Below are 55074 nucleotides of genomic sequence, written 5' to 3' on the forward strand. Positions count from 1 at the left end.
GAACACGATCGTGCCGTAGAGGACGTAGTGGAAGTGCGCCACCACGAAGTAGCTGTCCGACACCTGGAAATCCAGTGCCGGGGCGGCCAGCAGAACTCCCGAAAGGCCGCCGAAAAGGAAGGTCACCATGAAGCCCATGCAAAAGATCATCGGCGTCTCGAACGTCAGCTGGCCTTTCCACATCGTGCCGATCCAGTTGAAGAACTTCACGCCGGTCGGGACCGCGATGAGGAACGTCATGAAGGAAAAGAAGGGGAGGAGCACGGCTCCGGTGGCGTACATGTGGTGCGCCCACACCGCCACCGACAGGGCGGCGATGGACAGCGTCGCGAAGACGAGCCCCTTGTAGCCGAAGACCGGCTTGCGGCTGAACACGGGAATGATCTCGGAGACGATCCCGAAGAACGGCAGCGCGAGGATATAGACCTCCGGGTGGCCGAAGAACCAGAACAGGTGCTGCCACAGGATCACCCCGCCGTTGGCCGCGTCGAACACGTGGGCGCCGAGCTGACGATCGGCGAGCAGGCCGAACAGGGCCGCGGTGAGGATGGGGAACGCGATCAGGATCAGGATGCTCGTGATCAGGATGTTCCAGGTGAAGATCGGCATCCGGTACATCGTCATGCCCGGCGCGCGCAGGCAGACCACCGTGGTGACCATGTTGACGCCGCCGAGAATCGTGCCAAGGCCGGAGATCAGGAGCCCGGTGATCCACAGGTCGGCGCCGGCTCCCGGCGAGTGGATGGCGTCCGACAGCGGGGTGTAGGCGAACCAGCCGAAGTCGGCCGCGCCTCCGGGGGTGACGAATCCCGACACGACCAGCAGGCTGCCGAACAGGTAGAGCCAGTACGACAGCGCGTTGAGCCGCGGGAACGCCACGTCCGGCGAACCGATCTGCAGCGGCAGGATGAAGTTCGCGAACCCGAACACGCTGGGCGTCGCGTACAGCAGCAGCATGATCGTGCCGTGCATGGTGAACATCTGGTTGTACTGCTCCTGCGACAGGAACTGCTGCCCGGGCTGGGCCAGCTCCGTGCGCATCAGCATCGCCAGCGCGCCGCCGATCATGAAGAAGCCGAACGAGGTGACCAGGTACATCACCCCGATCTGCTTGTGATCCGTCGTCCGGAACAACCGCAGGAGGAGCGACCCGCTGGCCGGCGGAGGGGAGGCCGGCGACGGCCGGATCGCGGCCGGGCTGGGGGTGACGACCATGGACGACTCCGTTCGGCTTGTCCGCGCCGCGCAAGGAACCTCGGCACTGTCTACTATCGCAGATAGTACATTCGCGGCCGATCGGTGCACTCGGAGGTTGTCTCGCACGGCGCGACAAGGTCGGCGACGGGGCGCCGTCGCTGTACTCCGCAAAACGGTGTCGTGAACTTTCGTGCGGCGGACCGCGGTCAGGAGTGCCGGGAAGCAGGTGGACCGCGGCGGCACGGGGTTTGCGCGGGAAGTGTGCTGTCAGTTCGGGTCGGGCGCTCGCCGTGCGGCGACGAGATAGCCGGTGCCGAGCCAGCCGCGGCGGCTCCGGCTCGCGGTGGTCTCCGGATGGCTGCGCCACCGCCGGGTCCATCGCCGGGCGACCTTGTCGAACGGCGGCACCAAGGCGGTGAGGTCGTAGAACACGACGTCCTCGGGGCGCAGTCGCGCGGTGCGCAAGGCCACGCTGAGCCGGCGGGAGGTCAAGGCGCGGATTCCGGATCTGCGCACGCCGTGGCGCCGCTCGGGCCGGATGCCCAGCAGTCGCTCGACTCGGCCCAGCAGGCGTAGTGCCGGCCAGTAGAGGAACCATTCGAAGGCGCGATAAGGGCTCAGCGGGTTGAGCATCGTCACCACGACCAGCCCGCCGGGCCGGGCCACCCGGGCGATCTCGTCCAGCGCGCGGCGCACGTCGACGTACTCGAGGACCCCGGTCGCGAGGACAACGTCGAAGCTCCCGTCCGGGAACGGCAGATCTTCGATGCGTGCCACCGAGAGGCGCAGATCGCGGCGTTGCCCGGTCTGCCGGCCGACGGCATCGATCATGGCCGGGGACCGGTCGCAGGCGGTGATCCGGAAGTCGCCCGGCCGCGCGTCGAGCAGGTGACGGACCAGCATGCCCGGCCCGCAGCCGACATCCAGGAGATCGCCGCCGCGGCATTGTCCGAGCACCTCGTCGACGACATGGAGACGCGAGCGGAAGTACCGGGCAGGCGGGCCCCACCCATCGTGCGAGGCGGCATATCCGGACACCAAGGCGGTATCGGCATAGTGTGCCCCGACGCGATCGTCGCGTGCGTCGTGCCTGGGTTGCCTGGCCTGGCCGCTGGTGCCGCCGAGTGCCATCCTTGCCTCCGTGGTCCGGTTGTCTGGTCGCGAGTGGCCACTACGACGGTTAAGACTATTTGGGATAGTAGATCGTTACAGCGATATCGCTGAATGCCGGGAATGCGCGGATATTCCTTGGTGTCCGCCGGTCGCGGCCGGGCGTCAGCGGAGGCTGGGCGGCAGCGTCGGCTCGATCGTCGACGGTGTCGTGCGTTTCGATTTTGGCTGTCGCGCGGAGATCCTGACGTGTGTACCCTACGGGGGTAATGTAATGCGGTGCGGCGGAACGGTCCGCCGCACCGCATCGGCCAAAGGGAAGGATCCAAGGATGGCGACCACTGTCTTCACGGTGAAGGGCATGACGTGCTCGGGTTGCTCGGCAAAGGTGACGTCTGCGGTTCAGGGCGTCGAGGGCGTGTCGGAGGTCGCCACCGACGTCTCCAGCGGAGAGCTGACCGTGGTGAGCGACGGGCCTGTCGACGCTGCCGTGGTGCGGTCCGCGGTGGCTGAGGCGGGATACGAAGTGGCCTGAGCCGTGGCAACAGGTTCAGGCGGCCGGGTGCGCGTGCGGCAGGGGAGACCCGTGACGGCGTCAGGTTCGAGCCGGATGCGGCAGGCGCTCGCCTCGGACGCTGTCCGCGCTGTGCTGGTCTGCCTGCTGGGCTGTGCGGTGCGCGCACTCAGGAGCAACGTCGAGGGCTCGGCCGCGCGATGCGGTCGCGCGGCTCACTCGCCCGACGGGAAGTCGTAGCGCGACGGCACGTTTTCGCCGGGGCGCGGGCTGCCGTAGAGCACGGCGACCTCGTCGTGGGCGGTGAAGGTGACGGCGGCGGGGTTTCCGTTCTGCTGCTTGCCGTTGACGAACACGCGCACCGTTTTGCCGTTGCCGGCGCGGAGGCCGCCGATGTTGTCCGCGGACAGGCTGAGGTCCCATTCGCTGAACAGTTCGCCGAGGCTGAACCGGCGGGCGACCGGTGATTCGATGTGCACGACGCCGCTGGGGTCGTGCGTGTGCAGCGGGCTGATGCTGGCCCGGTTCTGGTCGATGCCCAGCATCGCCGGCACTTGTGCCGGCCGGCCGTCGACGAGAACGTCGAGATGGGCGTGGATGTGCTCGACGGCGCCTTCTTCGGTGAGCATCGGCAGGCCCGCCGCGCGCGCCGCGGCGGTCGCGTCGGCGGGGGCCGGCCACGGCGGCGAGGTGGCGCGGCCCGCCGCGGTGGTGGCCGGCGGATGGTTCAAGCTGGCAGCCGCCGTGTCGCCCTGGCCGGTTTTGGCCGTGTTCGTCACCGTGACGATGACGACGACCAGCAGTGCGACGACGAGCAGGATGCCGCCGATCAACAAGGGTGTGCTGCGCCCTTGGCCTTTTCGCGCTTGCGTCACGGAATTGCGGGCGGACTTCTTGGCGGTCACGGGTGCTCCTGTGGTCAGAGGGGAACGGAGAATCCGGCGATCGGGCCGCGCAGCCAGGCGATGATCTCGCCCCAGAGGCCGGTGACCAGTGCGATGCCGACGAGGAGGAGAAGCGCGCCGCCGGCCTGCTGGACGCGGCGGATGTGGCGGCGCACCCACGCGGTCGCGTGGACTGCCCAGCGGGCGCCGAGCGCGAGCAGGACGAACGGCAGGCCGAGCCCGACGCAGTAGGCGGTGATCAGCAGCAGGCCGCGGCCGGTGGTCGGCCCGGCTTCGGTTCCGCTGGCGAGCGCGATGACGCCGGCCAGCGTCGGGCCGAGGCACGGCGTCCAGCCCAGGCCGTACACCGCGCCCAGCAGCGGGGCGCCCCAGATTCCGTCGCGCGGCTTGTGCCGGAGCTTCATCCCGCGCTGCAGCGGCGGGAACAGCCCGAGGAAGACCAGGCCCATGGCGATGGTGACGACGCCGCCGAGCCGTTGCAGCATCTCCTCGTTGGCCAGCAACGCATCCGACACTCCGAGCACCGCCATGGTGGTCGCGGCGAACACGACGGTGAACCCCAGGACGAACAGCAGTGCCGCGCCGGCGACCCGCCACCGCCCGGTGGCGGGCGGCAAGTTCCCGTCCGGCCCGGCCGGCGATGGTTCGGTGCCGACGAGGCCGGCGAGATAGCCGAGATACCCGGGCACCAGCGGCAAGCAGCACGGCGACGCGAAGGACACCGCACCGGCGGCCAGGGCGAGGAGCGAGGCCAGGAACAGCGGGCCGGAGACGGCCAGGTCGGTGAGGTTCACGCGCCCGGACCTCCGGACGCGGGTTCGGCGGCCAGCCGCTGGACGACGGGCCGGAGATCGGTGTCCAGCAGAGAAGTGAGGAAGACCGCGGCGACGCGGTGGCGGCGATCGAGCACGATGGTGGACGGCACGACGTTGCGCGGGTATCCCTTCAGCGCCAGCAGCGACCGGCCCGGCGGGTCGTAGATCGACGGGTAGGCGACGTGCCGGTCGCGGACGAAGTCCTGTGGCGCGGTGCGCGGCTCGTCGCGTACGTCGATGCCGAGGAACTGGACGCCGGATGCTTCGGTCTCGTTGTAGACCTGTTGCAGGTGCGGCATTTCCGCACGGCACGGCCCGCACCAGGAGCCCCAGATGTTCAGGACGACCACGTTGCCCGGATATCCGGAGACGCGGAGCTGTTTTCCCGGATCGGCCAGATCGTCCCCGGCCAGTTCCGGGCTGGTGCCGCGGGTCTGCGGCGGGTCGTAGAAGATCGAGGTCCGGCCGCCGGGGGAGACGAACTCGAACGTGCTGCCCCGCGCCACCGCGTCCTTGCCGGCGCTGCACGCGGTGAGCAGCGCCAGTCCGGCGACGGCAAGCGCATGCTTGCGACTGCGCGTTGCGCGCATCGACCCACCTCCTACGTATCTACTCCGTAGGTTAGTAGGTGAGGCGGGTCACGGATGCATCGGGCCCATGTTGCCCATCATCGACCCCATGAGGACGACTGCGAGCACGCCTAACGCGATGAGAACGACAATGGCGACGAGTGCGACGATCAGGACGGTGTTCGGCTTGCGCGCGGTCGAACGAGGCGGCGACGGGCGGGGCAGGTCGCTGGTCAGTGCGGCCAGTTCGCCGGCTGTCTTCGCCTCGTGCGCGCGGGCGGCGCGTTCGGAGAACTCGTCCATGGAGAGGCGGCCCGCGGCGACCTGATGGCTCAGGCGTTCCACGGTCTCCTCTCGGTCTGCGTCAGACGCGCGGATTTTCGGGTCCGCCATTTGTCACGTCCTATCCGGTGATTGCGGCGCAGATGCGGCCGTATGCAGGAAAAGTAGGTCGCGGTGACGGAGCACACGGCAAACAATGCTGCGAGCCAGACCGGCATCAGCGGCCGGTGTGGGCGCGTTCGGCTTTGAGCTGGTCGATTTCCGCTCGCAGCTGCTCGACCTGGTGCGTGCCGTCGTCGCGGTCCTTGTGCTGGCCGCGCGACATCATCCACATCATGAAGCCCATCCCGACCGGGCAAGCCAGTGCTGCGATGCCCAGGAACAGTGACTGCATGAGAACCTCCAGGGCTCGGATCTACGTACTTCGATAGTAGACGATGGTGCGGCCGGGTGCACACCCGTCGATTACGGTGGAATGACAACGGTTTCACGCCTGTCGTGCCATAGTCGGCGGATGGCTACCCGAGTCGAGTGGAGCGTCCGCGACTCGCATCGCCCATGGACGCTCTGCGCTGTCGTGGCGAGTGCCGCGGCGGTCGGCTTGCGCGTAGCGGGGCTTCCGCCAGTCGACGTCCACGGCCCGTTGCACTACCTCGGCGTCATGGACCCGTTGTGCGGCGGGACGCGGGCGGCGTTTCTTCTGCTGTCCGGCGATGCTGCCGGGGCCGCGCGGTACAACCCGATTGTGTTCCCGCTCGCGGCGATCGCGGCCGGTCTGCTGGTTCGCGCGGGAATCGGGGTCGCCTGCCGGCGGTGGCTGGAGATCCGGCTGCCGGCCGGCTGGCGACGAGCGCTGCTGGCCGCGCTCGCGGTGGCGGTCGCGCTTCTGTGGATTCGCCAGCAGGCCGAGGCTGATTTGCTCACGCGCGCTTGGGCGGGCGCAGGGGTCAGCTGAACGACAAGTCGCACACGCCGAGGCCGCTGGCCGCCAGCAGTCCGGTCAGGACGGGACCCGCGGCGGCGGCGAGCGTGACGAGCGTGAGCACGAGGCGGGACTGCCACTGCGCGCGCGGTGCCGCGGGGAGGGTGAGGCGTTCGGCCCGGGCCAGTACGTTCGCGCCGGTGGCGCCCAAGACTCCGGTGGGGAGCGGAGGCTGGCCGGTGAGGGCCAGCAGGCCGTCCAGGAGCGCGTCCGGCCCGTGCCTGCGCACGGCCGCGTCGTCGGCGCACATCTCCAGCGTCCGGGCGACTTCGGCGGCGCCGATCGTGAACAGAGCGGCCCACGGCAGGATCGCCGCCAGGCCGCGGGTGAACGCGAGGATCTGGTGGTGCCGTCCGTCCAGGTGGGCGTGCTCGTGGGCCAGGACGGCGGCGAGGTTCTGCCGGTCGAGGACGTCGAGCGCCGAGCTGGTGACGACGATGGTGCCCGGGCGGCCGGCGACGCAGTAGGCGGCCCGCTCGGTGGCGTCCAGGACGACCGCGTCCACGCCCTCGACCCGGTGGCCGACGATGCGAGCGGCGGAGGCGTGCTCGTGCGTGCGGGCGCGCGCCGTGTGCAGGGCGCGTCCGAGACGGCAGGCCAGCGCGACGAGAGCGGCCGCGGCCGCCGTGGCCAGTGCGATGAGCCCGGCCTGCAGGAATATGCCGTAGCGGCCGGTGGCCACTGCCTGTACGGCGGCGAAACACGTGCTGGCCAGCTGGGCGGGGCGTCCCCAGTCGCCGACGGCCTCGACGGCGAGCGACGCGGCGGCGGCCGCCCACGAGCCCACCACGCTGACCATGACCACCAGCCATGCCAGCACGCTGACCCGGGGAGCGGTTCCGCGGCGGGTCAGCCTGCGCAGGGGGCGGGGCACGAGCACCGCGACGGTGAAGCTGTAGAGCAGGAGGCAGGCGGCGACGCTCATCGGGTGCCTCGCGTCCGCTTCAGCCGCCGCAGCACCTGGCCCAGTTCGGTCGACTCCTGGTCGGTGAGCTGTTCGACCAGGTGTGTGAGCACGGCACCGGGGTCGCCTCCCGCGTCGAGTGCGTCCCGCATCAACCGGGCGCTGTACTCGTCCCGGCTCAAGGTGGCCCAGTAGACGAACGCCTTTCCCCGCCGTTCGCGGGACAGCCAGCCTTTGCCGTGCAGATTGTCCATTGTGGACATAACGGTGGTGTAGGCGATTTCCCGCTCGTGCAGCAGATCCTCGAAGACGGCGCGGACCGTCATCGTTCCGCCGCGGCGCCAGACGCGGTCCATGATCACCGCTTCCAGATCCCCGAATCCGCGCACCCGGCCTCCTCCGCCTTCGTCTCCGGCAATGCCAGGTACTCAGGCTGCGAGGTCTGGTCCCGCCCAGGCACATGACCTGGGCGGCTGCACCCGCAGCGCGCTTGAAGTTCCTGGCATTGGTCTCTCCAGGGTAGCGGGGGCCGCTGCGCGGACCTCACGCCAGCTACGTACTATCTCCGTACGTAGATCGTAGGAGACCGGGAGGCGGCCGTGGGCGAGGTGCTGTTCGGCTCGACGCTGCTCGCGTCGTTCCTCGGCGGCGTAGTAGCGCTGCTCGCGCCCTGCTGCGTGTCGGTCATGCTGCCCGCCTACCTGGCGACCGGGTTCCGGCACCGGGGCGGAGTGGTCCCCGCGACCCTGGTGTTCGGCGCGGGCGTCGCGACGGTCATCCTGCCGATCGGGCTGGGCGCGACGTTCCTGAGCAGCCTGTTGCTCACCCGGCACGTCTGGATCTTCTCGATCGGCGGCGCGCTGATGATCGCCGGCGGGCTCGCGACGCTGGCGGGCTGGAAGCCGCGGCTGCCGATGCCTGGCGGCCGCGCGGTGCGCGAAGGCAGCTTCGGCTCGGCGTACGTGCTCGGTGCCTTCTCCGGTGCGGCCAGCGCCTGCTGCGCGCCGGTGCTGGCCGGGGTGGCGGTGCTGTCCGGCGCGGCCGCGTCGTTCCCGGCGGCGCTGGCGATCGGCGCGTCCTACGTCGCGGGCATGGTGGTGCCGCTGGCGGTCGTGGCGTTGCTGTGGGACAAGCGCCGGGAACACGCGACGCGGCTGCTCACCGACCGCAAGGTGCGCCTGCGGCGTCGAGAGATCGCGCTCGGCACGCTGGTCAGCGGGGCGTTGATGATGCTCATGGGCGTCCTCGCGGCGGTCCTCGCGTTCACCGGGCCGGGCATGAGCGGCGGGTGGCAGGTCGAACTGTCCGCCTGGCTGCAGCACCTGAGCAGCGTCGCGGCCGGCCGGCTGTCCTGGCTTCCCGGATGGGGCCTCGCGGCGCTGCTCGCACTCGGCTTCGCGCTGCTCGTCCGCCGGGTCCTGCGAACGAGATCCGCCGACCGTACTCGACCTTCCGAGGAGAATTCCCGTGAGCAGCAGCGTTAAGACCCGGCGGGCGACGATCATCAGCGTGGCGGCGGCCGCGGTGGTCGCAGTCGTCGTGTTGTTCGTCGTCTACCAGAACTCGCAGAGCAGCAGTTCCGACGCCATCGGCGGCTCCGGGTACCAGCACGTTTCAGGTGCGCCCGGAGCCGGGACGGCGGCACCCGCGTTCACCCTCGCGTCCGACCGCGGCGCCCGGATCAGCCTGGCGGACTTCCGCGGCAAAACCGTGCTGCTGTACTTCCAGGAAGGGCTGTCCTGCCAGCCGTGCTGGGACCAGATCAAAGACCTCGAACAGAACCAGGCCGCGCTCAAGGCGGCGGGCGTCGACAGCGTCGTTTCCATCACCACCGACCCGGCGGAACTCATCGGGCGGAAGGCCTCCGACGAGAAGCTGGCCACTCCGGTGCTGTCCGATCCGGACCTGCGGGTGTCGCGGGCGTACAACGCCAACAAGTACGGCATGATGGGCGAAATGCGCGACGGCCACAGCTTCGTGCTGGTCGGCCCGGACGGCACGATCCGCTGGCGCGCGGACTACGGCGGCGCGCCGGACTACACGATGTTCCTGCCGACCGGGAAAATGCTCACCGACCTGAAGGCGGAGCGCGCCTCGTGACCGACCGGTTCGACATCACCCTGCTGACCCAGGACGACTGCGCCTTCTGCACCGTTGCCCGAGAGGTGCTCGACCGGGTCGGCCGGGAATTCCCGTTGCAGGTCAAAGAGATCCCTCTCGCGACCGACGAAGGCCGCGCACTTGCCACAACGGCGGGCGTCCTGTTCGCGCCGGGAGTCTTGATCGACGGGGAAGCTTTCTCCTACGGTCGGCTGTCGGAGCGGAAACTGCGGCGTGCGCTGGAAAAGCGCCGGATGGACGCATGACCGCCGCTCGCTCCGCACGGCGCGCGGCCGCGCGGGCAGCGGTGCTGCTGGTGCTCTCGTTCGGCACGTTGCTCGCTGCCGTGACCCCGGCCAGCGCGCATCCGACACTGCTGTTCACCGATCCGGCCCCGGACACCGCCGTGCCCACGGCGCCGACTCTGCTCACCTTGGCGTTCAACGAACCCGTGACCGTCGGCCAGCGGGCCGTCACCCTCCTCGACGGCGCAGGCCGGGAGGTCCCGCTCGGTGCGCCGACGCTCGCGCGCGGCGGGCAGAACGTCAGCGCGCGCCCGGCCGGGCCCCTCGCGCCCGGTGCTTACAGCGTGCGCTGGCGGGTCACCGGCTCCGACGGCGACCAGGTCGAGGAGGAATTCCGATTCGCGATCGGCACCGCGGTCACCGGGTCGGGGACGAGCGGCGGCAGCTCGATCTCCTGGCTCGAAGCCGCGCTTCGCTGGTTGCTGTTCGCCGGAGTGGCCGTCGCGCTCGGCGGACTCGTCGGCGAACGATTCGCCGCATCGGCGCGCGCGGAGAATCCGGCGTTGCGCGCGCCGAGGTCTCAGCTGGCGCCCGGGACGCTCGTCGCGCTCGCCGGGGCTGCCGGACTTGTGGCGGTATTGCTCGCCGGAGCCGGGGCGGAGGCGTGGCGCAGCCGGATCGGGCTGTTGCTGCTCGTGGAATCGGCCGGGCTGGTCCTCGCGCTCGTGCTCGGAACTGTCGCGAGTGGACGGTTCCGCCGGGCGAGCGCGCTGCCGCTGCTGGCCGTGGTGGTCGCCGACGGCCTCCGGTCGCACGCGAACCAGGCGATCCCCGGCTGGGGTGCGGCGCTGACCGCCGTGCACTTGGCCGCGGTCGCGGTCTGGGCCGGCACGTTGGTGTACGTGGTGCGGACGGCGTTCGCGTGGCGTACGCGGCGGCCTGCGGTCCGATGGGTGCTGGCCGGATACTTGCGGCTCGCGGGATGGGTGTTCGCCGCGGTGGTCGCGACGGGCGCGCTGAGCGCCGTGGTCCTGATTCCGCTGTCGGACCTCTTCGACACTGCCTACGGCCGGGTCCTGCTGGTCAAGCTCGGTCTCGTCGCGGTCGCCGCCGGAGCCGCGCTGGCCGGCCGGTCCGCGGCGCGCGGGAACCGGCTCGGCGGCGTACGCGCGGTGGCCCGGGTCGAGGCTGTCGTGCTGATCGGCGTGCTCGCGGCGAGCGCGGTCCTGGTCTCCACTCCGCCCGCCGGGTCCCAGCAGTCCGGCCCTCCGCCGGCGAGCGGCCTGGTCGTGCCGCTCGGTGCCCTGGCCGGGCAGATCGGGGTGAGCGCCGCGGCCAGCGACGGCCAGCTCGTCGTGCGCCTGAGCACGCCGCGACGCGGCGACTACTACAGTCCTCAAGCGGCGCAGGACTTCTCGCTCTCCGGCCGGCTCAGCGCCGGCGACTCCGATCTGTCCTTCCGCGGCTGCGGGGAAGGCTGCTTCGTGTCCACTGTGGACTGGAGAGCCGAGGACAACGTCCTGACGCTGAATGCCGGCGCGGCCGGATGGCACGGCGGCGTGGTCAGCCTGATCGTGCCCTGGCCCGCCCGTCCCGGGAACGGCGACCTTTCCCGCGCGGTCGAGAAGCTGCGGTCGGCGGAGAAACTGACGGTCTACGAATCCGTCACGAGCGACACGTCCGCGGCCGCCCCGCCGCCGCAGCGGCTGGACCTGACCGGGTCGTTCTTCGCCGCGCAGGAGCCCTACGCCTCCGGGGTCGCGCCGCTCGCCGCCCGGATCTCCCCGGACGGCCGCCCGGTGCGGCTGGCGCTCGGCTATCCGGCGGCCTCCACCGACGTGGTCCTCGCTCTCGACGGGCAGGGCCGGATCAGCGAGGAAACGCTGTCCGACGACACCCATCTGATCCACCGGCGGTTCGTCTATCCCGGCTGACGCAGCCCGGCGAGGGTGACGGCGACCAGCCGCTCCGCCGCGGCCTTCGACGGCAGGCCGCCGGCGGCGGTGAGCGCGTGGAGGCAGTACGTCGCCAGCTCCGCGGGGTCGACATCGCCGCGGACGTCGCCCGCTGCCGCCGCGTCGGCGAGCAGCTCCCGGAACAGCTCGTGCAGATGCTGCTGGGCGCGGGCGACGTGCTCGTCGGGGTGCAGCAGCGCCGCGAGCTCGGCGCCGTAGGGCTCGTCGTGGTGGTGCTGCACCCGCTCCTGGTGGATGAGGGCGTACGCGAGCAGCACTCGCTCCAGGCGGACCTCCGGCTCCGCCGGTTCGTCCCGGATCGCGACCAGGCGCGCGAAGTGCGCGTCGATCTGCCGCTCGTGCCAGGCGGACAGGATGGCTCCGACGTGGGGGAAGTACTTGTACAGGGTCGCCCGGCCGATGCCCGCCTTCTCGGCGATCTGCGACATCGTCACCGACGCGGCACCGTGCGCGGCGACCAGCGCGGCCGCGGTGTTCAGCGCCGCGTCCCGGACCGCCTGCCGGTGCGCCTCGATCGTGTCGTTCCACAGCTTGGGCACCCCGCGAGAATACACAATGCCAAGGACGAGGCAGAGTGCATTGACAGAGACACTGTGTATCGATAAAACTGGCGGTCTCCTCGAGAAGGGCACGTCGATGACCGGTTCGATTCATCCGCAGTCGCACTCGCCGAGCAGCCCGGACCAGCTCTACGCGTGCAGGCCGCCCTGGGACATCGGCCGGCCGCAGCCGGCGTTTCGCCAGCTCGCCGACGCCGGGGACATCCGGGGCCGGGTCCTCGATGTCGGTTGCGGGACCGGTGAGCACGTGCTGATGGCTGCTTCGCTCGGCCTGGACGCCACGGGGGTCGACCTGGCTGAGACGGCGCTCCGCGCGGCCAAGGAGAAGGCCCGCGCCCGTAGCCTGACGGCCGAGTTCCGCCTCCACGACGCACGCCGTCTCGGCGACCTCGGCCGAACGTTCGACACGGTGCGCGATTGCGGGCTGTTCCACATCTTCGGTGCCGACGACCGCGCCGTCTTCGCCGAGAGTCTTCGCGCCGCGGTGGAACCGGGCGGGCGGTACTTCATGCTGTGCTTCAGCGACCGGGAAACCCGGGGCGACTGGTCGCACGTGCATCGGGTGCGCCGCGACGAGATCGTCGCCGCCTTCGCCGACGGCTGGCGGATCGACGCGATCGAACCGGCCGTCATCGAGATCATTCCCGATCCGGACGGCATTCATGCCTGGCTGTCCGCGCTGACGAGGAGCTGACCGATGCCGGTGTCCGAAGCCCGCATCCGGACCTCGCGTGCGAGCCGGTACCTCGTCCAGCTCTGCCGGCACGCCGAAGCGATGGGCGGGAAGGCGCGTGCACTGCACGGCCGCGGGGTGCGGCCCGAGGTCGGTGCCGTCGAATGGACCGACACGTCCGGGAAGATCGAGTTCAGCTGGGGGCGGTGCACTCTGCGCGCGACCGACGACACGTTGATCGTCCGGCTCGACATCGACGACGAAGACCGGCTGCGCGCGGCCGAAAAAGTCCTTGCCGCCACCCTCGAACGGTTCGGACGGCGGGACGGCCTGCACGTCGGCTGGGACCGCGTCGGCACCGTCGGTCCCGTGTCCGCGAACCCCGGACGCCCGCGGAAACGGCGGACCGCCGTGGCTCTCGCTGTCGCAGTCGTGCTGGCGGTGGCCGCGCACCTGGTGGTCGGCGGGCTCGCGCTGGCGTCCTGGGCATGGACGAGTGTGCTCGCCGACGTCGTGCTGGGCCTGGTCGTCCTGAAGATCGTCGTGGTGGCGGTGCTGTCCCGGCACCGGCTCCGCAACGGCCACGCGCGTCTGCGGGCCCTATACCCCCGACAGCGGGCACGCCGCGACCGCGACGCCGAACAGCAGCGTCGCACCCATCAACACGGGTAGCGAGGTCGCCGCCGTCGCGGCGAAACCGCAGGAAAACGCCTGGCGCAGCCGGCCGGGCGGTGCGATGCCCGCGTCCAGCCGCGCGAGCCGGACGGCCACGCCGTCGCGTGCCATCGCCAGAGACCCGTCCGGCGCACCGTGCCCGGCGACGGCGAGCAATGCCGCGCGCACCGCTTCGGCGCCGTGGCTGCGGACGGCGGCCGCGTCTGCGGTCAGCTCGACCAGTTCGCGGACGGCGCACGGAGCGCGGCGGAACAAGGGAACGAACGGCAGTCCCTGGCCCATCGCCTCGACCCAGCCGATCAGGAGATGGTGCCGGCCGCGGAGATGCGCTTTCTCGTGGGTCAACACGGCGGCCACTTCGCGGGCAGGCAGCTGCCGACGCAGTCCTTCGGTGGCGACGATGACGCCGCGGCCGTGGGCCACGCTGAACGCCAGCGGCCGGTCGTGCTCCAGCCACCAGGTCGCCGGTGCACCGCCTTCGCGGCGTGCCGCGATCCGCAGCAGCCCCAGGTGCTCGCGCCGCGTCCGGGCCCTCCGGCGGGCCATGCGGAGTCCGATCACTGCGAACCGGACAGCGAGAGCAACCAGCAGCAGGGCACCGGCCAGCCCCACGAGTTCCTCGGCCCGCGGAGACGTGCCGTGCGAGATCGCCGCCAGACAGCCGTGGACGGCGGCCACCACGCTCGTCCCGGTGCCGTGGCCGGGAAACAGCAGCAGCGCGATGCCGGACACCGCAGCCGCCAGCACGCCCGCAGTGGCCAGGAGCCACGCGGTGAGCAGGGCGGACGGATCGGTGCGGGTCAGATCAGCGCGGCCGAGCAGCCCGGGAATGGTGCGGCCCGCGAGGAACGCGCCCAGCAGCAACGCGAAGGCGGCCGTCATCGGGGCGGTCGCAGACCCTGCCGGAGCGCCTGGGACTCCTCGGCCGACGCGGAGCGGGCGAAGTGCAGCAGCACCGCCGCCGGGTCGCCGGACTCGTCGAGGACCTCGCGCAGGGACCGCGCGGCGGCGTCCGCGCGGCTGACCGACGGCCGGTAGAGATACGCTTTGCCGACGCGTTCGCGGACCGCCCACTCCTTGCGGTGCAGGTTGTCCAGCACGGTCATCACCGTGGTGTAGGCGAGATCCTTGCCGGTGTCGAGCCGGTCGAGCACGTCGCGCACCTTCACCGGGCCGTCGGCGTCCCACAGGACGTCCATCACCGCCCGCTCCAGCTCACCGAGACCGCGCACCGGACCTCCACGGGCAGCTCGCCACTCACTACTACCAACACTAGTATAGCTGGCCGGTTCCGCGGTCAACGGCCGCCGCCGTGCGGCCGGCGGCGCCCCTGCCGTCACGCGCCCCAATGCCAGGGACTCAGGCCGCGCAGCCCATGCCCGCCGACCGTCCACAAAGGACGTCAGTGCTGTCGGATGCCTGATCTATGACCATGTGGCCGGGTCTTGAGGTCCGTGAGGGGAACCCTGAGGGAATCAGATTCCCTCAGGGTGGCCCTCACGGACGCCTGGCCCCGCCCAGATCCTCCGACCTGGGCAAACCGCACCCGCAGCGCCGCCTTAAGTCCCCAGCATTGGTCACGCGCCCGCCCGAGTCAAAAGACGGGAGAAGTCCGTGAAGGACTCCTTGAGGGAACCAGATTCCCTCAAGGAGTCCTTCACGGACGTCCGCATCGCGCACCGGGCCCGTCCGCGAATCCGGCCGCGACGGGAGCGGTCCAGGCTCTCTTTTCCGCGCCTCCCCGCGGTCTGTGGCCGGGCCTGCTCGTCTTCGGCACCGATGCGGTTTAGTCTTACTGTGGGTAGTAGATGTGCTCCTGCGGCTCTTCGGCCGCAGCCGGTTCGAGTCCGGCGACGAGGTTGAAGGCGCCCGTGAGGTGGTTGAGCGACACCAGTCCGACCACGTCGGCGAGCGTGCGGTCGGTCCAGCCGTGCGCGCGCAGATCGGCGACGTCCTCGTCCGAGATCGAGGCTGGTTCGGCGAGCACGCGCACCGCGTAGGTGAGCAGCGCCGCCTCGCGGGCGTCGGGCGAGGTGGCTTGCCGGGCGAGGGCGATGTCCGCTTCGGACACTCCGGCGGCGCGCGCCGCCTCGGTGTGCGCGGCGAGGCACAGTGCGCAGCCGAGCCATTCCTGGACGGCGAGGGAGATCTTTTCGCTGAGCGCCCGGGGGAGTTTGACCCGTTTGATCGCCCGGGAGAGTTCGAGGTAACCCTGCAGCAGCGCGGGCGAGTGCGCCATCGTCGCGACCATCGCCCCGGGCTCGCCGGTGCGCGCGGTGATCTCGTCGAGCAGTTGCCGGGATTTCTCCGGTGCGGCGGACCTGTCGGGCGGCGTGAGGCGGGTCATGCGGGCTCCTGTCGTCGGGTGCGTTGACTACGGTACCCCCCTAGGGTATAAATGTGCCATGAGCGAGTCACCCGCGGCCGCCGGGCCCCACGGCTACAGCGAAGACAAAGAGGACTATCTCAAGCGGCTGCGCCGGATCGAGGGCCAGATCCGGGGGCTGCAGCGGATGGTCGAGGACGACAAGTACTGCATCGACATCCTGACTCAGGTGTCGGCGGCCACGAAGGCGTTGCAGGCGGTGTCGCTCGGGCTGATGGACGAGCATCTGCACCACTGTGTCGCCGAGGCGATCGCCGAGGGCGGCGCGGCTGCCGATGACAAGATCCGCGAGGCGAGCGACGCCATCGCCCGTCTCGTCCGTTCCTGAAAACCGTTGTCCCAGAAGGAGAATACCGTGAGCGAGCAGACCTACACCGTGACCGGCATGACCTGCGAGCACTGCGTGCGTTCGGTCACCGAGGAGGTCAGCGAGATCGAGGGCGTCACCGATGTCGCTGTCGACCTGCCGACCGGCAAGGTGACTGTGCGCGCAGTCAAGGACATCGACGTCGCGGACGTCCGCGGCGCGGTCGAAGAAGCCGGTTACCAGCTGACCGCCTGAGCGGCGGCTCTCGCGACTGCGGGCCAAGCCCGCGGTGAGGACTGAGGACATGAACACAGCAGCGAAGCTCTCCGCCTACGGTGTGGCGCTTGCTCTGGTCGCCGGCGGCGGCTGGGGCATCGGCACCGCTGTCGGTCCCTTCTCCGGCGCGGCCGGGGTGCACGGCGGCGAGGACGCCGGGCACGGGGACGCTCACAGCGGCACCGTCGCGGAGGCCGCGAACACCGACCAGCCCGGCGGGCTGGCGTCGTCCAGGGGCGGTTACACCCTCACGCCCACCAGCACGACGCTCACCCCCGGCACGACCAGCCCCTTCGCGTTCCGGATCACCGGGCCCGGCGGCGCGGCGGTGACCGCGTTCGACGTCGAGCACGAAAAACGCATGCACTTCATCGTGGTGCGCCGCGATACCACCGGATACCAGCACCTCCACCCGCAGCTCGGCGCGGACGGCGCCTGGACGGTGCCGCTGTCGGTCAAGGAGGCGGGCAGCTATCGGGCATTCGCCGACTTCACCCCGGCCGGCGGGACCGGGACGACGCTCGGCGTGGATCTGGTCGCTCCCGGCGACTTCCGGCCGGTGGCGCATCCCGAATCGAGACTGGCCACTGTGGACGGCTACCAGGTCCGGCTGACCGGAGACCTGGTTCCCGGCCGCGCGTCGAAGGTGACCGCGACGGTCACGCGCAACGGCGCGGAGGTCGTCGACCTGCAGCCCTATCTGGGCGCGTACGGCCATCTGGTGGCGTTGCGGCAGGGCGATCTCGCGTATCTGCACGTCCACCCGGACGGCGCCCCCGGCGACGGGAAGACCGCGGCCGGGCCGGCGGTGACCTTCTTCGCCGAAGTCCCGTCGGCAGGCGGCTACCGGTTGTTCCTGGACTTCCGGCACGGCGGCGCCGTGCACACCGCGGAGTTCACCGTCAGCACCACGGCACAGGGAGGGAACGGGTCATGACCGCCGAAGTGGAGAACCAGCCCGCGACCGGCGAGGTCGAGCTGGCCATCACCGGGATGACGTGCGCGTCGTGCGCGATGCGGATCGAGCGGAAACTGAACAAACTCGACGGGGTCACCGCGACCGTCAATTACGCGACGGAGAAGGCGAAGGTCGTCTACTCCGGCGACGTGGCGCCGGAGCGGCTGGTCGAGCAGGTCGAGGCGGCCGGTTACGGCGCGACCGTGCCCAATGCGGAGAAGGCTGCGAGCGAAGAAGGCGCCGAGGAAGAGGACGCCACCCGCCCGTTGCGGCAGCGGCTGATCGTTTCGACGGTGCTGTCGGTGCCGGTGATCCTGCTCGCGATGGTGCCGGCGTTGCAGTTCACCTATTGGCAGTGGATCTCGCTGGTGCTGGCCGCGCCGGTGATCGTGTGGGGCGCGTTGCCGTTCCACCGTGCCGCGTGGGCGAATCTGCGCCACGGCGCGGCCACCATGGACACGCTGATCTCGATGGGGACCATCGCGGCGTTCCTGTGGTCGCTCTACGCGCTGTTGTTCGGCACCGCCGGGGTGCCGGGCATGACGCACGCGTTCGAGCTGACGGTCCAGCGGATGTCCGGCGACGGCAACATCTACCTCGAGGTCGCGGCCGGGGTGACGACGTTCATTCTCGCCGGCCGCTATTTCGAGGCGAAGTCGAAGCGGCGCGCCGGTGCCGCGCTGCGGGCGCTGCTGGAACTCGGCGCGAAGGACGTCGCGGTGCTGAGGGACGGCCGGGAGCAGCGGATCCCGGTCGAGCAGCTGCGAGTCGGCGACTTGTTCGTCGTGCGGCCGGGGGAGAAGGTCGCCACCGACGGCGTGATCGAGGACGGCAGCTCGGCGGTCGACGCGAGCATGCTGACCGGCGAGAGCGTCCCGGTCGAGGTGGGTCCTGGCGACCCGGTGGTCGGGGCCACGGTGAACGCCGGGGGACGGCTGGTCGTGCGGGCCACCCGGATCGGCTCGGACACCCAGCTCGCCCAGATGGCGAAGCTGGTCGAGGACGCGCAAACCGGCAAGGCGCAGGTGCAGCGGCTGGCGGACCGGGTCTCGGCGGTGTTCGTGCCGATCGTGATCGCGCTCGCCGCCGGGACCTTGGCCTTCTGGCTCGGCGCCGGGGACACCGCTTCGGCGGCGTTCACCGCGGCGGTGGCGGTGCTGATCATCGCCTGCCCGTGCGCGCTGGGCCTGGCGACGCCGACCGCGCTGCTGGTCGGCACCGGCCGCGGCGCGCAGCTCGGGATCCTGATCAAGGGCCCGGAGGTGCTGGAGTCGACGCGGCGGGTGGACACCGTGGTGCTGGACAAGACCGGCACGGTCACCAGCGGGCAGATGGCGCTGGTCGAGGTGCACACCGCGGACGGCGTCGAACCTGACGACGTGCTGCGGCTGGCCGGCGCCCTGGAGGACGCTTCCGAGCATCCGATCGCGAAGGCGATCGCCCGGGGCGCCCGGGAGAAGGTCGGCGAGCTGCCCGCGGTCGAGGACTTCGCCAACGTGGAAGGCCTTGGCGTGCAAGGCGTCGTGGCCGGGGCGGCGGTGCTCGTCGGCCGCACGGCGCTGCTGGCGGAGTGGAGCCAGCACCTGCCCGCCGACCTGGTTTCGGCCAAGGCCGAGGCCGAGCGGCACGGCCGGACCGCGGTCGCGGTCGGATGGGACGGGAAGGCCAGGGCGGTGCTGGTCGTCGCGGACACGGTCAAGCCCACCTCGGCCGAGGCGATCGCCCGCTTGCGGGAGCTCGGCCTGACCCCGGTGCTGCTCACCGGCGACAACGAGGCGGTCGCCCGCTCGGTGGCCGCGGAGGTCGACATCGAGGAGGTCATCGCCGAGGTTCTGCCGAAGGACAAGGTCGACGTCGTCCGGCGGCTGCAGGGCGAGGGCAAGGTCGTGGCGATGGTCGGAGACGGCGTGAACGACGCCGCGGCACTGGCTCAGGCCGACCTGGGCCTGGCCATGGGCACCGGCACCGACGCCGCGATCGAGGCGGCCGACCTCACGCTGGTCCGCGGCGACCTGCGGGCTGCGGTCGACGCGATCCGGTTGTCGCGGCGCACGTTGCAGACGATCAAGGGCAACCTGTTCTGGGCCTTCGCCTACAACGTGGCGGCGCTGCCGCTGGCCGCGGCGGGACTGCTGAACCCGATGATCGCGGGCGCGGCGATGGCGTTCAGCTCGGTGTTCGTGGTGAGCAACAGCCTCCGCCTGCGCGGATTCCGGGCGGTCGGCTGAGCGCAGCGCCCCGGGACTCGCTCCCGTAGTTGTCCGTGAAGGACTCCTTGAGGGAATCAGATTCCCTCAAGGAGTCCTTCACGGACTTTTCGCGACGGGGGCCGCAGCGGACGGCGTCAGGCGAGGGTGAGGAACAGTTTCTCGAGCTGTTCCGCGGTCATCTCGGCCTCGTCGCCGTTGCCGTCGGCGGTGACGCAGTGGCGCAGGCCGCTGGCGATGATTTTGAAGCCGGCCCGGTCGAGGGCACGGGAGACGGCGGCGAGCTGGGTGACGACGTCCTTGCAGTCGCGGCCGTCGTCGATCATCGCGATGACGCCGGCGAGCTGGCCCTGCGCGCGGCGGAGCCGGTTGCGCACTTGGGTGACGGTGTCCTGGTCGCCGATCATGGGGTCCCCTCCCTGGCTGGTTTCACGAAGGCTCACAATACCCCGGCGGGTATATTCCTGGTCAGGAGCCGCGCTTGCGCCACGGCCACGAACGCGGCGGGCGCGGTGGCGAAGGGTGGCCGGGACACCACTGCGCGGCCGGCACGGCGGCTTTGACCTGGCCGACGTGCCGGCCGCAGCCGGCCCAGGTGGTTTTGCCGCAGGTGCGGCACGAGACGGGACGGCACATCAGACCGGTTGTCCCGCCGGCATGGCCGGGGCGCCGCGCCGCGGACGGCGGAGTTCGGCGAATCCGGGGACAGCCGAGGCAGTGCGCAGGGCGTCGAGCAGGGCCTGCCCTTCTGCCGGGGCGGGCAGTTCGGTCAGCACCGGGCCGAAGAAAGCCCGGCCGCCGATCGCGGTGATCGGGCTGCCCGCGGTGTCGCCGAGGGCGTCTTGGCTCGCCTGGTGCGCGGCTCGCACCGCCGGGTCCAGATCGGCGCAATCCGCTTTGGCCGCAAGGTCTTCCGGCAAGCCGACAGCGGTCAGCGCGGTGCGGAGCAGCGCGTTGTCCACCGGCAGCCGCTGCTCGTGGATCCGGCGGCCGAGCGCGACGTGGAACCGGGCGGCGGCGGACCGGTCCTCGATCGCCGCGAGGACGCGGCCGGCGCGCAGCGAATCCTCGATCCGCCGGCGATGCGCCTCGGCCACCTCGGTTCCTTCGTTGAGCACCGCGAGACTCATCGGCCGCATCGGGAACTCCGTCCGCGTGCCGTCGAGCCAGCGGTACGCCAGCCAGGCGAACGGGCAGACCGGATCCCCGTAGAGCACCACGTCGTTCATGCCAGCTCCCGGTCCACGGCGTTCAACGCGGATTCCAGCAGTTCGGCGGCCTCCCCGGCGACTTCGGAGACTCCGGCCGCCGGCGCGACTTCGGCCATGACCGCGGGATTGATCGCCTCGACGACCGTCTCGCCGGCGCCGTTCTCGCGGACGACCACGTTGCAGGGCAGCAGCAATCCGATCTCCCGGGTCGCCTCCAGCGCCCGGTGGGCGAGCGCGGGATTGCAGGCGCCGAGGATGGTGTAGCGCTCCATCCGCTCATCCAGCTTCTCGCGCAGGGTCGCTTGCACGTCGATCTCGGTCAGCACCCCGAACCCCGCTGCGGCCAGCGCGGCCCGCGTCCGCGCCATCACTTCGTCGAAGCCCGCGCCTCGGTAGGTGCGGGACAAACCCAGTTTCACGATTGCTCCTTCCGTTCGGCAGATACCCGGTGGGGTATTGGGCATGCCCCCTAGGGTATCAGTCGACCCGGTGTGGCGCCGAGCGCGAGCACGGTGAGCTGTGTTCAGGCTCGGCGATCGCGGCACGCTGGGACGGCAGGAACCGACGTGGGCAGAGGCCAAGCAGGGGAAGGACTGCCGCTGTCGCGCGGGAGACGTTCGGGCGATCAGGAGCAATGCCAGGAACTTACTAATCCGGCCAAAAGTAGGCCGACCCCGACCGCGGCACGTAACCGTTGCTACGAAAGCCATTCGGCCGTGGCTGTGGTCGGATTAGTAATGATCGGCACAGTAAGGCTGTGCTGCGGACGCGCTTCCGGCGTGTTCCCAGGCTCAGCTGGCTCGATCCGGTCGAGCGCACGTCGCTGTGGGCCCCGGACCCGGGACCACAACCTGGCCTCATGGTGGCAAAGCGGGCATTCCGGCACTGTTGGCGTCCTTTGTGGACTGTCAGTAGGCCGAGATCTCGGAGCCTTAAGTTCCTGGCATGGGCGATCAGGAGCGGAGCGGCGAAGCGGATCGTCCCCGGGACGCGGCAGCAGCCTTGGTCACGAGCAGGACACCAGGCCGGTGAGCACCACCAGTGCGCCCGCGACCAGTGCCGGGGCCAGCAACGCGGTGAGCCCGCCGGTCACGGCGGCGAGGCGGGCGGCCGCCCGGTTGGTGCGGGCCGGTCGTTCCCGGAGCCGGTCGAGCCGGATGGCGGTGTCGCCGCCGGCCATGGCGAGCGCTCGCCATGGCCCGCCGCCGGCGCGGATCGAAAGCAGCGCGGAGCACAACGGCCCGGTGCCGCACTGGGCAGCCGCGGCGTGGTCGGCCGACAGTTCGACGAGCAGCCGCACGGCGGCGGGCAGTTCCCGCATCAGCGGGACGAACCGCACAGTGCGGCCGAGAATGTCCGCGCACGCGGTAAGCAGGTGATGATGGCCGCGGACATGGGCCCGCTCGTGGGCCAGGACGGCGTCGAGTTCCGGTACCGAAAGCCGGGCGGCGAGCCCTTCGCTGGCGACGATCATCGCGCGCCGCCCGCCGAGGCTGTAGGCGACCGGCTCGTCGTGCGGCAGCCACAGCGTCGGCACGGACCGGGAGCCGGCCGAGCCGCACAACCGCAGGGCGGCCAGGTGGCGGCGGTACTGGCGATTGCGGCTCCGGCGCCGCCCGGCCGAGGCCACCGCCAGCCGGACGGCTCCGGCGAGGGCGAAGGCTCCCGCGCTCGCGCCGACGACCGGGTCCAGCAGCGGCACTTCGCCGTGGCTGAGCGCGGCCCAGCAGTCGTGCAGCGCCCGCAGCACCGCGTCGGCCGGGCCGTGCCCGGGCAGCACGAGCAGCAGCACTCCCGCGACAGCGCCCGCCAGGACCCCGGCGGCGCTCAGCAGCCACCAGGCGATCGCGGTGCCGGGAGAGATCCGGCCTGCGGCCAGCCTGCTCAGCGGGCGTGGCGACCACCAGCCCACGAACACGGCCCCGAGCAGGAGCGCCGCCGCGACGATCACCGCTTCCGCGACTTCCGGCGCAGCGCCCGGCGGAGGATGTCCGACTCCTCCTCGGACGCCGTCTGGACGAAGTGCAGCAGGACCGATTCCCGGTCCTCGGTGGAGTCCAGCAGATCGCGCACCGTCTGCGCGGTCGCCTCCTCGCGGGAGGCGGTCGCCTGGTAGTGGTACGCGCGGTTCCGCATCTCGCGCTCGACCCAGCCCTTGCGGTGCAGGTTGTCCAGCACCGTCATCACCGTGGTGTACGCGAGATCGCGGTGCTGGTTGAGCTCGTCGAGCACTTCCCGGACCCGCATGGGTTCCGCCGCGTTCCAGAGCACGTCCATCACCGACGCCTCGAGCTCGCCCAGTTTCAGCATGGCACCTCCGGGGATCAGGATACTTGCTCCGCCGGGATCACCCGACGATGCGCCGTGCTCCCATCAGGTGCCCGTCCCCGCGGATCGGCCGCACGTCGACCAGCTGGCCCTCGGTGGGCGCGTCGACCATCTTGCCGTTGCCGACGTACATGCCCACGTGATGGATCGCGCCGGCGCTGCCGGAACCGTCGTCGTAGAACAGCAGATCGCCCGCGACGAGCTGGTCCAGCGGCACGGCTTTGCCTGAGGTGAACTGCTGCCGGCTCGTCCGGGGCAAGGTGATCCCGGCTTGTTTGTACGCCCACGAGGTCAGCCCGGAGCAGTCGAACTGGCTCGGGCCGGTGGCGCCCCACTGGTATTCGGAACCGCGTTTGGACAGCGCCGCCTGCAGCGCGTCGTTCGCCGCGCCTGGAGGACCGAGATAGGAACCGCTGTCCTGCACCTGTCCCAGCTTCGTGCGGGCGGCCGAGGGCAGCTGCGCCAGCGCCTTGCGCACCTCGCCGATCTGCTTGTCGAGATCCGTCTTGCGTCCCTGGACTTCTTCCAGCGCGGTGGCGGCGTCGTTCGCGGCCAGCTGCGCCGATTTCTGCGCCTTCTCCGCGGCGGCCTTCGCGTTGTTCGCGGAGGCGACCGCGCGCTGCAGGCCGGTCAGTGTTTCGTTCTTCCGCTCCGCGAGCAGGGAGAGGATGGAGGCGCGATCGAGGAACTCCTGCCGGTTGCTGCTGTCGAGAAGCAGGGCTGTGTTGCTCAATTGGCCGCCTTCGAGCGCGGCGTTCGCGACCTGGTTCGCTTGCGGACGGAGCCGGTCGATCGCCGCCTGCGCGCCGACGACCTCGCCGTTGGCCTTGGCCACGGCCGCGTCGGCCGCGGCACGGTCGTTCTGCCGGGCGGTGAGCGACTCCTGTGCGCCCAGGAGGTCCTCGTCGGCCTTGGCCGCTTGTGCGCCGAGTTCCTGGTAGCGCTGCATCGGATCCTGGCTGCCGCCCGGGGGCGGCGCGGCCTGCGCCGCCGCGGGCAGGGTGGCCAATCCCAGGACGACGAGTGCGGCGGTGGCGGCTATCGGATGTCGGAAGGCACGACGCCGTTGCGGTGTCACGGGTGCTGAATCTCCTGTCGTGGGGACCTGCGTTCGGGGTGGACCGCCCCGCCGGCCCGCGGTCACATTAAGGTAACGCGCGGATCTTGTCCACTATCGCATCTAGTACTAGCGAAGCAGTTGTCGGAATCCGGTGAACAGGAAGGAAAACGTTCGTGCGGGAACGCACGAACCCGGGAGTAGACCCGGAGAACGGCAAAGCGGTGCGCCGGGGCCACGGCGGCCGTGGCCCCGGCGGCCCGGGTCAGCCCTGCGAGAGCAGCCCCTGCATTTCGGTGATCTCGGCCTGCTGGCCGTCGATGATCTTCTGCGCGAGCGCCTTGGCGTCGGCGTTGCCGCCCTTGGCCAGTTCCGTCTTGGCCATGTCGACCGCGCCCTGGTGGTGCTTGATCATCATGCCGAGCCACATCTTGTCGAACTCGGCGCCCTTCATCGTGTCGAGCTTGGCCATGTCCGCGTCGGACATCATGCCCGGCATCGACCCGCCCGGCATCGGCATCGAGGACGACGAGCCCATCCCCGGCATCGACGACATCCCCGGCATGTTGTGGTCGCTCATGCCCGGCATGGCCGAAGCGGAGGAAGAAGCGGCGCCCCACGCGGTGAGCCAGCCTTGCATCTGCTGGATCTCCGGGTCCTGAGCTTTGTCGATCCGGCCGGCGAGGTCGACGACCTTCGGGTTGGTGCTGCGCGAGGACACCATCTTCGCCATGTCCAGTGCCTGCTTGTGGTGCGGGATCATCTGCTGGGCGAAAGCGACGTCGTCGTTGTTGTGGCCCGCGGCCTGCTGGTTCGACGCGGGCGCGGGGGCGGACGACGAGCCCATCTGCATGCCGGACGGCTGATCGCCGCTGTTGCAGGCGCTGAGCGCGAGGGCCGACGCCACCGCGATGCCGCTGATCACCAGAGTTTTGCGCACGACAAATCCTTCTCTCGAAAAGTGATTGCTGAAATGACCGGTGGGGACCAGGCAGGCCCGGCCGGTCAGGTCCGCAGCACGCAGAGAGAAGCAAGGACCAGGCGGCCGCGTCTGTCCGGCGGCCGCCCGGGGACGGGCGAGCCGCGCGGACCGGCGGGGACCGGGAGCTTCGCGGCGGAATGCCTGCGGAAAGCCAGCAGCGCGAGCACCAGTGCGCCGACCGCGTACAGCACGGCGAGACAGAGGTGCAGCATCGTGTGCGCGCCGCCCGGCGTGCCGGGGTGTTCCTCGCCCGAGCCGGTGGGGGCCGCGTCTGCCATCGCGATGGGCGCGTCCGCCATCGCGGCGGGCACGGCGGCCGGGGCCATCGCGTGCGCGGAACCGCCGGGGAGGCTGATGTGGTGCATGGCGGCGATGCACAGCGCCAGCGCACCCAGCAGAAGGATCTGCCGGATGCCGCCGAGCCGGTTCGCCGCCATGCCCCCACCGTACTCAGGCACCGGGCCGCCGACGCTGCCGAGCCCGTCCGAGTGCTATGTCACCCAGTACGAGCGGGGGTAGTCGGCGGCCCGTGTTCAGGCCGCCGGGGCGAGCCGGTTCGCCGCGCCGAGGCTCCGGATCGCCCACGCGCAGGCTGCCCCGAGCAGGGCCAGGATCAACCACGGCGCGGCGGGCACCCCGGCGTCCCGGGCCAGGTCCAGCACGGTCCCGGTGAAGAGGTTGCCGAGCAGGATCCCGACTCCCACCACCGTGTTGTACAGCCCGTAGTGGGTGGCGACGAGCCGATTGCCCGACAGCGCGACGATGGTGTCCATTTCGAACGGGAACACCACCAGCGTGCCCAAAGCCAGCAGCGCCGCGGAGAGGATCAGCGGGACCCAGGTCAGGACTGCGGGGCCGCCGGCGGCACCGGCGGTCAGCGCGGGCGGCAGGAACGCCGCGGCCATCAGCAGCAGGCCGGTGGCGAGGCAGCGGCCCGGGCTCCACCGTTCGCGGCACCAGGCGGTGATCCGGAGCTGCCCGGCGATCGCGAGGGCGCCGGACAGTCCGAAAAGGATCGCGACCAAGGCGGTGCCGGAGAAACCGGGGCCGGCGATCCGGCGCGCCTCGAGCGGCAGCGCGAGGTACACCTGGAACGACAGCACGTACGAGCCGATCATGGCGAGCGAGAACAGCACGAACGAGCGGTTCCGGAACACCCCGGCCCAGTCTTGCCGGATCGAGCGCGGCTGCGCGGGACGCTCGGCCGAGTGCGCCGGCAGCGCGCGGATCTGCAGGACCGTGAGCACCGCGAACACCGCGGCCGCGGTCAGGCAGGTCACCTTGAACGCCACGCTGGTCAAGACGAGCCCGACGACCGGGCCCAGCAGGATGCCGGTCTGGTAGAAGACGTTGAACAGCGCGAACGCCTCGACCCGCCGCTCGCCCGCGTCCGCCGCCAGGTAGGCGCGCACGGCCGGGTTGAACAGCGCACCGGCGAACCCGGTGGCGGCCGAGGCGATGATCAGCGCCGGGACCGAATCGACCAGGCCCAGCAGGGCGAACCCGCCGGTGCGCAGCGCGCAGCCGGCGATGATGAGCGGCTTGTAGCCCAGCCGGTCGGCCAGCGTGCCGCCGATCAGGAACATGCCCTGCTGGGAGAAGTTGCGCACGCCCATCACCAGCCCGACGACCCAGCCGGCCAGCGCGAGGTCCGCCGACAGGTGCGAGGCCAGATACGGCATCAGCATGTAGAAGCCGAGGTTGATGGTGAGCTGGTTGAGCATGAGCAGCCGGGAAGGCCGGTCGAAGGACCGGTACCGGGTGATGAGCGAGGTCACCGGACCACCGCCAGGGTCGGGTCGACGACGTGCGTGCACCGGGTCCAGCGCTGCACGACCCGGTCGGCGGGAGCGCCGATGCGGTCGGGTTCCGCGGCGGGCGGCGCGTCGAGGAGACCGTGCTGCCGGCAGTAGTCGTCGTTGTAGACGGTGTCGAAGTACCGGTTCGGTCCGTCCGGGAAGACGGCGGCGATCCGGGCGTCGGCGGGTTCGGTGCGGGCCAGCCATCCGGCGACGTGCGCGACCGCGCCTACGCTCCAGCCGCCGGTGGCGTGGTGGGACGCGGCGAGCCGGCGGCAGGTCCAGGCCGCTTCCGCGGGGGAGACCCAGTGGACCTCGTCGAACCCCGCGTAGTCGACGTTGCGCGGGTAGATGCTGGAGCCGAGCCCGCGCATGAGCCGGGGTGCCGCGGGCTGGCCGAAGATGGTCGAGCCCACCGTGTCCACGCCGACGACCTTCAGGTGCGGGAAGTATTCCCGCAGCACCCGCGAGACCCCGGCGGAGTGGCCGCCGGTGCCGACCGAGCAGACGAGCACGTCGACCCGGCCGAGCTGGGCGACCAGTTCCAGGGCGAGCGGCGCGTAGGCCGCGACGTTGTCCGGGTTGTGGTACTGGTCCGGGCAGTAGGCTCCCGGCCGCTCGGCGAGCAGCCGGCGCACCCGTTCGCGGCGGGCTTCCTGCCAGCCGCCGGTCGGGTGCGGTTCGGTCACGAGCTCGACCCGGGCGCCGTAGGCGGACAGCATCCGGTGCACGATCGGCTCCAGGCCTGGATCGGTCACCACCGTCACAGGGTGGCCGTGCACGATGCCTGCCAGTGCGAGCCCGAGGCCCAGCGTGCCGCTCGTCGATTCGACGATCGGGGCTCCGGGGGCCAGTTCGCCGCGGGCACGGGCCTGCTCGACCATGTGCAGTGCGGGCCGGTCTTTCATGCCGCCGGGGTTGAATCCTTCGAGCTTGGCCCAGAAGCCGCGTCCCGCGGAGGCGAAGGGCTGATCGACCCAGAGCACCGGGGTGTTGCCGACCGCGCGGGCCGGGCTGTGGCACCGCGCGGCGGCGGTGAGCAGTTGAGGGGGAGAATTCGTTGCGGCAGGGGGCAAGACGGTTTCCATCGAGTCTCTTTTCGCGTGAGTGCCGCGGGCGCGGCGGAACGGGGTGACGGCAGGGGTTCCGGCGCCCGTCAGATCCGCGAGACGCAGAGCTCGATCAGAAGTGCCGAGCCGGGGGATCCCCGGGGCGGCGGCCGTGCGGCCCATGGGCGCGACAGCGGGCGCGCCCCGGGCACCAGGCAGGCCGCGGCTGCCGTGGTGAGCACGGCCAGCCACAGGAAGTCGTTGGCGCTGCGAAGGAATCGGCAGAGCGTGTCGCTGCCGTCGTGGCCGTGGTGCCCTGATCCGCATCCCGGGTCGCTCGGCACCGCCGCGGTGTCGTTCGCGGCCGCGGCGTGCACGACGGCGGACCCGGCGTGGCCGGTCTCGCAGCAGGGTTGCGCGTGCAGGACCAGGAAACCGAACAGCACAGCGAAGACGGCCAGGGCGCGCCAGCCGGCGCGACGCTTCGTGGCGGAATGACACCTCACAGTCAGCGGACCGTATCAGCGATGATCTTGTGCTCGCCACGTTCTGCGGCTGCGATCACCTTGCCATGACTGCGGATTCACTCGTTTGATATGACTACTACGTACGGTAGTTGAAATCCGCGTGACGGGAATCCGACGAACGGCCGGAGCCGGTCGGGTCAGCGGCTGTCCGCCGACCGGCGCACGCGGCTACTACTCTACTAAGTAGAGAAGTAGAAATCGGCCCCCTTGCGACTTTCGTAGCTGTGCCACCGGATCACGCCGGGCTACTTTCATGCGCACTGTCCGCACTCCCGGACGGGTCCCCACGGAAATCGCAAGGAGTTTGCCATGCGCAAATGGCGGCTGCTTTTCCTCACGTCGTTCGCGGTCGCGGCTCTCGCGGCCACTACGGCGGAGGCGTCGGCAAGCAACAGCTGGAACGGATACCACTGGGCTCGCTCGTCCACCTCCAGCACGGTGCGCCTGACCGTGCTCGACAGCGTCACGTCGAGCTGGGACGCCAACCTCAGCAAGGCCAATGCCGACTGGAACCGGTCACCGGTGTTCGAGAACACCCTTTCCACGAGCGACAGCAGCGCGACGACCCGGCGCAGCTGCCCCGCGGCGGCCGGGAAAGTCCGGGTGTGCAACTACACCTACGGCAGCACCGGCTGGCTCGGCGTCGCCGAAATCGATTTGTCGAGCGGCACCCACATCGCGTGGGGAACCACGAAGGTCAACGATTCCTATTCGATGGGGACTTACGCCAAACAGCACGTGATTTGCCAGGAGGTGGGCCACGACTTCGGCCTGGACCACCAGTTCACCAACGCGGGTTCGTGCATGGACTACGCCGGGCAGAGCGACCCGGCCTACGTTTCCCCCAATTCGCACGACTACAGCGAACTGCTCTCGATTTACAACCACGGAGACGGTTCGGCCGCGGCCTCGAACGGCTCGCAGTCGAAGATCGTCGCCGGGGGCGTCGTGACCTCGATCTTCTGGAAGGACTGACCGTCGCGCACCGGCCGGCCCGGCACCTCCGGGGCGGCCGGTGTCCCCTTGTGCGAGGAGATTCCATGAAACCAGCGGTGCCGACAGCTTTTCTGGGAATGCTCGCGGTCGTGGCGGGCGGCTGCAGCTCGGCGGCTCCCCGGGGCGACTCCATTCCTTCGCATCAGCCGTCCGCGGTCAAGGTCCCGTCCGGGACGGTCGACATCGTCGTGGCGGAGCCGGCCAGCCGTGCGGGCCGCGCCGTCCGCTATTTCCGGCTTGAAGACGGCCAGGGAAAAGCGGTGCTGGAGCGTGAATTCCGGACCGCTCCGGCGGAGTTGTCCGCGCCGTTGGCGGTCGGCCGCTACCGGGTGGTCACTTGGACCAGGGACTGCACCGGCGCCTGCCGGGATGCCGTGGACGCGAACCTCGGCCGGGCAGCCGGCATTTGCGGAACCCGTATTACCGTCCCGAATGAAGCGGTGACACGGGTTTCCGTCAGTGCACCGTCCGGTGTGGACTGTTCGATGCGGACAGGCTAGGGCGTCGCGGGTGTGCGGCCGGACTGGCCGAGCAGGACCACGAGCACCGAAACCAGCGCGGATACGGCCACGACTCCGCCGACCAGTTCGGCCGACCAGCGAATACCGTAGGACAGTTGCACCGCCGCCAGCACCCCGGACCACAACAGGACCGGGACGATTCCCGCAGCCGCCAGTGATTGTGCGCGGCGCGACGCTCCCGCTCGTCGTACGCCGTAGAGAGCGGCATCGGCTGCGAGCCCGGCGACAGCGGCGGCGAGAACGACCCGCCCGCCGGTGAAGCCGAAGTCGACGAGCGTGGACGCGAGAACCGCGTGCGCGGTCAGGAACACCGTGGTGGCGCCGAACGGCAGCTTCCACGTCCGGGCGAGGTAGGCCAGCGGCGCGACGACTACGAGGGAGGTCAGCACGTAGCTGCCCAGTCCGGCCTCTGCCCTGGTCTCCGCCGCGATGTGGGCCGGGTGCCCTCGGGGAAGTGCCCGACCGTGTAGACCGGGGCATCGCTGAAGAATCCGGACAGGAAGCTCAACGCGAACGCCGCGACCGCCGACAATGCCAGCAGCGCCAGCACTGTCGCCGCCAGCGACGGTTCGCCTTTCACCCGAGCCGACAGGACCGGCCCCGCCAACAGGAACCCGGCACCGGCGAACAACAGCAGATGCGACGGGCTCAGCAACGCGTCGATCCCGGCCTCGATGCCGAACACCTCGTGCCACGCGAGATCGGCCGCGCCTCCCGCGGCGAAGATCCCGGCGCCCACGAGCGGCCAGCCGTATCCCGCCGGAGGGGCGAGGACCGCCCGCCAGGGCGGCGCCGTTCCGCGCCGCCGCCAGCCCATCGCCAGCAACCAGAGGCCGAGCAGGAGCAGGCCGCCGTAGAGCAGTCCGTGCCACGGCGTGAAGAACGAATCCGGCAGGCCCAGCCAGTGCGCCCGCCCGTCGAGGAACACCGCGACGACGAGCCACAGGCCCAGCAGCGCGGCTCCGATGTCCTCCCAGCGGGCGCTGAACGCGCGACCGGCAGGGGCGAGGCCGGACCGGCTCGCGGTCGTTGCTGCTTCCCGATGCGTGACCATCACGTCCTCCTATACCGGGCAGGGGTATCGAATAACCTGAAGATATACCCCGTGGGGGTATTAGGCAAGCGTGAGGTGCGCTGCCGCGGCGAGCGGGGGACATCGGTACGGCGCGGACGATCTGTCCGGGTGGCGGTCATCCTGTGTGCCAAAGAGGCTGGGCTCGGCCTGCTGTGGCAGCGCGCGGAAATTCGGCGCCGGATGGTCGGTTCGCGGGCGTCACTGGACCTGATCGAGTGCGCTTTGGGCTGCGATCACGAGGATTTCATGCGGCGCGCCCGTTTTCGTGCGGTCGCGGCAGGCGGTCCTGGGATCGAGGCGGGCACGGACGCGGGCCTCGGAGGAACGAGGCCCGCGTCCGCGTTACGCGCCGGCCGAGGGGGAGGGTCCGGCGCGGCCGCGAGACAGCATGCGGGAAGCTCGCGACATAACCGACATACTAGGAAACTTAGTAATTGATGGCAAGGCGGGATTCCGGAAGGCTCCTCGCGTACTACGATCTCGCTTAGTAGAGGTGGCTGGTGCGAGGAGTTGTGACATGCCGAAGGTGTCGACGAGAGGGCGCGACCGCCGCGCGAGGCAGCGCGCGCTCGAGGCCGGGGTCCGCCGCGCGGCGGTCAAGCCCGAGAAGGCCGGCTACACCGGCGCGTACCGGAAATGGCTCGTCGTGCGGGTCGCGGGTTTCGTGCTGATGGGGGTCGGGGTCGTGATGGCGATCGTCCACATCGGAGCGCACCTGGGGAAGTTCTCCTTGCTGCCGACGGTGGGCTTGCAGGACCTGCTGATCGGCTGGCCGATGGCGGGCGTGCTGTTCCTCATCGGCGGGGTGTTCGCGGGCCGGCGGTTTCGCGCCTGACCGTCCTGCGCCGCAGGAGCACCGCGCCGAGCAGGGCTCCGGCGAGCGCGCCCGCGACATTGGCGAGCACGTCGGCGAGGCTGCACCACCGGCCGGGGATCTGCGATTGGGCCAGTTCGATCGCGGGCGGCAGCGTGAGGGCGAGCACGACTGCGGGTACGGTGCGGCCGACGGTGAGCACTGCCGAGGCGGTCAGCGGCAGGAGAAGGAGCAGGTTGAGCACGTTGCCGGCGATCCCGCCGCCAGAGTTCAGCACCGTGCCCACGAGGTCGGGGAAGTCCTCGGGCAGGCAGGCGTGCAGGCCGTTGGTGTGCCGCTCGCTGCCGGGTGGCAGAGTGAGCGCGAGAACCGCGGACAACAGCACGACGGTGATCAGGATGCCGCGCGCGGGCCACTCGGTCCGCTTGGCCAGCGGCCGGGCCGCGGAGAGGCCGACGAGTGCGCCGAGGGCCAGTACGGCAATGGTCCAGGCGGACACGGGCACGACGGCGCCGAATACCAGCACGGCTGCTCCTCGCTGCAGTCCGGCGGGGAAGCCGGGCGGGACACGGGAGCCGACATAATACTAAGTGAAATAGTATCAACGGGGTGAGTTCATTGCGTCTACCATGCTGCGGAACGGATCCGGTGCGGTCCTGGGAACCGGCGTGACCGAGACAGCGGAGGAAGCCGCTCCGGTCCGGACGAGGTCGCGGGTGCGGCTGCACCCGGTGCTGGTGGCCGTCCCGATCGGATGCTGGTTCGCGAGCACGGTGCTGGACCTGGCGGCGCGCTCGCACGATCCACGGGAATTCACCACCGCGGCAACGTGGCTGGTCGGGATCGGGCTGCTCGGCGCAGCGGTCGCCGGGTTCGCGGGATTTGTCGACGGGTTGCCGATCCGCTCGGGCACTGCCGCCTACCGGCGCCTGCTGGTGCACCTGAGCCTGGCGATGGCGCTCATCCTGGCGTACCTGGTCGAGTACGTGCTCCGGCTGGGCGCTCCGCCCGACCGGGCGATCCCGGCGGGCGTGCTGGTTTACGCGCTCGCCAACGCGGCGGCGCTCGTGGCGACCGTGGTGTGGGGCGCGCTGGTCGCGCACCGGCTCGGGACTGCGCTGCCGGATGGTGGCGGCGAAGGCTGACACGGATCGGACCGCCAGACGGCATCGGTAGTTCGTGGGTGAGCACCCGGACGTGAAGCGCGAGGCGGCGAGGTGCGGGCGGTTGCCGAGGCGGCGATCCGTGCAGCAGCAGAGGCAGGACAACCCGGCCGACCTGATCAACGTCGCGTGGAGGAGCTGGTGCGGCCTGCTGAGGGTCGCCGGGGCACGTGACGCCGGACGCGATGGCAGCCGTGCTCCGCACGGATGTCAACCCGCGGTTCACTACGATGGTCGCGGCCCGGGCTGACGGGCCGAGTGTGCCTGCCTGGATCGCGGCCCGGTGGCGGACCCGGCCGCGCGGCGTAGCGAGTTCGATCGGACGAAGACCTGGGCGCAGGCGACCACGCTGGGCAAGTTCCAAGGCACGACTGGCGGATTTGCAGGCACCGCACGCGATCGGCCCGGCCGGGCTGTGGTTGGAGGGGCGTGCTGCCGGGGAATGTCGTGCGCTTCGCCGGTGAGGCACGGATGGCTGCGTCGACATGTGCGAGACCGGCGACTCGAAGTGGGTGACGTTGCTGATCAGCCCGCTGCACAGTAGCGGATCGAGGAGAGTCGCGGTGATTGCCATGTTCTGAAGCACATGGCTGGGACTGTGCGAGCGAGCAGCGGAACGGCTGGCGGCGCTTCAGGACGAGCGGCGGAAGCTGAGTGGCTGGGCGGCGCAGCTGTCTGCGGCGTTCGAGCGGTGTCGGCCTACCACGGCAACAACTAACTGCCCTCGCTGGAGGGGATCTGCCGCTCGCGCCGCCGGTCGCTGTTCACCCTGGTCGACGTTCGATCTTGAGGGTCGAGGTCGAGTTCACGAATTTGGTGGGCTGTGATCCGATCTTGATCTCGCGGGATCACGGTGCCGAGTCCCTCGTGGTGCCATCGGTGGCGCGGAGACTGGCCAGAACCAGCACAGCGCCGCCGACGGTGATGAAGACATCGGCGAGGTTGAATGTGGGGAACCAGCCGGTGTGCAGGTAGTCGGTCACGACCCCGTCGGCGGCCCGGTCGGCGAGGTTGGCGATCGCCCCGGCCAGCACCGCGGCCAGCCCCAGCCGTACAGCCAGGTTCGCCGTGCGTGCTTTGCGCCAGGCGAACACCGCGAGCCCGGCGACGATCAACCCGGTGACACCGAGCACCACCCAACCGGGCAGGGTGTCGCCGAGGCTGAACGCCACCCCGGAGTTGAACGTCAGCCGCAGCTGAATCACCCCGAGATCGGCCGACGTCCCGTCAGCCAAGGCCCCGCTCGCCCAGGCTTTCAGGCCGAGGTCGAGCGCGGCCAGCAGCGCGGCGGTGGCCGCCAGCGCGACCCGTGCTCGGGTCACTCTGGCCGTGCGAGTGGGTTGACCGGTCGTCACGAGGACACCCCGACCGCGGCGGACATCGACGCCGTCTGCCTGCGACCTCCTGTGATCTGCAGGGACTTGGTGCGGCCGGCGCGGACGCCGTTGGCGATGACGACGACCTCGGCCAACTCATGCACCAGTACCACCGCGGCCAAGCCGACCACGCCGAACAACGCCAGCGGGATCAACACGGTGATCAACCCGAGGGACAGGCCGACGTTCTGCAGCATGATCCGCCGGGCGCGGCGGGCGTGGGTGAACGCCTGCGGCAGGTGCCGCAGGTCCTCGCCCATGAGCGCGACGTCAGCGGTCTCGATCGCCACGTCGGTGCCCATCGCGCCCATCGCGATGCCCAGATCGGCGGTGGCCAGGGCCGGCGCGTCGTTGACGCCGTCGCCCACCATCGCGGTGGAGCGCTGGCTGCGCAGCTGTTCGATCAGGCGAGCCTTGTCCTCCGGGCGGAGTTCGGCGTGCACGTTTTCGATCCCGACGTCCTTCGCCAGTGCGGTGGCGGTGGCGTGGTTGTCGCCGGTGAGCATCGCGACGTGGTAGCCGTCCCGGCGAAGCTGCGCCACCACCTCGACGGCTTCCGGGCGAAGCTCGTCGCGGACCGCGATCGCGCCGACGACCTGGCCGTCCTGCTCGACCAGCACCGCGGTCGCGCCGGCCTGCTGCATCCGCGCCACGTCCGTCGCCAGTGAGCTGGGTTCGAGCCAGCCGGGACGCCCAAGCCGAACGGTGCGCCCGTCCAGACGGCCGGTGAGACCCGCCCCGGTGACCGCCTCCACGGCCGAGGCCGGGGTGACCTCGTCGACCGCGGCAAGGATCGCCCTCGCGAGAGGATGTTCGCTGCGGGCCTCCAATGCTGCTGCCAGGTGCAGGACCTGCTCGCGGCTCGCGCCATGGGTGGTGGCGACGTCGATGACGGCGGGCCGGTTCGCGGTGAGGGTGCCGGTCTTGTCCAACGCGACTCCGCGGACCGCACCGAGCGCTTCGAGGGCGGCACCGCCCTTGACCAGCACGCCGAGCTTGCTGGCCGCGCCGACCGCGGCCACGACCGCGACGGGCACGGAGATCGCCAGCGCGCACGGGGAGGCGGCGACGAGCACGACCAGGGCACGCTCGATCCAGGTGACCGGGTCGCCGAGCAGGCTGCCGACCGCAGCGATCAGCGCGGCGGCGATCATGATGCCCGGCACCAACGGTTTCGCGATGCGGTCCGCGAGGCGTTGGGAGGCGCCCTTACGGGCCTGTTCGGCTTCCACGATCCGCACGATCCGCGCCAGGGAGTTGTCCTCCGCGGTGGTGGTGACCTCGACTTCGAGCACGCCGGTGCCGTTGATCGATCCAGCGAACACCTCGCTGCCGGGACCTGCCTCGACCGGCACCGATTCGCCGGTGATCGCCGAGACGTCCAAGGCAGTACGGCCGTCGCGGATGATGCCGTCGGTGGCGATTCGCTCACCGGGCTTGACCAGCATGCTGTCGCCGACCCGCAGCTCGGCCGGCGACACCATGACCTCCGTGCCGTCGCGCAAGACGGTGGCCTGCTCGGGAACCAGGGACAGCAGGGCACGCAGGCCGCGACGGGTGCGGGCCAGCGAGTACTCCTCCAGGCCCTCACTGATGGAGAACAGGAAAGCCAGCATCGAGGCCTCGCCGACCTCGCCGAGAATGACCGCGCCGACCGCGGCGATCGTCATCAGCGTGCCGACCCCGATCTTGCCCTTCACCAGCCGCTTCAGCGTGGACGGGACGAAGGTGTAGGCACCGGCCAGCAACGCCGCCACCTCCAGCACCAGCTCCACCGGCCGCGCCGCGCCGGCCCAGCCGGCGATCAGCGCGGCGAGCAGGAACGCTCCAGAGCTCGCCGCGAACTGCAGTTCCTTGACTTGCCACAGCCGCTCCGGCTCGTGCTCCTCGGCCTCCACGCTCACAGGTTCTTCGTGGCCGCAGCCGCACGCGTCACTCATCGAGCACTCTCCTTGCTATCCCGAATCACGCTGTCCGGGGTTGCGTCGGCCGCGGCGTCGGTGCCGTAGTTCGGGCACAGCGCCACCGCGTTGCCGGTCGCGGCCAGCAGCGTCTCCGCCGACGCCAGCAGGTCCATCAACTCCGGCCGGGCGAGGCTGTAGAACACCTGCCGGCCCTGCGGGCGGCCCACCACCAGCGCGCAATCACGCAGGCAGGCCACGTGCGCCGAGACCGTGGACTGCGCCATCCCCAGCGCGGCCACCAGGTCTGCGACCCGCGCCTCCCCATGAGCGAGGCGTTGCACGATCGCCAGCCGGGTGGCGTCGGAGAGACTGTGGAACAGCGCCACCGCCGGGTCCAAGCCCGCGCCCACGCTCGACGCGAGGCATCCATCCCTGCTTATCATCGCCACAAGACGATGATAGCAGCAATTGGCGATTCAAACGACAACGACTGCGTCAGAGGACGTGCCCGGACTCGCTCGGACCCCAGTAATCCATTTATGCGCATATCACTATACTTGAGGCAGGATAGGCAGCGGACGTGAGCGATGACGACGCGAGAGGTGCAGCGATGAGTAGCGCGACAGGCGAGCAGCCGACAGGCGGCGGGGCGGGGTTGTTGTGCCCGAAATGTGTGTCCCAGATGCTGCCGGTGAACCGGTTCGGGGTGGAGATCGACCAGTGCACCGGTTGCGGCGGGGTATTCCTCGACCGCGGCGAGATGGAACAGCTGGCCACGGCGGAGGCCAGGTTCTACGCCGCCGCCCAGCCCACCCCGCCGTCGCAGCCTGCGCCGCCGCAGTACGCGGCACCGGCTCAGCCGTACTACCCGCCACCCGCCTACGGCGAGCGCCGCCATGGCGGCGGGTTCCTGGGTGAGCTGTTCGGGCAGCACGAGTACCGTCCGCAGCACGGAGGGCACCACGGTGGCCACCACTGAACACCAGGCCCAACGTGCCGGGCAGGCGGAGGGGACCGGCGAGACCGGACACGGACACGGGCACGGGGTGTCGGCGAACGCGGACCGGAAGTGGCTCGGTCTCGCGCTCGGGCTGATCGTGGCGTTCATGACGGCCGAGGTGGTGGTCGGGCTGATCGCCGGATCGCTGGCGCTGATCTCCGACGCCGGGCACATGCTCACCGACGCCGCGTCGATCGTGCTCGCGCTCATCGCGATCCGGCTGGCGGCCCGGCCCGCGCGCGGCAACTACACCTACGGCCTCAAACGCGCCGAGATCCTCTCCGCCCAGGCCAACGGCATCACCCTGCTGTTGCTGACCGCGTGGTTCGTCTACGAGGGCGTACGCCGGCTCATCGACCCCCCACCGGTGGAGGGGCTGCTGGTGTTCATCACCGCACTGGTGGGCATCGCGGTCAACGTGGCCGCGTCCTGGTGCATCAGCCGCGCCAACCGGTCCAGCCTGAACGTCGAGGGTGCGTTCCAGCACATCCTCAACGACCTCTACGCGTTCATCGCGACCGCGGTCGCCGGTGGCGTGATCCTCTGGACCGGCTTCGCCCGCGCGGACGCCATCGCCGCGTTGATCGTCGCGGCGCTGATGGCCAAGGCGGGCTGGGGCCTGGTCAAGGAATCCGGGCGGATCTTCCTCGAAGCCGCCCCCGCGCACCTGGACCCCGAGGCGATCGGCGGCGAGTTGGCCGCCGTGCCCGACGTAGTGCAGATTCACGACCTGCACATCTGGCAGATCACCTCCGGCGACACCGCGCTGTCCGCGCACATCCTCGTCAAACCGGGCGCCGACTGCCACGCCATCCGCCAGGGCGTCGAGGAGATCATGCGCGCACGCCACCACCTGGAACACACCACCCTGCAGGTCGACCACACCACACCCGAGGCCGACGACGAGCACTGCGACCACCCGCACGGCCGGACCTACCGACCCCAGCCATGAACCCCGGCCCAGGTCAGCTCAACGTTTCCACGCGGGCCTGGGCCGGCCGCGCCCGCACGGAGGAACCCACCATGACGACCACGCTACTGGCCGCCGGCTCAGGCACGGCCGGAGTCTGGACCCTGATCGCCATCGTCGTCGCCCTCGCCGCCGCGCTCACCGGAATCGGCATCGCCCAAGCCCGCGACCCCGAACGCCGCCGCATCGCCGCCCAGGCGGGCGAAGCCGGCGCCACCACGACCGGCATGCCCTCCGGAGTCGAGGATCCTGACGGTGCCGCGGCAGGCGACGACGCGGCCGACGACCGCCCGGATGACGGCCTTCCCGAGAGCAGAACGAGAGGCTCCGAGGACGGGGCCGCGCCGAATTCCCCGTAACCGCCCGACGGTGACAGCGGCCTGAGCGAGCATCCGCGTGGCCGTGACCCGAGACCGACAGGACCCGTGACGCAGCCATCATGCCGACCGTTTCCTTGCCACCCTTGACCTGGACCACCGCGCTCACCGCATGGTCCTGGCATCCCGCACCGATCGCGGCGATGCTGGCCTTCGGTCTCTGGTACGCCCTGCGCGTGCGGAAGCTCCGCCGAGCCGGTGGCACCTGGCCCGCAAGCCGCATCGTGTGGTGCTACAGCGGGCTCGGCAGTTACGCCCTCGTCACCGTGACCTCGATCGGGGCCTATCAGAACGTTCTCTTCAGCGTCCGCGCCATCCAAGTCGTCACGCTGCTGATGATCACACCGCAATTCCTCGCCCACGCCCTGCCCGCCCGACTCGCCCGCGACACCGCAACCCCGGCAACCAGGGCACGGTGCAGCCGCATCCTGCACTCGGCCGCCATGCGGGCCGTCACCCATCCGCTGATCGGCGTGCTAGTGCTGCTCGGCGTACCCATCGCGCTCTACGGCAGCGGCTGGTACGAAGCCGGGCTGCGCAGCCACTGGACCAGCGAACTCACCCAAGCCGCGCTACTGATCGCCGGGGCACACTACTTCTGGACCCGCCTGCAACGCGATCCCGTGCCCAAGCTGTACCCGCACGTCGTCTCGGTCGGACTGACCTTCGCCGAAGTCGCCCTCGACGTCATCGTCCCCATCGCCCTGCTCATGTCCGGCAGCCTCGTCGCCGCCGACTACTATCTCGCACTCAACGGCGCAGGAGGGCTTCCCCCCGACACCGACCAGACAACCGGTGCGGCCGTCCTGTGGGGCCTCGGCGACCTCGCCCTCGTACCCTTCCTCATCCTGTCCATGCAGCAACTGCGACGCCGCGACAAGGAACACGCCGCCGAGATCGACGCACAACTCGACCAATACCAACGAGCCGAACAACGCAGACAAAACCCCACAGCAACAGCCGCTGAAACGGCCGGCACTGCTGCGGAACTACCTGCCACGATGCGCCCCTGGTGGGAAGACGACCCGAACGTCGCGGCACACTTCCGATGGACACAGCAAAAACCGCCCCAGGACGGCTAATTCCGGTGCCTCTGCCCGCCATCGCAAGCGGCTTCGCTCACCGGCGGTGCTGGACATCAGCGACCAACCGGTTGTGCCGTCGACAAGAAGACCACGGTGCCGCCTACCGGTGCGCCGGGCTCCATCTGCCCGCAAGGGGGCCAGCCGTCCGGCACGGCGGCCCGGGTCTGGACAAGCGGTACCAGCAGAACACCCACCGCCGATGCGGCGAGCCCAGATGAATCGTGGCCGTGCACTCGATGCGCAGCCGGACGGCGCATCGTCGACGCGAGCGCTGTGACTTCTTCGGCTCGATCGCCGCTGACAGCGAGGGCGAGCTGGAGCAGTTAGGACCCACCGGATGCCGACCGGTGCGCGACGCTCCTGATCAGCGCCGGAGCCTCACCACGGCCTCATTCTGGCATGGCTGACGGAGGTCAGCGGCCCTGGCCGGGAGCGGGCTGGACGGAGCCGCCGGTGCGGGACTGCGGTTTCCGCCCGGCGACGATGTCGTCGAGGGCGGACTTCAGCAGCGGCGGGTCCACCGGGCCGGTGATCTTGGCGACGATGGTTCCGGAGCGGTCGAGGAAGAACGTTTCCGGGATGCCGTAGATCCCGAATTCCATGGCCGCGCGGGAGCCGGGGTCGGTGACGTACTGGTAGCTCTTGCCGCGGCCGAGTTCGTTGAGGAATCCGACCGCGGACTTGGGCTGGTCCTGGTAGCTGATGCCGACGAAGGTCACGCCCGCCGTGCGGTAGGCGTCCGCGGCGGCGGTCAGGGTGGGCTGTTCCTCGCGGCACGGCACGCACCATGAGGCCCAGAAGTTGACCACGACGACCTGGCCGCGCAGCGAACGCAGCGCGAGGCCGCCGTCTCGTTCGAGGTAGGGCAGGGTGAGCTCGGGTGCGGGCTTGCCGATCAGCGGGGTGTCGACCAGGTTCGGGTCGTCGCCGATCCGGGTGCTGATGAGCACGCCGACGGCGACCGCGGCGACGGCGACGGCGAGCGCGGTCCAGCGGAGCCATCGCATGGTGCCGCGGCGGGCGTCGGCGCCGGCTGTCATCGTCCCTCCTTGGCCAGTTCGCGCCGCGCGGTGGCGATCATGGCGTCGACGTCCTGGCGGGTCTGGGCGGGCAGCCCGGGTCGTTGCCGGAGCTGGTCGAGGGTGCGCAGCGCGGCGGCCGGGTTGTTTTGAGCGAAGAGCTGCAGGTTCGCCTGCATCCACAGCGCGGTGTCGGCGGCGCCGGTTCCCGAAGGAAGCGGCGCAGCGGGGGCGCTGGACTGCATGACCTCGTTCCCGGTCACGAAACCGTTCTGGGGACGCTGTTGCACGGCGGCGGGGAGGACGACGACCGCAGCGATCCCGGCCGCGACGAGCGTGCCGAGGTAGGCGATGGTCCTCGTCCGTGCCTCGCGGGTGCGGCGTCGCCGGGAGACGGGCTTGGCGGGTTCGTCGAGGCGGTTGATCGCGTCGGCGGCGGCCTGCTCGTACTCGGCGCGCAGGCGTCGTGCGGCGTCCGGCGGGATTTCCCCGGCGTCGACTTGCGCTTCGAGCGCGAGGATGTCGCGCAGGGCCTGGTCGCGTTCTTCGGCGGCGGTCACAGAGTCTCTCCGGTGCCTTGTTCGCGGGCGTGGCGCAGCGCCAGTTCGACACGCGCGCGTTCGTCGCCGGCCAGTTCCGGGACGTCGGGTCGTTTCCGCAAGAGCCCGGCCAGCAAGAGCGCTCCGGCGGCGATGCCGGCCAGCGGCAGCAGCCACACCCACAGCGTGCGGCCGCTCACTGGCGGATCAAGCAGCACCCAGTCGCCGTAGCGGGCCCGGAAGAAGCCGAGGACCTGCTGATCGCTGCGGCCGGCGGCGACCTGATCCTGCACCGCCTGCCGCATGGCAGTGGCCGTCTCGGACGGCGATTCGGCGATCGACACGCTCTTGCACACCGGGCAGCGCAGTCGCTGGTCGAGGTCGTGCGCCCGGTCCGCGGTCCCGTTCCCGCCGCTGAGGAGCAGCCCGGCGGTGAGGCCGAGCAGGACGAGGATTCCGGCGAGCGCGAGCAGGCTTTTACGCATGGCTCACCGTCTCCTCGGCGGGTTCGGCAGTCGGGGAACCGCGTCGGCGCCGTTCGCTGAGGGCCCACGCGCCGCCCGCGGCCATGAGGAACCCTCCTGTCCACAGCCAGGACATGAGCGGGTAGCGGTAGAGGTTCACCGTCACGGTGCCGGGGGCGATCTGCGCCAGCGCGACGTAGACGTCGCGGCCCGCGGTGCTCCACACGTCCGGGGTGCCGACGGCCTGGGGCTGGTTGGCGAAGGTCTCCAGTTTGGGCTGGGCCGTCCAGGCGAGCTGTCCGTTGTCGCGGAATTCCAGATGCGCGTCGCGCTGGGTGCGGTCGGGTTCGGTGTGTTGCTCGCTCTTGGTGAACATGACGGTGTAGCCGGCGAATTCGGCCGGGTGCTCGGGGGTGAGGGTGACCGTCGCACGGGTCGCGGTGGCTCCGGCCACGGAGATGGCGAGGGCGACGACCGCGACGCCGATGTGCGCGAGCTGCCCGCCCCAATAGGCGCGCTGCCCGGACACCAGCCGCCACAAGCCGGACGGGCGCCGGTTCGGCGCGGTGGCGAACAGATGCCGGATGCTCGCGGAGACGATGGTCGCCGCGAGGAAGGCGACCGCGACGACGCCGACGGAGCGGATTCCCGCCACCGCGAACGCGGCGGCGGCGATGCTGCCGATCAGCATCGGGAAGGCCAGCCGGGTCCAGAGCACGCGCGCGGTCGCCCAGCGGTAGGGGGTGAACGGCCCGGCGCCCATCGCCAGCAGCAGCGCGAACGACAGGGGCACGGCCATCCGGTCGAAGAACGGGCGGCCGACCGAGACCTGGCCTCCGGTGAACGCCTCGACGAAGATCGGGTACACGGTCCCGAGCAGCACGACGAAGGCGAAAAGGCACAGCACCAGGTTGTTGACCAGGAAGAGCCCCTCGCGGCTGGCGAGCCGCAGCGACCCGGTGCGGGAGGCGACGTGTTCGCCGCGCAGCGCGAACAGCGTGAACCCGCCGGCCAGGACGACCACGAAGAAGCCGAGCAAAGCGGGTCCGACCCCGGACTGGGTGAAGGAGTGCACCGACGCCACCACCGAGGACCGGGTGAGGAAGGTGCCCAGGATCGTCAGCGCGAAGGTCGCCAGCGCGAGCACGAAGTTCCACGCCTGCAGGGTTCCGCGCTTCACCTGCACGACGGCGGAGTGGACGAACGCGGTCGCCGCCAGCCAGGGGATCAGCGCCGCGTTCTCGACCGGGTCCCACGCCCAGTAGCCGCCCCAGCCGAGCACCTGGTAGGACCACCACGCGCCGACGATCAGGCCCGCGGTGAGGAACGTCCAGGCGACGAGGTTCGCCCGCCGGGTGCGGACCAGCCAGTCGGTGCCGCCGCGGCGGATGAGCAGCGCCGACATGGCGTAGGCGAACGACACCGTGAACCCGACGAAGCCGAGGTACAGCAGCGGGGGATGGATCGCCACCATGATGTCGTTGCGCAGCAACGGGTTCGGGCCCGGGCCGTCGGCGGGCGGGTTCGCCACGATCCGGAACGGGTTGGCGACGGTGGTCACCAGCCCGAAGAAAAAGGCCGCCACGAGGCCCATGACGCCGAGCGCGCCGGTGCCCAGCCGGTCGCCGGGGTCGGTCACCTTGCGGCGGGCGACGAAGACGTACCCGGCCAGCAGCAGCGTCCACAGGACGATGCTGCCGCCGAGAGCCGACCACGCGCTGGTGATGGTGAACAGCAGCGGCGTGGCACGCGAGTGCGTCTCGGCGACGTAGGACATGGCGAAGTCGTCGGTCAGCAACGCCGTTTCGAGCGCGGCCATCGACAGCACCGCTCCGCCGAGCATCACGAACGAGGCCAGCCGCAACTGTCCGATTCGGACGGAGCCGGGCCGGCGCTGCGCGCGGAATCCGTACCAGGCCAGCACGAGCGACGCGGCGAGGCCGAGGAATGCGCCGCCCCAGCCCGCGGCGGGAAGCACGGCGGTCACCGGGAATCACCTCCAGACGGGGCCGGGGCCGGTGTCGCGGGCGGCCGGTAGTTCTCGTCGTGTTTGACGATCATCGTGTCGGAGTCGAATTGGCCGTCCCGCCAGGAACCTTCGACGATCACCCCGATGCCGGGCTGGAACAGTTGCGCGAGCGGGCCGTTGTGCAGGACGGGGACTGCCGGGCTGCCGGGCTTCACGTCGGAGGACACGACGAACCGCAGCCCTTCCGGGGTGTGGGCGACGCTGCCCGGCCGCACGAACCCGCCGAGCTGGAACCGGCGGCCGTCGGGGTAGTCGGCGTGTTTCGCGATCGCCTCGGCCGGCGTGAGGTAGTAGACGAGGTTGCCGTTGAGGTTCCCGAACATCAGCACCCCGACCAGGACGGCGACGATCCCGATGCCGGCGACGGCGAGCAGGCGGTACCGCTTCACCGCTCCTCCCGTTCCCGCCGGATCGCCTCTGCCCGAAGGCGCAGCCGCAGCGTGTACCCGGCGAGCGTGCCGAAAGCGATGGCGAAGCCGATCGTCACCCAGGCCCATTCAGGCATCCCGCATCCGTCCTTCCAGGTGCGGCGCGGTGACGGCGCCGCCCGCGACTTCGGTGTCCTCGGCCGCTTGTGCGGCAGCGAGTTCGTCCTCCAGCGCGGTGAGCCGGAGCCGGGCGCGCAGCAGCATTCCCGCGAACACGGTGAACGCGACCACGTTGAGCAGCAGCACGGCGAGCATCCGGTGGTCGATCGTCGGATCGCCCGGCTTCAGCACTGTCGGCGGCTGGTGCAGCGCCCGCCACCACACCACCGACATGTGCACGACCGGCACCTGCACGACGGCGACCACGCCGAGCACCGCCGAGCGGCGCGCGCGGGCGACCGGATCGAGCGTCGCCCGGCGCAGGGCCAGATAGCCGAGGTAAACGAAGAACATCAGCGCGGTGGTGACCAGGCGGGGGTCCCAGGTCCACCACACGCCCCACACCGGTTTGCCCCACCAGGAGCCGAGCACGATCGTCAGGCCGGTGAACAGCACCCCGAGTTCCGCGCTCGCCGCGGCGAGCCGGTCGAAGCGGGCGCCGCGGCGCCACAGCCACAGCGCGCTGGCGAGCCCGGTGAGGCCGAAACAGAGGTAGGCGACCCACGCGGTGGGCACGTGCACGTACATCAGCCGCTGGTAGTCGCCTTGGAACCGGTCCGGCGGCGCGAGGACCGCGCCGGCGAGACCGGCCGCGAGCAGGACGAGCGCGGCGGCGGGAAGCCGCCTGCCGAACAGGTTCATGACGATTCCTCCAACGCGTTCGCGCCGAGCAGCAGAGCGAGCCAGCCGATTCCGGTGACGGTGACCAGCAGCAGCAACCACAGCCACGGGACCTGCCCGTAGCCGCCTTCCTCGACCAGTTCGGTCGCACCCAGCAGAAGCGGCAGCGCCAGCGGGCAGACCAGCAGCGGCCCGAGCGTGCTGCGGCCTGCCATGCCGTGCACCAACGCGCCGGCGAGAGTGCCGAGAGCCGCGAGCCCGGCAGCAGTCAGCGGAAGCGCTGCCGCCAGCCACGCCCACCCGGCGAGATCAGGCTGGTACAGCGCGATCATCACCGGCAGCAGCAGCGTCTCGAACGCGAGCAGGACGACCGCCGTCGCGGCGGCGCGCCCGCCGAGCCGGGCCGCGGCCGGCATTCCGGTCATCCGGAGCATGGCCAGGTGGCCGGGCGAGTCGGTCGCGGTCTGGCGCAGCGCGACCAGCACGCCGAAGAGCAGCACCACGACCCAGTACATGCCCGTGCCCAGCTGGCTGAGCAGCGGGCGGTCCGCACCGACCGCCATCGGCGTCAGCAGCAGCGCGACGGCGCCGAACGGCGTGATGATCCAGAGCGCTTCGCCCGCGCGCGCCTCGATCCGCAACTCGGCGCCGGCGATGGTCCGTGCCTGGCGGAGCGGAGCGGGGGACAGGACGGTCATCGCCACTCGCTTTCCGGGGCGGGTTCGCGGTGCAGCGCGACGAGACCGCCGTCGAGGAGTTCCCCGACCCGGTCGGCCAGCGCCCAGACCCGCGGCGCGTCGTGCGCGACCACGACCGCGGCCCCGCCGCGCGCCCGGACCCGCTGGACGACCAGGTCGACCAGTCCGAACGACGACCGGTCGAGCCCGGCGTGCGGTTCGTCGAGCAACAGCAGCGCCGGTTCGGTCAGCACCACCCTGGCGAGATCGGCACGGCGGAGCATGCCCTGCGAGCAGTGCTCGGCGCGCCGTCCGGCAGCCCGGCGCAGCCCGACGACGTCGAGCGCGTCCGGCACCGCAGCGGCGTCCCGCCCGGTCAGCGCGGCCACATGGCGGAGATTCTCCTCGAGCGTCAGCCGGGGATGCAACGAGGAATCGTGTCCTGCCAAGGCGATCGACGGCCGTGCAGCACGGACTTCGTCGGTGCCGAGCCGGGCGCCGAGCACTTTTCCGGTGCCGGCCGTGGGACGCAGCAGGGTGGCCAGCACGCGCAGGAGAGTGCTTTTCCCCGCGCCGTTCGGGCCGAGCACGCCGTAGACCTCACCCGCACCGACCGCGAGGTCGAGCGCGCGCAGCACCGGCGTGCGGCCCAACCGCACACCGAGCCCGGTCACCGCGATCACTGGCTCGCCCTGCTCTACTATCATCGATCGTAGAGTACAAGCCCTGGCCTGAGACCAGGTCCCGGCCCCCGACGGCAGGTTTTTCGCTCGTGGATCTGTATGCCTCGCTGTCCCTGGCGATCGCCGCCGGGGTCATTTCGTTCACTTCGCCGTGCGCGCTGCCGCTGCTGCCGGGCTACGTGTCCTACGTCTCCGGGCTCGGCCGCGCCCCGGAGGGGAACCCGACGGCGATGCGCGCCAAGCCGCGGGTGGGCCTGGCGTCCGCGTTGTTCATCGCGGGGTTCACGATCGTGTTCGTCGCGCTCGGCGTCACGGCGTCGGCGTTCGGGCTGCTTTTGGCGCAGCATCGGCAAATTCTGACGATTGCGGGCGGTGTGCTCGTCATCGGCATGGGGCTGGCGTCGCTCGGAGTCGTCCGGATTCCGTTGCTGCAGCGGGAAGCCCGGTTCGACCTGCACCGCGTGCGCAGCGGCCCCGCGGGCGCGGTGGTGCTCGGCGCGGCGTTCGGGCTCGGCTGGACGCCGTGTGTCGGGCCGGTGCTGGCCTCGATCCTCGCGACCGCCGCCAGCAGTGCCACCCTGGGCACCGGCGCGCTGCTGCTGGCGGCCTACTCGCTCGGGCTGGGCGTGCCGTTCGTGTTGGTCGCGATCGGCGTCGCGCGGGGGCAGCGCAGCCTGGCGTGGCTGCGCGCGCACACGCGGAAAGTCGAGATCGCCGGCGGGGTCCTGCTGATCGCGATGGGCGTCGTGATGCTCACCGGAGGCTGGACGCAGCTGATGGGCCGGATGCTGGCGGCGTTCGCCCGGCTGGGCTGGCCTCCGTTGTGATCTCCGGCGGGCACGTATCCGCGGTGCACGCCCGTCGCCGCCACCGCAGCACGACCGCGGCGGCCAATGCGGCCAGCGAGAACGCCGCGAGCAGGGGCTGAACGGGCGCCCAGATGCCGAGCGCGCCGGAGATGCCGAGCAATCCGACCACGATCTTGTTGCACACGGGGCAGCCGACGGCGAACACCGCCGCGGTGACCGAACCGGCCACGCCGGCGCGTCCGCGCGCATCCGCGCTGGGCCGGGGAATCGCGACCCACAATCCGGTGAGGACCGCGGTCAGGACGAGCACCGGGTACTCCCACCACCGCACCGGCGTCATCCGGGTGAACAGCGGGGTGTCGATCACGTCGGTCGGCACCCCGACGGCGAGTGCGCTCACCGCCGCGGCCGCGGCCGCGAGCGTCCAGCGGCGTCCGTTGTCATTCCACATAGGACACCACGGTCATCATTCCGGCCTCGCCGTGGTAGACGTTGTGGCAGTGGGTCAGCCACTGGCCCGGGTTGTCCGCGTCGAAGTCCACCTCGACGGTGCGCCGGGGCAGGACCAGGACGGTGTCCTTGCGCGGGCCGGCCGCTTTCGGCGTGCGTACCTGGAAAGTGTGGCCGTGCAGGTGCATCGGGTGGTACATGTCCGTTTCGTTCACGAACCGCAGGCGTACCCGCTGTCCCTTGCGGACCGGGAGCCCGTCGTTCGGGTTGTACGGTTTCCCGTTGATCGTCCAGTCGTACTTCGCGCCCGGCCCGGCCAGTTTGAGATCGTGGGTGACGTCGGGGGTCTTGTCCTTCAACGAGACCTGGGGTGCTGCGGAGAAATCGGCCACGGTCAGGACTTTCGCGGTCTTCAGCTGCTCGGCGGCCGCGTCGTTCACCGCGGACGCGGTGCTGCCGCCGGCGTGCACCAGCACCTGGGCGTACCCACCCTTGCCCTCGGCGAGAGCAAGGATCGGGACGCCGCTGGAGGGAACGGTGATCACCGCGTCGACCCGTTCGCCCATGCCCAGCAGCACCGTCGCCGCGTTGCCGGGCGCGCTGGCCGGGAAGCCGTCGGTGTGGGTGATCCGCATCGGAACGCCGGGCACGCCGACGCGGAACGCGGTGTCGCCGGCCGCGTTGATCAGCCGGAGCCGGATCCGCTGCCCGGGTTTGGCCTTGACACTGGTCGGCGCGACCGAGCGGGTGCCGTTGGCCAGGAAGTAGGGGTAGGTCACGTCGCCGGCGTCCCCGCCGAGGGTGGCCGACTGCGGCATGCCGCCCATGCCGGACATCGGCGGCATGCCGGAGCCGCTGCCCATTCCTGGCATGTCCGGCATCGAGGACGACTGCCCGCCGCCCATGACCATGCCGTTCTTCTTGAGGTTGGCGAGCACGGCGTCCGGGTCGGTGCCGGTGCCGTCGATCCAGTCGTCGAGGACGACGACCAGCTCCGTGTCGTAGTCGCGGCCGTCCGCCGGGTCCTCGATGACGAGCGGTCCGTACAGGCCCCGGTCGAGCTGGGTGCCGACGTGCGGGTGGAACCAGAACGTGCCGGCCTCCGGCGCGGCGAACTCGTAGGTGAAGTCCTTCCCGGCCGCGATCGCCGGCTGGGTGAGGTCGGGCACGCCGTCCATGTCGTTGCGCAGCGCCAGTCCGTGCCAGTGGATGGTGGTCGGCTGGGGTAGCCGGTTGTTCACCTTCGCGCGCAGCACCTCGCCTCGTTTGAGGCGGATTTCCTGGCCGGGCAGCTGCCCGAAGCTCCAGGTTGCGACCTTGGCCTGCCCGAGGTCGAGTTCGCCTGCCTGTGCGGTCAGCTCGACCTGGCGCACCGGCGCGTTCGCGGCGCGCCGGGCCGCCTCGGCGCGCCCGACCAGCGGCGAGGACGGGCCGATCTTGGCCGGTGCCGCGGCAGATCCGCCGGACGAGCAGGCGGCCAGCCCGAAGGCGGCGGTCGCGCCCGCGCCGAGCACGAGGAAGCCGCGCCGGTTCAGCTGGCGGTTCGGGGCGGTCGGCGAAGGGTCGGCAGGCGTCATGGGGTCCCGATTCCGTTGTCGTTGCGTGGCGAGCGCGTCCGTGAGGGGAACCCTCACGGACTCTGAGTCCCGCGGGGTTCCCTTCACGCCCGCGCCGCGTCCTCCCGGAGCGGGTCCGGGCCTACTAGATTCGATAGTACATATCGGGCGGGTCAGCCGCTTCCGGCGCAGACGACGGTGGGCTCGGGGTTGTAGCGCACGTTGCGGGTGTGCCGGCTGAGCTCCTTGCCGCCGAGGTCGCGGATGACGCGGGTGTCGGAGGCGGTGAAGCCGGGCTTGCCCTGGACCGGTTTGCACGAGGCGTCGGATTTCGTGACGGTGGGCGGGTTCACGAAGTCGTGTTTCGGGCCGGGGACCGATTCGACGTTCACGTGTTTGGTGCCCCACAGCTTGACGGTGATCGAGGAGTTCGTCCAGATCGTCTGGATCGCCACGCCGGTGGCGGAGTCGTTGGCGAACTTCAGGTCGATCACGCTGCTGCCGTCCGGGTTCTGGAACACCGTCGCCTCGCGCGCCGCGGGGTAGCGGCTGATGTAGAAGCTGTGTTCCTTGTGCCCGGCGTCGGTCATGCCGGCGAAGTACGCCGCGTTGTAGGTCGTGGTGGCGAATTGCGAGATGCCGCCGCCGACTTCGCGGGCGGGCACGCCTTCTTCGATCACGCCGGCTTCGACGTAGCCCTGCGGTGTGCCGCGCGGGCCGGTGTAGCCGTTGAGACTGAAGGTTTCGCCGGGCTTGACGATCGCGCCGTTCACCTTCTGGGCGACGACGCGGATGTTCACGCCGGAATCTTGCGCGAACCCGGTGGTCGTGAACTCTCCGATGACTTCCTTGATGCCGAGGCTCTTGACCGCGCCGCTGGTGACCTTCGCCGGTACGTCGGTGTATTTCGCTTGCACCGCCCGGTCTCCCGGGCCGGTGATCGCCTTCAGGAGGCCGGCCAGGGTCTGGTCCCAGTCGATCTGCCGCCCGTCGGTCGACGGCGTGACGACGGGAGAGCCGCTGGAGAAGTCCATCCGGGCGTCCTGGCCCTGCTTCTCGGTGGCTGCCAGTTTGTCGGCGACCGCGCCGAGTTTGTCCTTGTCGAGGCTGGGCACCAGATTTCCGTTGTCGCCGGCCCGGAACCGCAGGGCCGCCGCGATGCGCGCCGGGGTCACGGCGGCGTCGCGGCCGTCGCCTCGCACGGTCGCGGGAGCCGACACCGCGGGTTTGGCGATCTCGTCGACCGCTCGCCGGACTTCGTCGGCCGGGACCTTGGGCTGGAGCGTCCGGATCGGCAGCTTGACGTCCGCGGCGTTCGCCCACTCCGTCACGAGCGCCTGGCGGGCCGCCGTTTCGTCCAGTTCCTGCCCGGCTTCGGGCTGTACGGGCACCGGGGCGACGCCGTCGAAACGCACGTCGCCTTCCGTCATCGGGCGGTCGACGGCCGGGCGGAGGCCGGCGATGACGGCGTTGAGCGCCTGGTCGTCGCCGCTGGACATCACGCGGAATTCGCGGCCCCCGAACAGTGAGCCGAGAAGACCCCACGGGGTCGGGGACTGGGTTCCCGCCTGCGCCACCGTCGCGGCGTAGTCGACCTGGATCTTCGCGGACGCCGGCACGAACCGGGCCGTGCGGTCGCCCGCGCTGACCTGGACGGGCTGGGCAAGGCGCGGTGTCAGCGCCGCGGTCAGCTTGGCCTGGGCCTCTGCCGGGGACAGCCCGCCGACCGCCACGCCGGCGACGGTGGTGCCGCCGGGCACCTCGCCGATCGTCGCGATCGCGCCGATCACGTACGCCACGGCCAGTGCTCCCGCCGCGGCGGCGAGCGCGATGGTCAGCGGGCGCCGCCACCACGGGCGCGCGGCGCCGCTCCCGCCGCCGGGGTCCTGGTCGTCCGGATCCGTCGACGGCCAGCTCGCGTTGTCGGTCGCTGGATGCAAGAAAACCCCCGGGTAGCCGTGGTTTTGCCGCGTGCGGCGGTGCAGGGAGCCCAGGCTACTATCGTCCATAGTTGCCCGGTCGGGCGGGCCAGCGGCGGGGGATCCGGTCCTCACATCGACGCCAGGTCCCCGCGCAGGGCGGCGAGCGCGAGCCCGGCGAGGGGGCCGAGCACGAGGGATCCGGCCGCGGTGACGTACGCGGTCGCGGCCGCCCAGCCGCCGGGAACGGCCGGGTCCGGCTCGTCGCTCCGGCGGACGGCGGGGGTGATCCAGCGCAGGTAGTAGAACAGGCTCGCCACGGTGTTGACGGCTGCGACGACGACCAGCCAGGCGTAGCCGCCGTCGAGCGCCGCGGCGAAGATCGTCAGCTTGCCGGTGAAGACCGCGGTGGGCGGAGTGCCGACCAGCCCGAGCAGGCACACCACCAGGCTGACGGCGAGCCAGGGCTGGTGCCGCAGGAGCCCGCGATACTCGTCGATCGTCCGCCGCCCCGGCAGCGCGCAAACGACCGCGAAGGCGCCGAGGTTGGTGACCGCGTAAGCGCCGAGGTAGAGCAGCATGCTCGGCAGGGCCAGCTCGTTGCGTCCGGCCACGGCGACGGCCATCAGGAGGTAGCCGACCTGGCTGATGGTGGAGTAGCCGAGCAGGCGGCGGACGTCGCGCTGGAAGAACGCGGCGAGGTTGCCAAGCGTCATGGTGGCGGCGGCGACGATGGCGATCAGCAGGGCCCAGTCGAGGTGCGAGCCGGTCATCGCGGCGGCCAGGCGGTACGCCGCGACGACGCCGCCGATTTTGGGGACGGTGGTGAGGAACGCGGCGGCGGGCGGGCGGGTGCCTTCGGTGACATCGGGGATCCAGAAGTGCGCCGGGACCGCGCCCATCTTGAACAGCAGCCCGGCGAGCACGCCGACGAAGCCGACGGCGACGGCGGCCGCCGGGGCAGTGCCGAGCGCCTTCTGCAAGTCGGCGTAGGCGCTAGAGCCGCCGACTCCGAACAAGACGGTGGCTCCGGCCAGCATGATGATCCCGAGCAGCGCGCCGAGCAGGTAGAACTTGAGCGCTCCCTCGGTGCCGGCGTCGTCTTTGGCGAACCCGGCGACCGCGTACAGCGGGATGCTCGCGAGCAGGTACGCGGCGACCAGGAGCAACAGATCGTTCGCGCCGGTGAGGACGATCGTGCCCAGCGCCGCGAGCAGGATCAGGACGTACCACTCGCTCTCGCGCGGCGCGGACCGGAACTCTCGCGCGCTCACGCCGAGGGTGAGCAGCACGGCGACCAGGACGATGACGCGTCCGGCGTTGGTGCCGACGTCGATCGCGTAGCTGCCGCCGAAGACCGTGCGGACCGGATCGCCCCAAACCGCCACGGTCGCGGCCAGCCCGGCCGCGCAGGCGAGCGCGGCGAGGAGGCGGACCGGCCATTGCCGCCGGCGCGGCAGGTAGGAGCCCAGCAACAGCCCCGCGACCGAGGCGACCGCGAGGATGATCTCCGGCAGCAGCGCGAGCGGGTCTTCGTTCATCGTCTCCACGGCGCGGTCACCGGGCCAGGAGGTTCAGGACCGACCGCGACGCGGGTTCGATCAGGTCGAGCAGGAACCGCGGGAAGACCCCGATCACGACGGCGAGCACCAGCAGCGGCGCGATCGAGACGCCCTCGGCGACGGTGAGGTCCGCGGCCGGCGTGCCGGGCTTGCCGAGGAACACTTTCTGGAACGCGCGCAGGAACAGCGCGGCGGTCACCAGGATGCCGAGGAACGCCAGCACGGTCGCGACCGGGGCGGCGCCGAGGGAACCGGTGAAGATCTGGAACTCCGCGATGAAGCCGGAGAAACCCGGCAGTCCCAGGGAAGCGAAGGCGGCCGCGGCAGTCAGGCCCGCGAACCGGGGTGCGCTCGCGGCCAGCCCGCCGAACCGGTCGAGGTCGTAGGTGCCGCCGCGTTCGTAGAGGACTCCGGCGAGGAGGAACAGCGCGCCGGTGATCAGGCCGTGGCTCACCATCTGCGTGACCGCGCCGGTCACGGCCAGCTCGCGGGCTTCGCTCGCCGAGCCCGCGGCCATCCCGGCCGCGCCGATCGCCAGGATGATGTATCCCATGTGGTTGACCGAGGTGTAGGCGATCATCCGCTTGAAGTCCCGCTGGCCCAGCGCGACCAACGCTCCATAAAGGACACTCACCACCCCGGCCACGACGAACACGACCGCGTAGCGGCGCCACGTGCCGGGCAGGATCGGCATGGCGATCCGGATGAAGCCGTAGGTCCCCATCTTCAGCAGCACCCCGGCCAGGATCGCCGAGCCGGCGGCAGGCGCTTCGGTGTGCGCGGGCGGAAGCCAGGTGTGGAACGGCACGGTCGGGGTCTTGATCGCGAACCCGACGCCGAGCGCCAGCAGCACCAGGCCCGCGGCCCAGCCGCCGCCGGCCAGCGGGTTCTGGCGGGTCAGTTCGACGATGTCGAAGGTGTGCGGCGCGGCGGTGACGTAGAGCGCGATGAACCCGACGAGCAGCGCGAGCGAGCCGAGGAAGGTGTAGAGGAAGAACTTGAGCGCGGCCCGCGCGGCGTCGCGATGGCCCCAGCCGGCGATCACGAAGTACATGCCCACAATGGACAGATCGAAGAAAACGAAGAACAGGATCAGGTCGAGCGCCACGAACAGCCCGAGGCTCACCGTCTCCAGGAACAGGAACAACGCGGCGAACGACCGTACTTGCTTCTCTTGCCGCAGCGAATAAATCGCGCAGGCGAGGAAAAGCCCGGCGGTCAAGACCACGAGCGGCAGGCTGAGGCCGTCCACCCCGAGGTGGTATCCCGAGCTGATGCTGGGAATCCACCGCAGGTTCACTTCGTAGGCATAGCCGTCGCCGGCGGGACGAGCCGCCCACAGGACAATCGTCAGCAGGAAATCGGCCGCCGCGACGGCGAGCCACCACCAGCGCACGAACCGGTCGCTGGCGCGCGGGATCGCGAACGGGACCACCGCGGCCGCCAAGGGCAGGAACACCACGACGCTGAGCACGCGTCACCTCACGTTCGTCACAGGAAGATCACCAGAATGGCCAGGACGCCCAGCGCGATCGCGGCTTGGGCGTAGTAGTGGTGCAGCTGCCCGGTCTGCGGCCGGCGCGCGAGCCGCCCAAGTGCTTGCGCGCCGCCGGACACGCCGCGGACGACGGCCTCGATCGATACCTCGACGCGCAGATCGGCCAGCCGGGCCAGCGCCGCGCCGGTCGCGGCGGCCGCGCGCACGCCGCCGTCCACGACCCGGTCGTCGAAGCGGGCGAGACTGCGCGCCAGCCAGTCGGCCGGCACGACGAAAGCCCGGTGCGCCAAGCGTTCCAGCCGCAACCAGTCGGCCAGCGCTCCGTTCTCGGGCAGCGTTCGGGCACGGGTCCAGGCCGCGGCCCCCGCGACGCCGGCGACGGCGATCACGCCGGACGCGGCCAGCTGCGCCCAGCCGGGTTCGACGGGCTCGGCGGTGCCGAGGAGTTCGGCGAACCGCCGCGACAGGCCGGGTACGCCGCCGATCCCGAGCAGCGCGGCGGCGGCCGCGAGGACGGGCAACGGCGCGAGCAGCAGCGCGGGCAGGCGATCGCCCGGCGCGGTGCCGGCGGGAGCCCAGAGGATGGTCAGGATCCGCCCGACGTAGGCGCCGCTGACCAGTGCGGCGGCCAGGCCGGCGACGTACAGCGCCGGGGAGTGCGCGAGCGCGGACGCGAGCACCGCGTCCTTGGCCACCCAGATCGACAGCGGCGGCACCCCGGCCAGCGTCAGCGCGCCGATGCTGAAAACCGCGCCCAGCAACGGATACCGCCGTGCCGCGCCGCGC

General features: G+C 70.8%; 65 protein-coding genes (1 of these 65 only partly in view). 21 read left to right on the forward strand and 44 right to left on the reverse strand.

Annotated features, from left to right (window positions below):
- On the reverse strand, positions 1-1215 hold a 1215-nt coding region (locus L942_RS13335), incomplete at its 3' end, for a cbb3-type cytochrome c oxidase subunit I (protein ID WP_037359708.1).
- A 249-nt stretch (positions 1216-1464) separates the two neighbouring features.
- Positions 1465-2328: a class I SAM-dependent methyltransferase gene (locus L942_RS13340; protein WP_037359710.1), complete on the reverse strand. Its 864-nt coding sequence runs from the start codon at positions 2326-2328 to the stop codon at positions 1465-1467.
- Positions 2329-2638: 310 nt separating this feature from the next.
- Here L942_RS13340 and L942_RS13345 point away from each other — a divergent pair, with 310 nt between their 5' ends.
- Positions 2639-2842 carry a heavy-metal-associated domain-containing protein gene (locus tag L942_RS13345; RefSeq protein WP_037359712.1) on the forward strand — a complete coding sequence of 68 codons (204 nt, stop codon included), beginning with the start codon at positions 2639-2641 and terminating at the stop codon, positions 2840-2842.
- 194 nt (positions 2843-3036) lie between these two features.
- Here the strand turns inward: L942_RS13345 and L942_RS13350 are convergent, their stop codons facing one another.
- The 5 genes from L942_RS13350 to L942_RS44885 form a co-directional block, all read right to left on the reverse strand.
- The gene (locus L942_RS13350) at positions 3037-3726 is read right to left on the reverse strand and encodes a hypothetical protein (protein WP_101437986.1); all 690 of its coding nucleotides are present in this window, start codon (positions 3724-3726) and stop codon (positions 3037-3039) included.
- 14 nt (positions 3727-3740) lie between these two features.
- Positions 3741-4520, reverse strand: coding sequence for a cytochrome c biogenesis CcdA family protein (locus tag L942_RS13355; RefSeq protein ID WP_037359713.1), 780 nt, complete (start codon positions 4518-4520; stop codon positions 3741-3743).
- On the reverse strand, positions 4517-5131 hold the full coding sequence (locus tag L942_RS13360; RefSeq protein ID WP_037359716.1) for a TlpA disulfide reductase family protein: 615 nt from the start codon (positions 5129-5131) through the stop codon (positions 4517-4519). The genes L942_RS13355 and L942_RS13360 overlap by 4 nt, the downstream gene beginning before the upstream one ends.
- 48 nt (positions 5132-5179) lie before the next feature.
- Positions 5180-5503: a DUF1707 SHOCT-like domain-containing protein gene (locus tag L942_RS13365; RefSeq protein ID WP_037359719.1), complete on the reverse strand. Its 324-nt coding sequence runs from the start codon at positions 5501-5503 to the stop codon at positions 5180-5182.
- Positions 5504-5609: 106 nt separating this feature from the next.
- A complete protein-coding gene (locus L942_RS44885) occupies positions 5610-5786 on the reverse strand; it encodes a hypothetical protein (RefSeq protein WP_167442019.1) in 177 nt (58 codons plus the stop codon).
- A 120-nt stretch (positions 5787-5906) separates the two neighbouring features.
- Between L942_RS44885 and L942_RS13370 the strand changes: the two genes are divergently transcribed.
- Positions 5907-6347 (forward strand): DUF2752 domain-containing protein, encoded by a 441-nt coding sequence (locus L942_RS13370; protein ID WP_158242501.1) that lies wholly within the window; start codon positions 5907-5909, stop codon positions 6345-6347.
- Here L942_RS13370 and L942_RS13375 read toward each other — a convergent pair.
- On the reverse strand, positions 6340-7299 hold the full coding sequence (locus L942_RS13375; RefSeq protein WP_037359724.1) for a M56 family metallopeptidase: 960 nt from the start codon (positions 7297-7299) through the stop codon (positions 6340-6342). The genes L942_RS13370 and L942_RS13375 overlap by 8 nt on opposite strands.
- On the reverse strand, positions 7296-7667 hold the full coding sequence (locus tag L942_RS13380; protein WP_081655048.1) for a BlaI/MecI/CopY family transcriptional regulator: 372 nt from the start codon (positions 7665-7667) through the stop codon (positions 7296-7298). The genes L942_RS13375 and L942_RS13380 overlap by 4 nt, the downstream gene beginning before the upstream one ends.
- A 210-nt stretch (positions 7668-7877) precedes the next feature.
- Between L942_RS13380 and L942_RS13385 the strand changes: the two genes are divergently transcribed.
- The 4 genes from L942_RS13385 to L942_RS13400 are packed head-to-tail and all read left to right on the forward strand — an operon-like array spanning position 7878 to position 11557.
- Entirely contained in the window at positions 7878-8762 is an 885-nt protein-coding gene (locus tag L942_RS13385; RefSeq protein WP_037359733.1) for a cytochrome c biogenesis CcdA family protein, read from the forward strand.
- Positions 8746-9378 (forward strand): peroxiredoxin family protein, encoded by a 633-nt coding sequence (locus L942_RS13390; protein WP_051165921.1) that lies wholly within the window; start codon positions 8746-8748, stop codon positions 9376-9378. Before L942_RS13385 ends, L942_RS13390 begins: the two co-directional genes overlap by 17 nt.
- Positions 9375-9644, forward strand: coding sequence for a glutaredoxin family protein (locus L942_RS13395; protein WP_037359736.1), 270 nt, complete (start codon positions 9375-9377; stop codon positions 9642-9644). The genes L942_RS13390 and L942_RS13395 overlap by 4 nt, the downstream gene beginning before the upstream one ends.
- A complete protein-coding gene (locus L942_RS13400; protein ID WP_081655050.1) occupies positions 9641-11557 on the forward strand; it encodes a copper resistance CopC/CopD family protein in 1917 nt (638 codons plus the stop codon). The genes L942_RS13395 and L942_RS13400 overlap by 4 nt, the downstream gene beginning before the upstream one ends.
- On the opposite strand, the gene L942_RS13405 is transcribed toward L942_RS13400, so the two are convergent.
- Positions 11545-12138 (reverse strand): TetR/AcrR family transcriptional regulator, encoded by a 594-nt coding sequence (locus tag L942_RS13405; RefSeq protein WP_037359738.1) that lies wholly within the window; start codon positions 12136-12138, stop codon positions 11545-11547. The two genes, L942_RS13400 and L942_RS13405, sit on opposite strands and share 13 nt — an antisense overlap.
- A gap of 97 nt (positions 12139-12235) precedes the next feature.
- Here L942_RS13405 and L942_RS13410 point away from each other — a divergent pair, with 97 nt between their 5' ends.
- Together L942_RS13410 and L942_RS41975 are read left to right on the forward strand one after the other, a co-directional pair.
- Positions 12236-12853, forward strand: a complete 618-nt coding sequence (locus L942_RS13410) for a class I SAM-dependent methyltransferase (protein ID WP_037359740.1) — start codon at positions 12236-12238, stop codon at positions 12851-12853.
- A 3-nt stretch (positions 12854-12856) separates the two neighbouring features.
- Entirely contained in the window at positions 12857-13504 is a 648-nt protein-coding gene (locus L942_RS41975; protein WP_051165922.1) for a DUF2218 domain-containing protein, read from the forward strand.
- Here L942_RS41975 and L942_RS13420 read toward each other — a convergent pair.
- From L942_RS13420 to L942_RS13430, 3 genes are all read right to left on the reverse strand, one after another.
- Positions 13433-14389 (reverse strand): M56 family metallopeptidase, encoded by a 957-nt coding sequence (locus L942_RS13420; protein ID WP_037359743.1) that lies wholly within the window; start codon positions 14387-14389, stop codon positions 13433-13435. The genes L942_RS41975 and L942_RS13420 overlap by 72 nt on opposite strands.
- Positions 14386-14739: a BlaI/MecI/CopY family transcriptional regulator gene (locus L942_RS13425; RefSeq protein WP_037359746.1), complete on the reverse strand. Its 354-nt coding sequence runs from the start codon at positions 14737-14739 to the stop codon at positions 14386-14388. The genes L942_RS13420 and L942_RS13425 overlap by 4 nt, the downstream gene beginning before the upstream one ends.
- A gap of 560 nt (positions 14740-15299) precedes the next feature.
- Positions 15300-15854 (reverse strand): carboxymuconolactone decarboxylase family protein, encoded by a 555-nt coding sequence (locus L942_RS13430; protein WP_037359749.1) that lies wholly within the window; start codon positions 15852-15854, stop codon positions 15300-15302.
- A gap of 58 nt (positions 15855-15912) precedes the next feature.
- On the opposite strand from L942_RS13430, the gene L942_RS13435 reads away from it, so the two are divergent.
- From L942_RS13435 to L942_RS13450, 4 genes are read left to right on the forward strand one after another with little or no spacing between them, the layout of a single operon-like run.
- Complete coding sequence (locus L942_RS13435) at positions 15913-16221, forward strand: metal-sensitive transcriptional regulator (RefSeq protein WP_037359752.1); 309 nt, start codon at positions 15913-15915, stop codon at positions 16219-16221.
- Between the two features lie 27 nt (positions 16222-16248).
- Positions 16249-16455 (forward strand): heavy-metal-associated domain-containing protein, encoded by a 207-nt coding sequence (locus L942_RS13440; protein WP_037359755.1) that lies wholly within the window; start codon positions 16249-16251, stop codon positions 16453-16455.
- A 49-nt stretch (positions 16456-16504) separates the two neighbouring features.
- On the forward strand, positions 16505-17413 hold the full coding sequence (locus L942_RS13445; protein WP_037359758.1) for a hypothetical protein: 909 nt from the start codon (positions 16505-16507) through the stop codon (positions 17411-17413).
- Positions 17410-19662 carry a heavy metal translocating P-type ATPase gene (locus L942_RS13450; protein WP_037359760.1) on the forward strand — a complete coding sequence of 751 codons (2253 nt, stop codon included), beginning with the start codon at positions 17410-17412 and terminating at the stop codon, positions 19660-19662. Before L942_RS13445 ends, L942_RS13450 begins: the two co-directional genes overlap by 4 nt.
- Positions 19663-19778: 116 nt before the next feature.
- Here L942_RS13450 and L942_RS13455 read toward each other — a convergent pair whose 3' ends face one another.
- From L942_RS13455 to L942_RS13505, 11 genes are all read right to left on the reverse strand, one after another.
- A complete protein-coding gene (locus L942_RS13455) occupies positions 19779-20048 on the reverse strand; it encodes a metal-sensitive transcriptional regulator (RefSeq protein WP_037359763.1) in 270 nt (89 codons plus the stop codon).
- Between the two features lie 228 nt (positions 20049-20276).
- Positions 20277-20870, reverse strand: coding sequence for a mycothiol-dependent nitroreductase Rv2466c family protein (locus tag L942_RS13460; RefSeq protein ID WP_037359766.1), 594 nt, complete (start codon positions 20868-20870; stop codon positions 20277-20279).
- The gene (locus L942_RS13465) at positions 20867-21271 is read right to left on the reverse strand and encodes a DUF302 domain-containing protein (protein WP_037359769.1); all 405 of its coding nucleotides are present in this window, start codon (positions 21269-21271) and stop codon (positions 20867-20869) included. The genes L942_RS13460 and L942_RS13465 overlap by 4 nt, the downstream gene beginning before the upstream one ends.
- A gap of 587 nt (positions 21272-21858) precedes the next feature.
- On the reverse strand, positions 21859-22803 hold the full coding sequence (locus L942_RS13470) for a M56 family metallopeptidase (RefSeq protein WP_037359772.1): 945 nt from the start codon (positions 22801-22803) through the stop codon (positions 21859-21861).
- The gene (locus tag L942_RS13475) at positions 22800-23162 is read right to left on the reverse strand and encodes a BlaI/MecI/CopY family transcriptional regulator (RefSeq protein ID WP_037359775.1); all 363 of its coding nucleotides are present in this window, start codon (positions 23160-23162) and stop codon (positions 22800-22802) included. Before L942_RS13475 ends, L942_RS13470 begins: the two co-directional genes overlap by 4 nt.
- 37 nt (positions 23163-23199) lie before the next feature.
- Positions 23200-24258, reverse strand: a complete 1059-nt coding sequence (locus L942_RS13480; protein WP_037359777.1) for a C40 family peptidase — start codon at positions 24256-24258, stop codon at positions 23200-23202.
- Positions 24259-24502: 244 nt separating this feature from the next.
- The gene (locus L942_RS13485; protein WP_037359780.1) at positions 24503-25177 is read right to left on the reverse strand and encodes a DUF305 domain-containing protein; all 675 of its coding nucleotides are present in this window, start codon (positions 25175-25177) and stop codon (positions 24503-24505) included.
- A gap of 65 nt (positions 25178-25242) precedes the next feature.
- On the reverse strand, positions 25243-25656 hold the full coding sequence (locus tag L942_RS13490) for a hypothetical protein (protein WP_037359783.1): 414 nt from the start codon (positions 25654-25656) through the stop codon (positions 25243-25245).
- Positions 25657-25752: 96 nt separating this feature from the next.
- The gene (locus L942_RS13495; RefSeq protein ID WP_037359786.1) at positions 25753-26997 is read right to left on the reverse strand and encodes an MFS transporter; all 1245 of its coding nucleotides are present in this window, start codon (positions 26995-26997) and stop codon (positions 25753-25755) included.
- Complete coding sequence (locus tag L942_RS13500; protein ID WP_037359789.1) at positions 26994-28106, reverse strand: PLP-dependent cysteine synthase family protein; 1113 nt, start codon at positions 28104-28106, stop codon at positions 26994-26996. Before L942_RS13500 ends, L942_RS13495 begins: the two co-directional genes overlap by 4 nt.
- 68 nt (positions 28107-28174) lie before the next feature.
- Positions 28175-28573, reverse strand: a complete 399-nt coding sequence (locus L942_RS13505) for a hypothetical protein (RefSeq protein ID WP_037359793.1) — start codon at positions 28571-28573, stop codon at positions 28175-28177.
- A 330-nt stretch (positions 28574-28903) separates the two neighbouring features.
- Between L942_RS13505 and L942_RS13510 the strand changes: the two genes are divergently transcribed.
- Complete coding sequence (locus tag L942_RS13510; protein ID WP_051165923.1) at positions 28904-29569, forward strand: hypothetical protein; 666 nt, start codon at positions 28904-28906, stop codon at positions 29567-29569.
- A 65-nt stretch (positions 29570-29634) separates the two neighbouring features.
- Positions 29635-30090: a hypothetical protein gene (locus tag L942_RS13515; protein ID WP_101437989.1), complete on the forward strand. Its 456-nt coding sequence runs from the start codon at positions 29635-29637 to the stop codon at positions 30088-30090.
- Here L942_RS13515 and L942_RS13520 read toward each other — a convergent pair.
- Positions 30087-30500: a hypothetical protein gene (locus tag L942_RS13520; RefSeq protein WP_037359798.1), complete on the reverse strand. Its 414-nt coding sequence runs from the start codon at positions 30498-30500 to the stop codon at positions 30087-30089. The genes L942_RS13515 and L942_RS13520 overlap by 4 nt on opposite strands.
- Positions 30494-31165, reverse strand: a complete 672-nt coding sequence (locus L942_RS13525; RefSeq protein WP_037359801.1) for a hypothetical protein — start codon at positions 31163-31165, stop codon at positions 30494-30496. The genes L942_RS13520 and L942_RS13525 overlap by 7 nt, the downstream gene beginning before the upstream one ends.
- Positions 31166-31703: 538 nt before the next feature.
- Here L942_RS13525 and L942_RS44890 point away from each other — a divergent pair.
- Positions 31704-32021, forward strand: a complete 318-nt coding sequence (locus L942_RS44890) for a hypothetical protein (RefSeq protein ID WP_200862801.1) — start codon at positions 31704-31706, stop codon at positions 32019-32021.
- On the opposite strand, the gene L942_RS13535 is transcribed toward L942_RS44890, so the two are convergent.
- Positions 31981-32526 (reverse strand): VanZ family protein, encoded by a 546-nt coding sequence (locus L942_RS13535; RefSeq protein WP_037359803.1) that lies wholly within the window; start codon positions 32524-32526, stop codon positions 31981-31983. The two genes, L942_RS44890 and L942_RS13535, sit on opposite strands and share 41 nt — an antisense overlap.
- 142 nt (positions 32527-32668) lie before the next feature.
- On the opposite strand from L942_RS13535, the gene L942_RS41980 reads away from it, so the two are divergent.
- The gene (locus L942_RS41980; protein WP_158242502.1) at positions 32669-33145 is read left to right on the forward strand and encodes a DUF2231 domain-containing protein; all 477 of its coding nucleotides are present in this window, start codon (positions 32669-32671) and stop codon (positions 33143-33145) included.
- Positions 33146-34011: 866 nt separating this feature from the next.
- Here the strand turns inward: L942_RS41980 and lspA are convergent.
- The 3 genes from lspA to L942_RS13555 are packed head-to-tail and all read right to left on the reverse strand — an operon-like array spanning position 34012 to position 36892.
- Positions 34012-34485 (reverse strand): signal peptidase II, encoded by a 474-nt coding sequence (gene lspA, locus L942_RS13545; RefSeq protein ID WP_101437990.1) that lies wholly within the window; start codon positions 34483-34485, stop codon positions 34012-34014.
- Positions 34486-34514: 29 nt separating this feature from the next.
- Complete coding sequence (locus tag L942_RS13550; RefSeq protein WP_037359806.1) at positions 34515-36479, reverse strand: heavy metal translocating P-type ATPase; 1965 nt, start codon at positions 36477-36479, stop codon at positions 34515-34517.
- The gene (locus L942_RS13555) at positions 36476-36892 is read right to left on the reverse strand and encodes an ArsR/SmtB family transcription factor (protein ID WP_037359808.1); all 417 of its coding nucleotides are present in this window, start codon (positions 36890-36892) and stop codon (positions 36476-36478) included. Before L942_RS13555 ends, L942_RS13550 begins: the two co-directional genes overlap by 4 nt.
- Before the next feature lie 161 nt (positions 36893-37053).
- Between L942_RS13555 and L942_RS13560 the strand changes: the two genes are divergently transcribed.
- The 4 genes from L942_RS13560 (at position 37054) to L942_RS13575 (ending at position 39872) form a co-directional block, all read left to right on the forward strand.
- Positions 37054-37422: a zf-TFIIB domain-containing protein gene (locus tag L942_RS13560; protein ID WP_081655065.1), complete on the forward strand. Its 369-nt coding sequence runs from the start codon at positions 37054-37056 to the stop codon at positions 37420-37422.
- A complete protein-coding gene (locus tag L942_RS13565) occupies positions 37409-38395 on the forward strand; it encodes a cation diffusion facilitator family transporter (RefSeq protein WP_235079083.1) in 987 nt (328 codons plus the stop codon). The genes L942_RS13560 and L942_RS13565 overlap by 14 nt, the downstream gene beginning before the upstream one ends.
- A gap of 71 nt (positions 38396-38466) precedes the next feature.
- Entirely contained in the window at positions 38467-38772 is a 306-nt protein-coding gene (locus tag L942_RS13570; protein ID WP_037359811.1) for a hypothetical protein, read from the forward strand.
- A gap of 104 nt (positions 38773-38876) precedes the next feature.
- Positions 38877-39872, forward strand: coding sequence for a cytochrome c oxidase assembly protein (locus L942_RS13575; RefSeq protein ID WP_158242503.1), 996 nt, complete (start codon positions 38877-38879; stop codon positions 39870-39872).
- 416 nt (positions 39873-40288) lie between these two features.
- Here L942_RS13575 and L942_RS13580 read toward each other — a convergent pair whose 3' ends face one another.
- From L942_RS13580 to L942_RS13615, 8 genes are all read right to left on the reverse strand, one after another.
- Positions 40289-40915 carry a TlpA family protein disulfide reductase gene (locus tag L942_RS13580; RefSeq protein WP_037359813.1) on the reverse strand — a complete coding sequence of 209 codons (627 nt, stop codon included), beginning with the start codon at positions 40913-40915 and terminating at the stop codon, positions 40289-40291.
- Positions 40912-41454, reverse strand: a complete 543-nt coding sequence (locus L942_RS41985) for a hypothetical protein (RefSeq protein ID WP_051165926.1) — start codon at positions 41452-41454, stop codon at positions 40912-40914. The genes L942_RS13580 and L942_RS41985 overlap by 4 nt, the downstream gene beginning before the upstream one ends.
- Positions 41451-41918, reverse strand: coding sequence for a cytochrome c-type biogenesis protein (locus L942_RS13590; protein ID WP_037359815.1), 468 nt, complete (start codon positions 41916-41918; stop codon positions 41451-41453). The genes L942_RS41985 and L942_RS13590 overlap by 4 nt, the downstream gene beginning before the upstream one ends.
- Positions 41911-43884 (reverse strand): heme lyase CcmF/NrfE family subunit, encoded by a 1974-nt coding sequence (locus tag L942_RS13595; RefSeq protein WP_037359816.1) that lies wholly within the window; start codon positions 43882-43884, stop codon positions 41911-41913. The genes L942_RS13590 and L942_RS13595 overlap by 8 nt, the downstream gene beginning before the upstream one ends.
- Entirely contained in the window at positions 43881-44315 is a 435-nt protein-coding gene (locus L942_RS13600) for a cytochrome c maturation protein CcmE (protein WP_037359818.1), read from the reverse strand. Before L942_RS13600 ends, L942_RS13595 begins: the two co-directional genes overlap by 4 nt.
- 108 nt (positions 44316-44423) lie before the next feature.
- Positions 44424-45155 carry a cytochrome c biogenesis protein CcsA gene (gene ccsA, locus L942_RS13605; protein ID WP_037359819.1) on the reverse strand — a complete coding sequence of 244 codons (732 nt, stop codon included), beginning with the start codon at positions 45153-45155 and terminating at the stop codon, positions 44424-44426.
- A complete protein-coding gene (locus tag L942_RS13610; protein ID WP_037359982.1) occupies positions 45152-45832 on the reverse strand; it encodes a heme exporter protein CcmB in 681 nt (226 codons plus the stop codon). The genes ccsA and L942_RS13610 overlap by 4 nt, the downstream gene beginning before the upstream one ends.
- Positions 45829-46518, reverse strand: a complete 690-nt coding sequence (locus tag L942_RS13615) for an ATP-binding cassette domain-containing protein (protein WP_051165927.1) — start codon at positions 46516-46518, stop codon at positions 45829-45831. The genes L942_RS13610 and L942_RS13615 overlap by 4 nt, the downstream gene beginning before the upstream one ends.
- Positions 46519-46583: 65 nt before the next feature.
- Here L942_RS13615 and L942_RS13620 point away from each other — a divergent pair, with 65 nt between their 5' ends.
- Positions 46584-47321, forward strand: a complete 738-nt coding sequence (locus L942_RS13620) for a cytochrome c biogenesis CcdA family protein (protein WP_037359821.1) — start codon at positions 46584-46586, stop codon at positions 47319-47321.
- Here the strand turns inward: L942_RS13620 and L942_RS13625 are convergent.
- The 6 genes from L942_RS13625 to L942_RS13650 all read right to left on the reverse strand — a co-directional run.
- Entirely contained in the window at positions 47248-47754 is a 507-nt protein-coding gene (locus L942_RS13625; RefSeq protein WP_051165928.1) for a hypothetical protein, read from the reverse strand. The two genes, L942_RS13620 and L942_RS13625, sit on opposite strands and share 74 nt — an antisense overlap.
- Entirely contained in the window at positions 47744-49330 is a 1587-nt protein-coding gene (locus tag L942_RS13630) for a multicopper oxidase family protein (RefSeq protein WP_051165929.1), read from the reverse strand. The genes L942_RS13625 and L942_RS13630 overlap by 11 nt, the downstream gene beginning before the upstream one ends.
- Before the next feature lie 152 nt (positions 49331-49482).
- Entirely contained in the window at positions 49483-51318 is a 1836-nt protein-coding gene (locus L942_RS13635) for a VanW family protein (protein ID WP_081655053.1), read from the reverse strand.
- Positions 51319-51359: 41 nt separating this feature from the next.
- A complete protein-coding gene (locus tag L942_RS13640) occupies positions 51360-52769 on the reverse strand; it encodes an NADH-quinone oxidoreductase subunit N (RefSeq protein WP_037359823.1) in 1410 nt (469 codons plus the stop codon).
- Positions 52770-52785: 16 nt separating this feature from the next.
- Complete coding sequence (locus L942_RS13645; protein ID WP_037359825.1) at positions 52786-54264, reverse strand: complex I subunit 4 family protein; 1479 nt, start codon at positions 54262-54264, stop codon at positions 52786-52788.
- A gap of 17 nt (positions 54265-54281) precedes the next feature.
- Positions 54282-55074, reverse strand: the 3' portion of a protein-coding gene (locus L942_RS13650) for an NADH-quinone oxidoreductase subunit 5 family protein (RefSeq protein WP_037359827.1). The gene runs 1031 nt beyond the window's last position; 793 of the gene's 1824 nt are visible here — the last part of the coding sequence; the start codon falls outside the window, past its right edge — the gene reads right to left on this strand; its stop codon occupies positions 54282-54284.

Source organism: Amycolatopsis orientalis DSM 43388, from assembly GCF_000411975.1.
In the GTDB taxonomy this organism is placed as follows: domain Bacteria; phylum Actinomycetota; class Actinomycetes; order Mycobacteriales; family Pseudonocardiaceae; genus Amycolatopsis; species Amycolatopsis orientalis_D.

What these genes read in the sequence shown, in the direction of transcription:
- L942_RS13615 (WP_051165927.1), bottom strand. Translation starts at nt 46,518, where the DNA reads ATGATAGTAGAGCAGGGCGAGCCAGTGATCGCGGTGACCGGGCTCGGT.
- L942_RS13430 (WP_037359749.1), bottom strand. Translation starts at nt 15,854, where the DNA reads ATGACCCGCCTCACGCCGCCCGACAGGTCCGCCGCACCGGAGAAATCC.
- L942_RS13370 (WP_158242501.1), top strand. Translation starts at nt 5,907, where the DNA reads ATGGCTACCCGAGTCGAGTGGAGCGTCCGCGACTCGCATCGCCCATGG.
- L942_RS13410 (WP_037359740.1), top strand. Translation starts at nt 12,236, where the DNA reads ATGACCGGTTCGATTCATCCGCAGTCGCACTCGCCGAGCAGCCCGGAC.
- L942_RS13420 (WP_037359743.1), bottom strand. Translation starts at nt 14,389, where the DNA reads ATGACGGCCGCCTTCGCGTTGCTGCTGGGCGCGTTCCTCGCGGGCCGC.
- L942_RS13460 (WP_037359766.1), bottom strand. Translation starts at nt 20,870, where the DNA reads ATGAACGACGTGGTGCTCTACGGGGATCCGGTCTGCCCGTTCGCCTGG.
- L942_RS13610 (WP_037359982.1), bottom strand. Translation starts at nt 45,832, where the DNA reads ATGACCGTCCTGTCCCCCGCTCCGCTCCGCCAGGCACGGACCATCGCC.
- L942_RS13475 (WP_037359775.1), bottom strand. Translation starts at nt 23,162, where the DNA reads ATGCTGAAACTGGGCGAGCTCGAGGCGTCGGTGATGGACGTGCTCTGG.
- L942_RS13635 (WP_081655053.1), bottom strand. Translation starts at nt 51,318, where the DNA reads ATGGACGATAGTAGCCTGGGCTCCCTGCACCGCCGCACGCGGCAAAAC.
- L942_RS13500 (WP_037359789.1), bottom strand. Translation starts at nt 28,106, where the DNA reads ATGGAAACCGTCTTGCCCCCTGCCGCAACGAATTCTCCCCCTCAACTG.
- L942_RS13360 (WP_037359716.1), bottom strand. Translation starts at nt 5,131, where the DNA reads ATGCGCGCAACGCGCAGTCGCAAGCATGCGCTTGCCGTCGCCGGACTG.
- L942_RS13375 (WP_037359724.1), bottom strand. Translation starts at nt 7,299, where the DNA reads ATGAGCGTCGCCGCCTGCCTCCTGCTCTACAGCTTCACCGTCGCGGTG.
- L942_RS13455 (WP_037359763.1), bottom strand. Translation starts at nt 20,048, where the DNA reads ATGATCGGCGACCAGGACACCGTCACCCAAGTGCGCAACCGGCTCCGC.
- L942_RS13550 (WP_037359806.1), bottom strand. Translation starts at nt 36,479, where the DNA reads ATGAGTGACGCGTGCGGCTGCGGCCACGAAGAACCTGTGAGCGTGGAG.
- L942_RS13590 (WP_037359815.1), bottom strand. Translation starts at nt 41,918, where the DNA reads ATGCGTAAAAGCCTGCTCGCGCTCGCCGGAATCCTCGTCCTGCTCGGC.
- L942_RS13445 (WP_037359758.1), top strand. Translation starts at nt 16,505, where the DNA reads ATGAACACAGCAGCGAAGCTCTCCGCCTACGGTGTGGCGCTTGCTCTG.
- L942_RS13640 (WP_037359823.1), bottom strand. Translation starts at nt 52,769, where the DNA reads ATGAACGAAGACCCGCTCGCGCTGCTGCCGGAGATCATCCTCGCGGTC.
- L942_RS13400 (WP_081655050.1), top strand. Translation starts at nt 9,641, where the DNA reads ATGACCGCCGCTCGCTCCGCACGGCGCGCGGCCGCGCGGGCAGCGGTG.
- L942_RS13625 (WP_051165928.1), bottom strand. Translation starts at nt 47,754, where the DNA reads ATGTGGAATGACAACGGACGCCGCTGGACGCTCGCGGCCGCGGCCGCG.
- L942_RS13365 (WP_037359719.1), bottom strand. Translation starts at nt 5,503, where the DNA reads ATGGCGGACCCGAAAATCCGCGCGTCTGACGCAGACCGAGAGGAGACC.
- ccsA (WP_037359819.1), bottom strand. Translation starts at nt 45,155, where the DNA reads ATGAACCTGTTCGGCAGGCGGCTTCCCGCCGCCGCGCTCGTCCTGCTC.
- L942_RS13345 (WP_037359712.1), top strand. Translation starts at nt 2,639, where the DNA reads ATGGCGACCACTGTCTTCACGGTGAAGGGCATGACGTGCTCGGGTTGC.
- L942_RS13560 (WP_081655065.1), top strand. Translation starts at nt 37,054, where the DNA reads ATGAGTAGCGCGACAGGCGAGCAGCCGACAGGCGGCGGGGCGGGGTTG.
- L942_RS13490 (WP_037359783.1), bottom strand. Translation starts at nt 25,656, where the DNA reads ATGGCGGCGAACCGGCTCGGCGGCATCCGGCAGATCCTTCTGCTGGGT.
- L942_RS13570 (WP_037359811.1), top strand. Translation starts at nt 38,467, where the DNA reads ATGACGACCACGCTACTGGCCGCCGGCTCAGGCACGGCCGGAGTCTGG.
- L942_RS13515 (WP_101437989.1), top strand. Translation starts at nt 29,635, where the DNA reads ATGAAACCAGCGGTGCCGACAGCTTTTCTGGGAATGCTCGCGGTCGTG.
- L942_RS13340 (WP_037359710.1), bottom strand. Translation starts at nt 2,328, where the DNA reads ATGGCACTCGGCGGCACCAGCGGCCAGGCCAGGCAACCCAGGCACGAC.
- L942_RS13435 (WP_037359752.1), top strand. Translation starts at nt 15,913, where the DNA reads ATGAGCGAGTCACCCGCGGCCGCCGGGCCCCACGGCTACAGCGAAGAC.
- L942_RS44890 (WP_200862801.1), top strand. Translation starts at nt 31,704, where the DNA reads ATGCCGAAGGTGTCGACGAGAGGGCGCGACCGCCGCGCGAGGCAGCGC.
- L942_RS13450 (WP_037359760.1), top strand. Translation starts at nt 17,410, where the DNA reads ATGACCGCCGAAGTGGAGAACCAGCCCGCGACCGGCGAGGTCGAGCTG.
- L942_RS13525 (WP_037359801.1), bottom strand. Translation starts at nt 31,165, where the DNA reads ATGGTCACGCATCGGGAAGCAGCAACGACCGCGAGCCGGTCCGGCCTC.
- L942_RS13580 (WP_037359813.1), bottom strand. Translation starts at nt 40,915, where the DNA reads ATGACAGCCGGCGCCGACGCCCGCCGCGGCACCATGCGATGGCTCCGC.
- L942_RS13510 (WP_051165923.1), top strand. Translation starts at nt 28,904, where the DNA reads ATGCGCAAATGGCGGCTGCTTTTCCTCACGTCGTTCGCGGTCGCGGCT.
- L942_RS13630 (WP_051165929.1), bottom strand. Translation starts at nt 49,330, where the DNA reads ATGACGCCTGCCGACCCTTCGCCGACCGCCCCGAACCGCCAGCTGAAC.
- L942_RS41975 (WP_051165922.1), top strand. Translation starts at nt 12,857, where the DNA reads ATGCCGGTGTCCGAAGCCCGCATCCGGACCTCGCGTGCGAGCCGGTAC.
- L942_RS44885 (WP_167442019.1), bottom strand. Translation starts at nt 5,786, where the DNA reads ATGCAGTCACTGTTCCTGGGCATCGCAGCACTGGCTTGCCCGGTCGGG.